Source organism: Streptomyces sp. NPDC002206 (genome assembly GCF_053593595.1).
In genome coordinates this window covers 1-57,351 of record NZ_JBSFCW010000035.1, presented here as the reverse complement: position 1 = coordinate 57,351, position 57,351 = coordinate 1, and the positions used below count along the sequence as shown (strand labels likewise).

Genomic DNA, 57,351 nt, shown 5'->3' with positions numbered 1-57,351 from the left:
GCCGGCGGGACCCTCCACGGCCTGGACAACAGCTTCCGGAGTTCTGTTGCGTCCCGCACGGGCAGCGCCACCTTCACGGTGCCGGCCGGCGGCCACTACTCGCTCGAGGGCACCCTCTACACCGCGTTCCCCGGCGGCAACCCGCTGGACCCGTACTCGGCGGACCTTTTCGCCCTGCCGAATATCAACGTCACCGACCGCGACCAGACCTTCGCCGTCGACGGCACCACCGCCACCGACCTCACCATGAAGATCACCGGCGAGCAGCGTCCGCTGGAGGACGCCTCGTACTCCCTGGACGTCCGTCGTGACGACGGGGCCGGGGGCCACCTCGGCATGTTCGCCCTCACCGGCCTGCGCAACGGAACCGAGGAGAAGTTCGGCGCCATCCCCAGTGAGGCGGCCACCACCGGAACCCTGGCCGTGGACACGTTCCTCACCCGGCGCGAGCCGCTGGTCCAGATGTCGGTGACCAGCCCCGAGTCCATCGACATCCCCCTCAAGTCCCCGCTGCTCACCCAGCGGTTCGAGGGGGCCAAGAACGTGGAGCTGGTCGACGCCGGCGCCGGCACCGCGCAGGACTTCGCCTCCCTCGACGCCGCAGGCAAGGCGGTCCTCATCACCGCGTACGACACCAGGACCGTCAACGCCCAGGTCCGCCTTGCCGCAGCCGCGGGGGCCGTCGCGGTGATCGTGGCGCCGTCCACCCCGGGCCCGCGCGGCAGCGGAATCGCCGGCGACCTGACCATCCCGGTCGCCCAGACCGGCTACGACAGCGGCCAGAAGCTGCTCTCGCTGCTCACCAAGGGCAGCGTCGACATCACGCTGAACGGCGTCCTGGAATCCGGCTACACCTACTCGGCGCAGTTCACCTCCAACGGCAGCATCCCCGCCAGTCTGGCCAAGACCGCGGATGTCGGCGACTTCGCCAAGATCACGGACACCTACCACTCCGACCAGACCCGGCACATGGGCTACGAGGTCCTGCCGGTGTGGTCGCCCGGCCAGCCGCAATCGGTCCGTCAGATCCAGCGCCTCAACATGGGCGGCAGCAGGGACGACTACGTGCTGGCGAGCCCCGATCTGGTCTACCAGCCGAGCGTGTACCCCAGCGTCGCCCAGCCCTCCACGTTCATGCAGACACCCCGCCTCACCTACCCCACCCCCGGCCAGAGGTACAAGGAGCCCTGGTTCGCCGCGCCGGTGAACCTGTCGTCGTACGAGTCCGGGTACTGCAGCTTCTGCCGCAGCGACGTCTGGATGCACACCTCGCCCGTCTACCTCGGTGACAGCGACCCCACGCACATCCTGGTCGGGGCGAGCAACAGGTGGAGCTTCTACCGCAACGGCCAGCCGATCACTGATATCAGCAACCTGATGATGCCGGAGCAGGCTGACTACCAGTTCGTCCTGGACACCAAGCGGGACCAGAACTACCCAGGCGTCACTCTGGGCGGCAAGGTCCATACCGAGTGGAACTTCACCTCGGTCGCGCCCACCACGATGGCCGTCAAGGACTGCGACAAGTACTCTCCCAAGCCGACCGTCTGCGCATCCATGCCGGCGATCTCGATCGGCTACGACGTGCCGCTGAACGTGCTCAACCAGGCACCGGCCGGCCAGGCGTTCGTCTTCACCGTCAACGGCGGGCGCTACAAGGGCTGGACGGGCTCCACCGCGATGGCCGGCGCCAACGTCTCGGTCTCCTACGACGACGGCGCCACCTGGCAGCCCACCCACGTCGAGCGCAAGAGCGACAGCTCCTTCCAGGTGGTGGTCAAGCACCCCAAGCTCGCTGACACCAACGGCTTCGTGACCCTGAAGACCGAGGTCAGGGACACCGCCGGCAACCGCACCGCCCAGACCATCACCCGCGCCTACGCCCTCAAGTAAGGGACTGGCCGACCGCGCCACAGGAGACCGGGGCCGCTGTCCTCCGCATCACACGGAGGCGGCGGCCCCATTCCATGTCCGGCCCACCCTCTGCCGCCTGCCGGACCACCTGCCCGGCGGCGCCCACCGGGCGCCGCCGCGAATGCCGTGCCGACGTTCTTGGAAGCCCTCAACGCCCTGGCCGAGAGCGGGATGCACGTCACCCTGGCGTGACCCGCGATCCCCCTTGGATGTCGTGGGCTGCTCTAGGTGAGCAGAGAAGAGAGCTCTGACCTGGTGTTACTCAACTTGACTGAGCGGTTGCGGTGAGTAAAGAGGCGGCTGAGTGGTCTCGGTTGTGGGTGGCGTCGAGTCTTCTATGGGTGCCTGACCAGAGGGTATGCATGCGTTTTGAGTATGGTCGGTTAGGTTGCTCAGTTTGAGCGGACGCTGCGCACTTTCATGGGTTCGCTATGCAGACGGTCATAGATGTTGCGCTACTTGGTCTCCCATTCGCAGGCTTCCCCGACGCATGCTCGGGGGAGAGCCCGGCTGGCGAGGCGGGGCCACGGTGGAGAGTGTGGCGACCTACGGCTGGCGCTGCTGCGCCGACGTCTGTTCTTCCGTCGGCGATCGTGGGTTGCGGCGCGGTTGAGGGGGGAGGCTGCGTATCGGCTGCCTCCTTGAGGAGGATCTCTCCGCGCGGGATGTAGGTGTTGAGCGCGCAGAGGGTTTGCTGCCTCCAGGGCAACACTGAAGCTTGAACGCCCTTGCTGGTCAGTTCGTCTACGGTTTGGAAGCGTTCGGGTAGACGGTTGCGATCCCATGCCGAATCCAGCGGCGAGCTGGGCATAGGTGTCGCCGCACCCCAGGTGAGCCAGCGCAAGGAGCGCCTGACGGCCAGCGGTCAGGCGCCGCCAGCGTGTGCCGATCTCCAGCCGCCGGGTGATGAGTTGACCGGTCAGGTACCTCAGGGTGCGGATGGACAGATCTATTGATGATGGGTAGGCAAGCACGCGAAGCTCCTGGCGACACGGGTGATCTTGGTCGAAATGGCGTCTACCAGGAGCTTCGTCGCGTCTATGCACTACTGCCGGCCCTCAACTCCCGTCGCCTGCAGTCAGGTCGGAAGTTGATCTCAGTGGGTTGGGCGCTGCGGGGCGCTGGCCACCCCTGCCCCCCGGCCGCTGAGCGCGGCGTCCAGGGTCTCCTGGGCCGTACGCATCGCCTCGGCGTACTTCGGCTCGGACATTCGCTGCCAGGCAAGGTCCGGTGCGATGTGCTCGACCCGGCTCATCACCCACCAAATGTTGCCGAAGGGGTCCCGCACCCTGCCGCCGCGATCCCCCCACGCACTGTCGGCAGCCTCGGTGATCACCTGAGCCCCGTGCGCAACAGCAGCAGCCATGGCGGCGTCCGCGTCCGGGACATAGACCCGCAACAGGGAGGGCATCACCGGCCAGTCGGGCCTTCGGTCGAAGGCCAGCACGACCGTGTCGCCGACTCGGATCTCGCCGTGACCGATGGTGCCGTCCTCGACCGGCACCCGTGCAATCTCTTCGCCGTCGAACGCGATGGTGATGAAGTCAAGCAGTGCGCCGGTGTCGTCGGTGACCACCCACGGTGCAACGCTGGTGTAGCCCTCGGGTGCAGTCTGACTCATCGGTGTCGTCCCCTCCTGTGGTTCTTCGTGACATGACGACACTAGGGATCAACTAGGACAGTTCTGTTCCTAGATGATCCCGGAGTCAGCACGACCCTCGTCAGCGCCCTGGTCATAGCCGTCCTCCCTCTAGAACCTCGCGCTGAGGATGAGAAAGGCTCATTCTCGTTCGCTCTGGCGGATTCTCGTCGGGGTGTGCTCTGAGCGGCAATATTGCTTCGTTCGTGGGGTTTGATCTAACCCGGGAGGTCAAGGCCGATCGGCGATGCGGTGTGCCAACCAGGCAAGGGCGGGCGGCATCCGGTACTCGACGGCGTGGTGGCCACCCTCGAACAGCTCGAAATGCACGATGTCGTCGGCCACTCCGACTTCCGTAAGCGCATCGCGGAAGGCCAATGCGCCCAGGTCGAGGAACCACTCGTCGCGGGTGCCGGCGTCGATCCAGATGCCGCGCTGGGAGCGGAGGGCGTCGGCGTGCGTGGTGGCCATCCGTACCGGATCCCAGGCCAGCCAGCGCTGCCACTCGTTCTCGCGCAGGGCCCCGGTGCGGGGGTCGAAGGGAAGGATGGGGGAGCCGTCGTGGCCTGGGGAAAAGCAGGCGGAGACGCCGAGGATCTCCAGGAGGTTCAGGTCCTCCTCCTTGGTGAAGGCGGCCCGCGAGCGGAAATCATCCCACCAGCGGAAGATGTCGCCGCCGTAGGGCCGCAGTTGGCGGGCCGCGGTGAGGAAGTGCGGGTGGTACTGGGCCTCGGACAGCGAGTCGCCGGAGTGGGTGGCGAAGGCGCCAAACAGATCCGGGCGGAGCATCGAGGTGACCGCGGCGCCGAGTCCGCCGCTGGACTTGCCCGCGATGGCTCGGTGGTCGCGCGCGGGAAGCGTGCGGTAGCGGGCGTCGACGTACGGCACGATCTCTTCGCACAGGTAGGAGTGGTAGCAGCCGGTACCGGGTGAGTCGATGAACTGGCTGCCGCCGTAGGTGGTCCAGGCGTCCACGAATACCAGCAGCATCCCGGGCGCCTCCCCGCGGGCGAAGATCTCGTCGGCGAGCTCGGGGACTGGCTTCCGAAAGGCCGTGCGGTTGCGCCAGACCGGGAGCGTTCCCGCGTAGCCGAGTAGCAGATACGTGACGGGGTAGCGGCGTTCGGGCGCATCGTCGTAGCCGGGCGGGGTGTAGACCCACAGCGGTCGTTGCGCCGGGTCGTTGAGGGGGTTGCCGCGGAGCAACGCGCTGTCGATGACGTGTTCGTCGATGCGGCCGGCGAGCGTGAAGGTCGACATGCCTCGGGACAGTACTACGATTTCAAAATATCTGAATGCATAATTTCTGGAGGGTAGGGTGACGCCGTGACATCACGACATTCGGCAGCGGAATCGGCGCAGCTACGGGACTCGATCGACCGGCACATCGCCCGCTGGGGGCGTGAAGTCCCTGGCCTGGTACCGGAGTTGGAGGGCACCGTCACCCGCATGCAGAAGCTTGTGCGGCACCTGCAGCAAAAGAAGGAGGCCGCCCTGGCGCGGCACGGCCTGAAGCTGTGGGAGTACGAGATCCTGTGGCGCCTGCGCTCGGCGGGAGAGCCCTACCGCATGGCACCTACACGTCTCGCTCAGGGACTCGGCGTCCACCCCGCCACCCTCACCAACCGCCTCGACCGACTGCAGTTGGCGGGCCTGATCACTCGCGAGCATGCACCTGAGGATCGCCGCAGCCTTCTCGTCGGCCTGACTCCCCAGGGGGCCGCAACGTGGGCGGCGGTGATCGACGACCAGCGGGAGGCCGAGGCCACACTGCTCGCGCCCCTGGCCAAGAAGGAGTTGGGGCACCTGGCCGCCCTCCTGCGGGCCGTGGCCCTCGCTGTCGAGGAGGACGGCCCGCCCCTCATGCCGCACGTCGACTGAACCTTCCAGCACCACCACTCAGTCGGACCCTTCGACGAGTTCCTCCACCCCGGAGGAGATCAGCGGGACGCCACGACGGCCCTCAGCCAGTGCACCGATGAGCCTCTCAGTCCCACGGCCGTTGCCCACAGCGTGAAGCCCAGGAGGAGCGCCGCCGCCAGGAGCGCGAGGAGGAGTTGCGCCGCCGGGAAGCGGGGGAGTGGGCGTGCCCGTCCTGTGGCGGCCCGGTCTACCCCGGCGATGCCTGGGGCGCACCGGTGGCCTTGGGCGGTCTGTACACGGTCTGCCGCACGTTCACGGACAGCCAGCAGCCGCAGACGGCAGAACGGACGGTCTCGGTTGCGGAGGCCACCGAGACCAACGGGATCCTGACCCGCCTGCGCGGCAGTAGCCGGTCGTGAGGACAAGAAGGGGCTCATCCTCGGTGCGCTGGCAGCAGATCCGGCACTGGCGAGCTGGCTTTGCAACAGGGGTGCTACGAGGCAGCAACGGACTTCCCACTTCGACCCAGGCGCCCCTGCGATGCACATGAGCCACGGCTGAGCTGAGCTTGACGTTTAACGTCCGGCCTGAACTTGCTCAGTACAATTCGTCGAGTTGATCAACGACGGACCGCAGCTCGCGAGCTCGAAGTCGGGACATGCCGAGTATCACGGCTTCCAGCAACTTCCGGGCCTTGAAGGGGCTGCCGCAGCATTGCCACACGCCGCAGCCGCCGTCCTCGTATTCGATCCAGAGTCTGCGGTACGGATTGTGTACGAGGTCGCGCCACATCCTGACGGCGTCGGCCGTGTCACCGACGTGCAGGTAGTTCCGGCTGGTCTCGACCCTGGAGACTTCGGCATGAGCTGCCGAGGACAGGCCACGGATGCGTGGTCGGTAGGTGAGCTGGTCCCGCAGGTGCTGCCCCGCGCGGACTTGCCCTGGCCGCTTACGCGGCATGGGCCTTTCTGTGGAAGGTCATGGGGTGATATTGCCAGAGGAGACCGTGCCATGGCACATCACTTGCGGCTCAGCTGGTGCGTCGCGGCTTCGTCCCCTTCTTGTGGTAGGCGGGTGGGCTATATGCCTCGCCGGTGGCGAGTACCCGGCCCACGTCATGACGAGTAGCTGGGCGGCGGTTCTTCGAGCCAAGCGGGCGGCCGGGGCCGGGCCGGGTGGGTTTCGGTGCACCGGCTGGAGTGCCCGTCTTCGCCCGCAGGTTCCTGAACCCGCGACGGACTCGGGCCGGGGTGAGTTTGTTCGGTTCCGTCGGCCTCTCCCACGGCCGGCGGAATCTCGCGCGAGTGTGCGGGCGAGGCGGAGTTGAGCGTGTGCGGCCAGGACGAGCCAGGTCCAGCGGTCGGCTGCTGCCGAGTCCCGCAGCTTCGGTCGGGTCCAGCCGAGGTTCTGCTTGAGGAGCCGGAAAGTGTGCTCCACGTCGAAGTGGCGGAGGAAGGCCTGCCAGCACCGGTCGACGTCCTTGGGGCGGGCGCCGGTGCCCGACCACCACAGCCAGACGGGCTTGTTCACCCCGCCGCTGGGCAGCTTCTCGACCGACAGGCGGATCACGGTGCCCTCGATGATCGGCAGCGGCCCTTCGTGATCGCCCCATGCCGCCCGGCGGGTCAGCCGGGGATGCAGCCGGTCCCACGCCTGCGCGGTCGCGGTCCCGTATCGGTCGGTGTTCGTGAGGGTGACCGCGTCCGGCTCCGCCCAGGTCTCGGGGCGGCCGATGATGAATTCGCCGCCGTGCTTGGGTGGGCGGCCGCCCTGCGGCGGACAGATCCACGGCACCGGAACGGGCCTGCGCATCACCCGGTCCGAGCGGAGCCGGCCCAGCACCTCGACGGGCAGGTCGGCGAGGAGATGAGCGATACGGGATGCGTCGTATCCGGCGTCGAGCACGACCAGGACATCCGGGTTACTCTCCCGCCACTGGCCGGCTTCCACGAGACGTTCGACGACGTCGCGGACCTGGTCTGCGGTGACCGCGGCCAGGTCCGCGCCGGGCTCCAGCTGGATCGCGTCCAGCAGAGCCGTCCACGAGGTGCGGCCGGTCTCAAGTGCCGCAACGATCGAGTAGGGCCAGCCGGGGACCATCTGGTGCTTGCCCAGGCCCCGGCCGAAGGTGTGACGGAAGGAGCGGTCCGAGCAGATGTCGGCATCCGGTCGAAGCCACGGAGCGACGTCCACGGCCAATACCAGGCGACCATCGTTCGCGCGGGGCAACGGCACGCCCGCCAGCGCGCGACGAAGCCGGGCGACGTCGATCCGGCCCCGGTTGATCCCTGAGTACAGGGCGCCGTGCCCGCGTCGGTGCTCCGGCGCGAGCGCCAGGTCCACGAGGGTACGGACCGGCCCGTCGGTGCACAGTAGAGCATCACACAAGTCGAACAGGGCATCCGCCCGCGACGTCAGGCACGCGTACAGCTCCGACCGGAACTCCGACAACTTCGACAACGCGTCTCGTTGTACGCTGTGCTCGACCAGTCCCACGATCCCGGCCTCCGTGCTGAATCAACCCTGAGTGCAGGATCGGGGCCCGGCCTCTCGCACGTCCCGTGAACTGGGGAAACTCCGAACAAGTTCGAGCCCCGTTCGAAGCCCGACGATAAACGTCAAGCTGAGCTTGTTCTTTAACCCTTTCGGCGTTCAGGGACTGAACTGGATTCAGAGTTTCAGTGGTCCGAAGGTGCCGTCTCGGAACGTGAAGACGGTCGGCTCGGTGTCGAACTCCTCCCGGAAGTACCCGCTGTAGCCAGGTTCTTCGACGTGGGGTGCGAGCAGGTCCAGGACGGTGTAGAGGTCACCCATCATGTCGTCGAGCCAGAGGTTGCGGCTGAACAGTCCCCATGCGTGGAGCTCACCACCGGGCGTGAAGCCTCGGGACTGGCGTCGTAGGGACACGAAATCGCCTCCTGGCAGGCGACTGTCCGGATCTGGGGAGAGCAGTGGATACGAGTGCTCCTCCGCGTCGAGCTCTGCTGGACGCTCGGGGGCCAGGCCGAGGTGCCATCGCAGGGCTGCCAGGACCGTGTCGGGCGTGTCGTCCCGGAGGAAGCACGTGAAGACGACTTCGTAGTGGAGGCTCACGGGAGTGCATTCTGCCCGGCGCCACTGACAGACCCAGATCATGGCCTCACAGCCGGGCTTGATCACGTTCGATCAGGGTGCCCGGGCGTCTGACGGTCTTGCCCACGTCGTAGCGGGTGGCGGGCTGCTTGTTCTTCGAGCCGAGCGGGCGACCGGGGCCTGGCCGCGATGGTTTCGGCGCACGGGCCGGGCAGTGCAGAGGCTGTCGCACAACTGCCGGACTCCAACTGTCAAGGGGGAGTTGATGTTCGAGTTTCCGGTGCGTGGGTGTGCGAAGCCTTTGCTACGTGGGTTTCAACTTCATCTCGTGTCATCGTGATCGGGGCTTGGCGGTCCCGCAGGATCTCCGGGAGTGGCTTCCGCCCGAGCACCTGTGCTGGAAGGTCGTGGAGCTCGTCGGGAGGCTGGACCTGTCCAGGTTCATGGCCGGCTACCGGGCTGATGGGCAGGGCCGCGCAGCCTACCCGCCCGCGGTCCTGGTGGCTCTGCTGCTGTACTGCTATAGCAAGGGGATCCGCTCCACACGCCGGATCGAGCAGGCGTGCCTCGACGATGTGGGCTGTCGGGTCATTACCGCGAACCGGCAGGATCTGGCAGTTGGCCGACGCGCTGCCAACGGCCGCCCTCCGGTGCCGCTGGAGGCCAAGACAGTCATCGTGCGCCAGCACGCGCGGTTGATACGGGCACTCACGCGACTGGAGCACGCCCGCAACCCAACCCCGGTCCCGGTCGCCACGGCTCGGGCTTCCCTCAGTGATCCCGACTCCCGGCTCATGCTGAGCAAACGCGGCGGCTTCCTGCAGGGTTACAACCTGCAGATCGTCTGCGCGCGGAGCCAACTCCTCTTGGCGATCGAACTGCAGGACAACCCCGCAGACATGACGGCCCTGGTCTCGATGGTGAGAACAACCCAGCAGAACTGCCGGGCCGCCGGAATCACGCGCGAGGTCCAGGCATGGCTCGCGGACAACGGATACGCCTCGACCGCGAGCTTCGAGGCCCTGGCCGAGCTGCCCCTCCTGGTCGCGGTGACCAGTGCCCCACCCCCCGACAGCACCGAATCACCGGCCGCCGAATCGATACCCGCCGGCCACCGCCAGATGGCCGCCCGACTGTCCACCCCCACGAGCCGCAATCTCTACAAACGACGCGGCGCCCTGGTGGAGCCCGGATTCGCCTAGCTCTTCCAACGATTCGGACGTCAGCTCCACTGCCGGGAAACGACGCGGTGGACACCGGGATCAAACTTCTCGGCACTGTGCACAACATGAACAAGATCTTCCGCCTGAAGGCCAAGACCCGCCCTTGACGACCGGAGTCCGGCAGTTGTGCGACAGCCTCGGCATGTGCTGGCGGAGGTTCCGAAACGTCCGCCGGACCCGTGCGGGTGTGAGCCGGTGCTGCGCGGCTGGCTTTTCCCAGGGATGTCGCAGGTCGCGGACGACCGGACGCGCGAGCCGGAGCTGGGTGTAAGCGGCGATGATCAGCCACGTCCACCGGTCCGCCGCCTCCGGTTCGCGCAGCCGAGGCCGGGTCCAGCCCAGCGTCTGCTTGAACAGCCGAAACGTGTGCTCCAGATCGAAGCGGCGCAGAAACGCCTGCCAGGCCCGGTCGACGTCCGCGTCGGCGGCGCCGGTCTTCGAGGACCACAACCACACCGCCGGGGCCGCTCGGTCCTTCGACAGGTGCTCGACCTCCAGCCGGATCAACGTGCCCTCGATCAGCGGCAGTTCGCCCTCGTGGTCCAGCCATGCGGCCCGGTGGCTCAGCCGCGGATGGACCCGGTCCCACGCCTGTGTGACGGCCTTGCCGTAGTTCGAGGTGGCGGTGCGGGTGGTGACGGCCGGTTCGGGCCAGGTCTCCGGCTTGGCGAAGCGAAACTCCGGGCCGTGCTTCGGCGGCCGGCCGCCCTTCGGGTCGTGGACGCGCGGCGGCTTCGGCAGCCGCATCACGCGGTCGCCACGCACGCGTCCGACCAACTCGACGGGCAGGTCCCGCAGGACCCAGGCCAGCCGGGTGACGTCGTAGCCGGCGTCGGTCACGATGACGATGTCCGGCTCGCCCGGCGTCCACTGGCCCGCCGCGATGAGCCGTACGACGACACCGCGGAGCTGGGCGGCGGTGACCGCGGTGGCGTCGTCGACCGGGCCGAGGCGGACGGCGTCCAGGATCTGCGTCCAGGACGTGGCGCCCATCTCCAGCACGGCGACGAACGAGTAAGGCCAGCCGGGGATGAACTGCGAGGCTGTCTTCGCCCGCCCGTAGACGTGGCAGAACAGCCGGTCCGGCGAGCACGGCGCGTCCGACCGTAGCCACGGCGAGACGTCCACCGCCAGCACCACTCGACGGTCCGGAAATCGGGGCAACGGCAGGCCGGCCAGCACCTGCCCCAGCCGACCGGTGCCGATCCGGCCCTGGTTGAGGCCGTCGTACATTGCCCCGTGCCCACGACGATGCTCGGGCAGCAACGTCAGCTCCACCGCCGAGTGCACAGCACCCGGAGCACACAACACCGCATCCGCCAGCTCGAACAGCTCATCGCCCCGCGCGGTCAGACACGCGTACAACTCGTTCCGGAAGCGTGACGCTTCCGCGAACGCCTCCCCCCGAAACAGCTTCAGGCAGCAGACTCATCCTCACGGCCTTCGTCGTGGTCACGTGCACCTTGGTCGGAGCACATGATCAGACGATGGCCACCTCAGCGTCTGTCGAATGCCCAGGTGAGAGGCGTAGTTCGAAGAGCATTTCGACACTGGATGTCGGAGACACGGTCGCTGGACAGACTGCCGCCGGAGTTGGACTGAGCAAAGGCCGGTAAGGTGGCGCTCTTCGGGCAGCTCAGCTCCCGGAGTCCTAGAGGCGACCGCTATGAATCTCCGCCCCATGACTGCTCGTTCCGATGCCGCGATAGACAAGGTGTGGCAGCTTCCCGCTGCCGATGCCGTGCGCGGGTATCGAGCCCTTTGGTGGAGCGTCGGGCCTGCCGGGGAGCTCGCGGTCCTGTTGGTCCACCGGCGACTCCTTCATCGCGCCCGCTACCCCAAGGGGTGGATCGGGTGGGGGCCGGAAGTCCCGTTCACCGGTGAGTTGGTCACCGTAACGGGGCAGGAGGAGCGGCGCATCCTGGTGAAGGACATTCGGATTCGGCCCAGCCACCTGGCCCTGCTCCCGGATTCCCGATTCCTGCTGGTGAGCGGCCGCACCTTCCGGAACGAGACCGAAGGCCCTTGGACGTCCAACGCTGTGGTGTTCTCCCCATCGGGCACACCTGAAGCCGAGTTCTGCGTCGGCGACGACATCCCCAGCCTCGTCACTGACGTCCACGGAGCCATCTGGGCGGCGTACGGAGACGAGGGCATCTACGGCGGCCACCCCGAATCGGGTGCGGGCCTCGCGGGCTGGAACACTGAGGGCCAAGCGATCTGGGCTCCCGAAGGACGGCTCCCCGACCACCCGCTGGAGGGCTGCACCGCCGCGACGGAGGGCGAACAGGTATGGCTCGTCTGGTACCCCGGCAGCAGCAGAGGCGGCACCTACCTGACACGGATCACTCCGTCCACCGGCGTCGTGACCAGCTACCTCAGCCCCGTCCGGCATCCGGACGGATTCGCGGTCCGCGGCAACCGGGCAGTACTCACCCGCCGAGACCACAACAAGCGGTTCGTGGAGCTCACACGTGCCGAGCTCGACGGCACTACCTGGGCAATAACCAGCCGCTGTCGGCTTCGGGTGCCCGGTCGAGTCGTCATGCGTTGCGGCCAAGGCCGCGACGGCTCCCTCTGGCTCCGCACAGGCAACACCTGGCTGCGCATAGAAGCATGAACACCCGACAACATCTCAGCCGGTCCAACTTCGATGGCAGACGGACCCGGCTCGACGTCACAGAACGCCGGAGGTTAAAGAACAAGCTGAGGCCCTGTTCGAGAACACCGTCGCCGCGTCAGCGCTCTACAACGAAACCGTGGCTGCTCAGGTCTGCGAGGCGCTGGGACTGGCGACCGAGTCGCGCACCGTCACCGCGGGCCGCCGACCGGTGATGGAGATCGCGGGGGTGCCACACGAGCTGATCGGCTGGACCGCCCGGCGCGGTGAGCAGATCGACGCCCTGCCTCACCGACCTGGAGACCGAGTACGTCACCGCCGTCTGCTCCAGCAGCGTGTCGATCACCGACTATCAGTATGTCGGTGCCGGCCGTTAGCCTGTGGGTATGTCAGAGCGTGTCATCCCGGGCCGTAGGGGCGGCCTGATCACTCTGGGCGCCGCGGACGCTCTGTGGGCCGGCTTGACGGCCGGCAGCGCTGTGCCGGCGGCTTCTGCGGCGTTCACCTGCTCCCCTGCCAATGCCCGGGCGGGGTACGTCCTGCTCGGCGGCCGTGTGGTGGCGACGGTGAAGGCAAGCGGCGGCCAGTGGAGTGTTCCGGAGACTGAGGTGCGCCGGGCGGCAGCGGAACTGAACGCGGTTGAGATGGACCGCCAGGACCTGGTCCGCATCGGCCCGTTCCGTAGCGCGCAGAAGCAGAACGAGAAAACGCCGCTGCGATGGCGCCAGCGCATCACCCGGGAACTGCAGGAACTGGACAAGCCCGAGCGGGCAGCACAACGTGAAGGCGGCCGGCCGCACCATCTGGCGGGAATCGACTGGCGGCGGATACTCGTGGAACAAACCCGCGGCCACACGGCGCGGACATGGTGGCTGCCACGCGCCGTGGTCAGACTGCTGGACGCGGCCGAGCACACCGAAACGCAGTGGCTGCACGCCGCACGGACCCGCCAGGAAAACGCAGCCGCCACCGAGCCGCCCTCTCACCACCGGCAGGCCCAAGCCGCCGACGGTCGGCAGACGACGAGTCCTGACTGCCCAACCGCCCCACTGCGCCCGTACAACGAGGAACTGAAAGGCCACCTGTACTCGGTTCTCAGCAGGAAACCCGGCATTTCCCGCAAGGTGGCTGGGTGGACTTGTGCCATCTGTCGCACCGCACCCGCCGCCGTGCTCGACCACTGCCACGAACACGGCTACGTCCGCGCTCCCGTCTGCCACTCCTGCAACACACAAGAACGACCCGACCACCTGTACAGCAACGACATCCGCGTGGCCAACCACTACACACGCCTCTTCCACACCCACACCGCCGACTGGCTCCACCACTGGCACCGCTGCCCCGGCTGCCGCACCCGCACCACCCTGCCCCTGCCACACCTCGCCGCATGGACCGCCCACATAGCCTGCCGGTCACTGCGCCCGACCCACCGCGACCCCCGCGGCTCCCGCGCACGCAATCCCTGCGGTGTGCTGCGCGTGTCCTGGACGGGCAGTCACAGCGCGCCCAATTCCTGTCTGCTCACTGTCGCCGTTGACTTCTGCCCCTCCGGCGAGCACCGTGTCCTGGCGCGAGTCCCCTACCGCGAAGCCGCCAAGCGGTTTGGTACCTGGCTGGCCGAGACCGCCCCTGCTGTTGCCGCCGCGGCCGGACCCGACCGCCTGGACGGCCTCCCCACCCGGTTCCGGCCAGTCATCGCGGACACCAGCAGTGAGGGCCTGGCGCTGTTCTGAGCAAATAGTGGGTGCCTTCTATAGCGTCTGGCCGCAGGTTCGAGTCCTGCCGGGAGCATTGCCTGACGCCGTCCGCGCGTTCACCGTGTTGTTCTGGTGGCGGCCGACGGGCGGGATGACGCCCCAGAGCCGCCCGGGTTCCCATCCGGTCGATCGTCACGATCGCGGCGACAACGGGGCCGAGAAGGTGGCAACGGTCGATGGGGGATTCCCGGCTGCGCTTGTGGGCGGTCACGGTTGTCCCTATCGCTTGACGGTCTGTTAACTCCGGCCGGTCTCACAGTCGATGAGCACGGTTCCGTAGTGCTGTCCACGACGGGTGGCGAAGTCATCGACGCCCAGCACCCTCGGAACGGTCCAGGCAGGATCGGGCAGGGCCATAACCGCCCGTAACAGTGTCGACCGGCTCACCCGTGTATGCAGGGCAGCGGCAAGACGGCTCCCAGCGCGGCCCGCGAGCGCGACGGCGACAGCCTCCAGAACCCGCCGAGCGGCAGGCGTGCGGCGGCTATAGCGAACGGTCAGGCCGTCGACCTGTTCGGCGAAAGTACGCCGCGGACAACGAACGTTCTCGCAGTACAGCCGCCGCACCGTCAGCTCGATCAGTACCGGCCGATCCCCAACCGGCGTGTCGGCAAGGCTTCTTCCGTATGTGCTGTGCACCCGGTTGGACACCACCGCACACTCAGGGCACGGCACCTCGGCCTCCTGGGTTCTCGCCACCATGCGAATCACTCCGCACTCGAAGAACACGCGCTCCACCAGCAACTCGCTGAGGTGCGGAAACAGGTCACCGACCAGCTCATTACACCGCACCACGGTCCCAGATGACGCTATGCCACCGAGACGGAACCCGTTGATCGCTCTCACGGAATTTGTGCCTGATCCCACGACCCGTGAACAAAGCCACCCCGAGGACGGCGAACAGCTCAAGGCCCGGATCACCACCCTCGAACAGCAGGTCGTCGACCTGGAGCTCAAGCTCCAGGAACGTGGCGACGACCTCGACGCCGCTCGCGCGGCCAACCGGGAGCTCGTGGCCCAGCTCAATCGTGACCCGGTCCGCCGAGACTGAGATGACACAGGTAACGACCTGCCTTGAGCCCTGCGGTCATTCATCCCCGCGGCAGCGCCTCGACGAGCCAACCGTGATGTCAGTGGCCGATGAGATCCTCCCGCTGAGTACTGATGCGCTGATGGAAGGTCAGATGGCGATGGGACGCCCGCGAAAGGACCTGCGTGATCCGGTCGTGATCATGAGCGGGGCAGGATTCGAGCCGCTGGAGCCCTACCCCGGCTCGGGTGCCCCGTGGCGTTGTCGGCACGAGGTGTGCGGGCGGGAGGTGACGCCGCGGCTGGGCAACATCTCCTCCGCCCGACAGAGCGGCTGCCGGTACTGCGCGGGCACGGCACCGATTCCCCCGCAGGAGGCGGAGGCATTGATGCGGGCCGCTGGGCTGGAACCGTTGGAGCCATACCCGGGATCGACGAGTCACTGGCGTTGTCGGCACGAGGCATGCGGGCGGGAGGTGAAGGCCCGGTACTCCAACGTCAAGCGCAGGGTCGGTATTTGCCGGTGGTGCGCGCCGAACGCACCAGTGGGCCCCGAGGAGGCCGCCGACTTGATGCGGGGAGCTGGGCTGGAGCCGCTGGAGCCCTATCCCGGCACCGACTTCCCCTGGCGCTGCCGCTGCACGACCTGCGGCTCCGTTGGTACTCCGACCCACGGTTCGATCAAGCGGGGCCAGGGTGGATGCGGGCCGTGCGGGCGTAAGAAGGCTGGGCAGGGGATCAGTCGGGCGAAGGCCCGCCGCCGCGAGCTGCCCCGCGCCGACGGCGACCAGGCCGCAGTCGAGCTCCGGGACTTCGGCCTGGCGCCGCTGGAGCCCTACCCGGGCCCGGCGGGGCTGTGGCGCTGTCGCCATACTCAATGCGGCCGCGACGTCGAGATCCGGGTGCACAATCTGCGCCGCGGACTGAGGGCGTGCCCGTACTGCCCGCCCGCACCGGGCGGCCGCCGTCGCTGGCCAGCGGACGAGGCCGAGGCCCTCATGCGCACCGCCGGCCTGGAGCCGCTGGAGCCTTATTCCGGCCGCCGCCAACAGGCATGGCGCTGCCGCTGTACCGGCTGCGGCCGCGAGACCTCGCCGACCCTTGGCGGCATTCTGGCTGGCCAGGGCGGATGCCGACACTGTGCCGACGTGAAAGCGGCCGAGGCCAGGAAGACGGACCCCGAGGTCGCGGCCGCCGACATGCGAGCGGCCGGGCTGGAGCCCTTGGAGCTGTACGTCACCTCGATGACTCCGTGGCGGTGCCGCTGCACGACCTGCGGCAGCGAGGTCTCACCGACACTCATGAAGATCCGCACTGGCGGCGGCTGCCGGTTCTGCGCCAGCCACGGCTTCGACCTCACCGCCCCGGTCCGGGTCTATGTCATGCAGCACAACCAGCACAACGCGGTCAAGATCGGAATCGGCGGCACCGCCGGCCGTAACGAGCGGGTCACCCAGCACCGCCGATCCGGCTGGGTACTCGCCCACGACTGGCACTTCGCCACCGGAGTCGAGGCCCACGCCGTCGAGCAAGCTGCCCTCCAGCACCTGCACGAAGCTGGCCACGGCCCCTACCTCAGCCGGGACATCATGCCGAACGGCTGGACCGAGACCTTTGACGCGGACGTCATCACACCCACCACGCTCGCCGCGATCATCGAGACCAACATCATCCGCCTCGCCGGGACGGTGAAGACCGTTCCGGGACAAAACATCCTGCGGCCCGAACGCTGGAGAGTACGCTCAGGCACCTCCCTTGCTGCCAGGCGACGGCCACCGGCCAGCAAGGCCGGCCGTGACCAACTTCCGCTCTTCTGAGACTGAGCAGTTGTCACAATGGTGGGCGGTGTGCGACCGACACCGCCCTGGCGGGACCCGCCCGTTGACTTCTACTGCTCCGGATCGGCAGCGGGGCGGTATAGGGCTTGATCGGTGTCGGCGCGCTGGAGGATGCCGTCAGCGGCGAGGTCGCGAAGGATCTGCCGGGCGCGTTTCTCGTCGACACGAACAACCCTCCCCACCATGATCAACCCGGAGGTCATCCCACGCCATCAGCCAACGTGACAGCGCCCGCTCAGTCACACCTCGCTGGGCCGGGGAACCCTGGATTTCTTGCGGGTGTGCCGGTCCGTCCTGTCCAATCCATTGTCCGAGGAAAGCGGACGGCGAACGTTTCGCGGTGCTCCCGCGTCACAGGAGGGACTAGTGAGAGGAGGCGCGGTGTCGCCATGGAAGAAGGCCCGCGGGCGGGGAGAGGAGGACCCTCTGGACGCGGCGCTGGTGGGGCGTGTGCGCGCGATTCTGGCGCTGGGTGGCGTGCCTCACGCCGAGCTCCAGGACGGGGTGCAGCAGGTCCGGCTGAAGCTGCTGGAGCAGCGCGCCGGCAGACGGGCGGCCCTGCGTGACCTGGCCGCGTGGTGCGCGGTGGTCGCCTCGAACATCGCGGCGGACTGGCACCGGGCGCGGCACCGTCAGGAGCGCCTGGCCGAACGGCTGACCGCGATACGGCCCTGGGGCACGGCGGAGCAGGGCGGTGAGGAGGCGAAGGTGCTGGCCCTGGCGGTGGCGGAGGGGCTGGAGGACCTGCCGGTCGCGCAGCGCCAGGTCCTGGTGCTGCGCTTCTACGCGGACCTGTCGGTACCGCAGATCGCCGAGGCCCTCGGCATCCCGGAAGGAACGGTCAAGAGCCGGCTCCACGCGGCGACGAGAGCGATTCGGGAACGGCTTCGTACGGATGAGGTGGTGTGAGGTGGCACACGACAAGACCGGCGACCTCGAGGATCTGGCGGTGCTGCGCGAGCAGCTGAAGTTCATCGGGGACACGCTGGCCGGGGTCCCGGACCCGGACCCGGTACGGCGCGGGCGCGGGCGGCGGCTGGTCCTGGCCTTGGCGGCGTCGGTATCGATCGGGGCGCTGGGCATCGGCGGCGGGGCGTACCTGGTGGCGAACAACGGCCGGGTGGGTGGCGAAGGGGAGATGCGTCTCACCCCGGAGGGCTCCGTGGCGTGTGCGAAAGTCATCGCCGAGGGCACGGTGGCTCGGGTGGAACCGCTGGAGCAGGAGGGCAAGCTCCGTGTCGTGCTGAATGCGGATCGTTACTACAAGCCGGACGAAGGCCGCCCGCAGGTGGTGTTCACGGCGGAGAACGAGGACTACTTCCGGCCCGGCGCGCGGATGTTGGTCCTCGTCTCGCAGTTCACCGACGAGGGTCCGAACACGTACCGCGAAGGCGATCCCGCGCCCCCTCGCGAGGCGATGGAGGGTCTGGCCGGTGCCGCCGATGTGAGCGACGCCCTGGAATGGGGCCGCAAGTGGGTCACTGAGGCCCTGCCCGGCTCCCGGGGCGTGGAGTGCACCACTCCTGGCTGACACACCAGGGGCGGGCGCCCGCCCCCTCGGCCTCACGCAGGAGCGTTACGGCGTGAGGCCGAGGGGGCGACCTCCGCGTGGGCCGCCTTGGCGGTGTCGCCGAGTTCCTTCATCTCTCCCAGTACGGCGACCGTCCGCCGGTCCCCGGCAAGGGAGGTGAGGGCTTCGACTCCGGCGCGCATGGACTCGGTGTTGGCGTTGAACGCGTCGTTGATGATCGTCACCCCGTCCCCGTCCCCGTCCCCGTGTTCCAGGACCTGGAGCCGCCCGGCCGACACCGGTTCGGCGGCGGAGAGAGCTTCGGCGATGTGGTCGGTGTCCATGCCCAGGGCGTGGACGGCCGTGGCGACCACGAGCGCGTTGCCGGCGAGGAGATCACTTTCGACTATGCGATGCGGAACTACTCGGTCGACTACTTCGCCGCTCCCTGCCGGTGCGGTGCGCGCTACTGTCGTGGCCGCATCACCGGCTGGCGGGATCTACCGACCAGGCGCAAAGCGGACTACCACGGCTTTGTTGCCTCCTACCTCATCGAGATCGACCACCGGGCCCGCACGGTGCTGGCCGCCCGCTGGGACGGGGGTTCCCGTAGTCGCTGCACAACAACGGATATGACTGGCAGGGCATCTGAGCTGCCGTAATGTGGCCGTTTGCCTGACCGGCCGTGCGGTCCGGGAGGTGGCCCCCGGCTCCGCCCGACCCGGCGCAGCGTTCAGTACTCTTCGGTCTCGACGAAGCTCGCGTCCGCGTCGCCGAAGGCGGCGGCGGTCGGGTCGAATCCGGGCGGGCTGTCCTTGAGGCCCATGCCCATGCTGGCCAGCTTCACCTTGACCTCGTCGATCGACTTCGCACCGAAGTTGCGGATGTCGAGCAGGTCCGCCTCGGAGCGGGCCACAAGCTCACCGACCGTGTGGACGCCCTCGCGCTTGAGGCAGTTGTACGAACGGACCGTGAGCTCGAGCTCCTCGATCGGCAGCGCCAGATCGGCGGCGAGCGCGGTGTCCGTCGAGGAGGGGCCCATGTCGATGCCCTCGGCATCGATGTTGAGCTCGCGCGCCAGACCGAAGAGCTCGACCAGCGTCTTGCCGGCCGACGCCATGGCGTCACGGGGACGCATGGCCTGCTTGGTCTCGACGTCGACGATCAGCTTGTCGAAGTCGGTGCGCTGCTCGACACGGGTCGCCTCGACCTTGTACGTGACCTTGAGCACCGGCGAGTAGATGGAGTCGACCGGGATACGGCCGATCTCCTGGCCGACCTGCTTGTTCTGGACGGCGGAGACGTAGCCGCGGCCGCGCTCGACGGTCAGCTCCATCTCCAGCTTGCCCTTGCTGTTCAGCGTGGCCAGGACCAGGCTCGGGTTGTGGACCTCGACACCGGCTGGCGGCGCGATGTCAGCGGCGGTGACCAGGCCGGGACCCTGTTTGCGCAGGTACATCACGACTGGCTCGTCGTGCTCCGAGGAGAGGTCCAGCTGCTTGATGTTGAGGATGAGGTCGGTGACGTCCTCCTTGACGCCCGGCACGGTGGTGAACTCGTGCAGGACACCGTCGATCCGGACGCTGGTAACCGCAGCACCCGGGATCGAGGACAGGAGCGTACGACGCAGGGAGTTGCCGAGGGTGTAGCCGAAGCCGGGCTCCAGCGGCTCAATGACGAACCGGGAGCGGAACTCGTCGACGACCTCTTCGGTCAACGCGGGACGCTGAGCAATCAGCATGGGTGCTGCCTCCAGATTTCGGCGCCCGCTATTTGACGCCGTAGACACCGCACGGTACCGGCAATACGACCTCACAAGAGGCCGCACCGCCCGACGCCGTCGGGTGTCGGCTCAGCCGGCGGGACAGGAGAGTTGCCCGAAGCGCGCGGCGCCTTTGCCGTCAGGCCGCTGACCGGCGCGGTGGTGAGACGAAGAGGCCGAGTGCCTGCTGCCACGGGCCGGTGCACATCCGTGCCGCCGGCGCCTCAGCCGCCTTGCGGGCCGAGCCTGCGTCCGCGTGTTCTACGGTGTGCGGAAGGACTGTGAACCGGGTGCCGTCGCCGGCTGGCGCGAACCACGTGAGATAGGGGGCCATCCGGGCCGGGGCGCTATGCGATGGGCGATCAAGAGCACGCCGCGCCCGCAGAACAGGGTGCGGGGGTACGACTCGTCGACCAGGCCCTGCTCGAAGAACGGGTTGCCCGCCTGCCACGCGGCGAGGCGTACGTGCTAGAGGTCGTCCATCGAAAACGGCTGCTGCACGGGGACCACCTCAGGGACGGGGGCGGGGTGGCGGTGCCGCCGTGATCTTCTCCTGCTCATGATCTGGTCAACGGCCGCGGACCGTTCCAGGTGCCGGTGGACTCAGAACGGGTGCGGCTCGCCACCGGCGGGAGCTTGCGCCTGCGCGGCGGGGCGGGACTCCGCAGCAGGGGCCTGTCCCTGGCGGGGCGGGGCGTCGTCGGCACTGCGGGTGACCTTGGTGACGGCCGCCTTCGCGTAGGTGAGGGAGGCCGCGACCTCCTCGGCGTCGACCTCGACGACGGTGCGGCGCTGGCCCTCCTTGTCGTCGAAGGTGCGCTGCTTGAGCCTGCCGTTGACGATGACGCGCATCCCACGCTGCAGCGACTGGGCTGCATTCTCGGCGGCCTGGCGCCAGAGCGAACAACGCAGGAACAGAGGCTCCCCGTCGACGAACTCGCTGCGCTCGCGGTCGAAGGTGCGGGGGGTGGACGCGATCGTGAACCCAACAACGGGGATGCCCGAGTTGGTGTACCGCAGTTCGGGGTCGGAGGTCAGATTGCCCACCACCGTCACCAGCGTCTCGCCCGTCATGACTACCGTCCCTTCGACCTGCCGCACCGTGGATGAGCCCACCGTACCGGCGGGCAGTGACAGTTTGGCCGAATCGGTGGCCGCAGCCGTCCACTGCACGCGATCATGGCGGTATCTGCTGCCTTGTGGGAGGGAATCCGCTGATGTCCAGGAAGACACCGGCCCGCAAACTGATGGCGGGCCCGGCCCGCGACCAGGTCGCCACGGAATTGCGGAAGAGGTACGAAAACGGTGACTCCGTTCGTTCTATTGCCGAAGCCACGAACCGCTCCTACGGCGGCGTACACCGCCTCCTCGCCGACGCCGGGGTGACCTTCCGCTCCCGCGGCGGCGAGACGCGCAAAAAGACCGGGGCCTGACCGTTCCCCGACGCTGCCCGATCTTGGTGGCTAATTCCAATTCGCCTACCATGAGCTGGAGTTGATCGCTTAGGAGCGACGACTCCAGCGGATGGGGTCATGCTGATCGTTGATCTCGTCGTGATTCCTTGGGGGATCGGAGTATGTCGTGTCGATGCAGCCGCAGTCCTGGCCTGAGCCGGATCCGCAGGTCGCGGCGGCAATCCGGGCGATGTACCGGGGCAGGCGGGAGGCACCGCTGGCGGTGCAGGTTCGTGACCGGCTCGGGGAGCTGTTCCCGGACGCGGCCTTTGCTGACGCGTTCGGCCAGGTGGGCAAGCCGGGCTGGTCACCGGGGCGTCTGGCACTGGTCACGGTGCTGCAGAAGGCCGCGAGCCTTACCGATCGACAGGCTGCTGACGAGGTTCGCGAGAACCTCGCCTGGAGGTACGCACTCGGCCTGGACCTGGAGGATCCGGGCTTCGAGCACAGCGTGCTGTCAGAGTTCCGCTCCCGTGTCGTCGCCCACGGCCTGGAGGAACGTGTACTGGACCTGTTGCTGGAGCGCCTGCAGACCCTGGATCTGGTGCAGGCGGGCGGCAGCCAACGCACCGACTCCACGCACATCGTTGCCGCGGTGCGAGATCTGAATCGACTCGAGTTGGTCGGCGAGAGCGTCCGCGCGGCCCTGAACGCGCTGGCCGCCGCATGCCCCGAATGGGTCGATCAGGTGCTGGTGGTGGAGGACTGGAGCCACCGCTACGCAGACCGGATCGACAACTGGCGACTGCCTGCCTCCAAGACCAAGCAGCACGAACTCGCGCTCGCCTACGCCGCCGACGGTTACACGCTGCTGCAGGCCCTCTACGCGCCCTCCTCGCCGGGGTGGCTGCGCGAGCTGCCCGCGGTGCGCACCCTGCGGTGCGTGCTGGTGCAGAACTACACCCGCACCACCGACCGGGCCGGCAGGCTGCGGATCCGGCAGCGCGAGCGGACCGAGAGCGGCGGCGACGGCCTGCCGCCCGCCCCGGCCCGCTTGGCCTCTCCCTACGACACCGACACTCGCTGGTCCGCCAAGCGTGACCTGTTCTGGAACGGCTACAAGCTGCACGTCTCGGAGACCTGCCACCCGCAGGCCGACAGCGACCGGCCGACCCGCCCGAACCTGATCACCAACGTCACGACCACCTGTTCCACCCTGCCGGACAGCAAAGCCCTGGACACGATCCACCAGGCCTTTCGCCACCGCCACCTGCTGCCCGCCCGGCACTACCTCGACTCCGGCTACCCCAGCGCCGACCTGATCGTCTCGTCCGCCAAGGACTACGGCATCGCCTTGGTCACCCCGGTCCTGCTCGACACCTCCCGCCAGGCCAAGGCCCAACAAGGCTTCGCCGCAGACGACTTCACCATCGACTGGGATCGCAAGCGAGCCGTCTGTCCGGCCGGAAAGATCAGCGCCACCTGGAACGACGTCGTCCAGGAGGGCGTGGCCAAGACCGTCGTTGCCTTCGCCGCCCTGGACTGCATCCCCTGCCCGGCCAAGGAGCAGTGCACCAGCTCACGAAAGGGCCGCCGGCTCAGCCTCTACCCCCGTGAGCTCACCGAGACCATCCGCACCGCCCGCGCCCAGCAACAGGACGGAACCTGGCAGCGCGACTATGCGCTCCGCGCTGGGGTCGAGGGCGCCATCCGCCAGGCCACCCACACCACCGGCCTGCGCCGAGCCCGCTACCGCGGCCTTGCCAAGACCCACCTCGACCACACCACCAGCGCCACCGCCCTCAACCTCATCCGACTCAACGCCTGGTGGAACGGCCACCCCCTCGACCGCACTAACCACAGCCACCTCGCCAGACTCCAAGTCCGCCTCGCGACATGACAGTTGGGATTAGCCACCAAGATCACCTGGGCAGGGGCTGAAGGTGAGGGCACGCTTTCGCGGCTCACCTATGAACGTGCTTCTTCCTGGGAGGAAGTACGTTACTGCGTCAGTCGGGGGCTCCAGAATCCTCCCGCCGGCGCCGCGCTCAACCAGGTGCACGTACGCCGGGCCTACGAGGATGACTGGGGCGATACGTTCTGGACTCGGGGGTCGCGCTAGCAGCAGTGGCTTCGCCCCGACGAAGCCCAGGTCAAAAGGTTCTCAACGGAGGGCCTACCACTCCACCTCCCACTTGCGACTGCAAGATCGACACCACGACGATGCTCGTTCGGCAAGGCATACGGCCTCCTCGGTGTGCGTGCTCCTCGGGCAGGTGCTCGGAACAATGGGCCAAAGGACCGGTCGTTCGGGGCACATGGGTCGCGTACGTCGAGAGTGACTGCCTGCCAGGGGTTCGCGACAGATGGCGGCACCGCGCCCGGCCTGGAGGCCACCGCTCGGCACCGGTCTCATCCCGCCAGGCGTCGGAAATGCGCCAAAGGATCCGGAGGGTGGCGGTCCGGGTGACACCCGGAGGGCACTGGTTCATCATCTGTCCCTGACGCTCCAACTGCCCTTCCTGTAAAGGAGATTCACGTGCGACCCCATCGCCCTGCCTGTCTTGATCGGCGAAGATCTCGTTCGCGAATCGCCTTAGGCGCGGCCTTCGCCGCCGCCGCCCTCACCCTGAGCGGCCTCCAGGCGATACCCGCCGCGGGCGCTCCGGCGGGGACCGCGGCAGGCGCTGCGGAGGCCGCTGCGCAGGCCCGTACAGCCGCCTGCGCCGACGGCGGCGATCAGGGACCGCGCTGCGTCGTGCTGAAGACCGCACTCGACACGGCGCCTGCCAAGGGCAAGAAGACCACCCTGACCGTGACGCTCGACGCCCGCATCGACATCCCCGGGGCCAAGTTCGAGATCGACCTTCCGGCGGCCCTGCGCTTCACCAAGGCGCCGGAAGGCTTCGACGTCGCACGCCGCGCCTCCGCCCTGCCCGACAACGGCGGATCGGTCAGTCGGGCCACCCGTACCCTTGACCTCAAGGCCGACCGGACCCTCACCTTCACCGCCCCCGTCACCGCCGCCGCCACCGGCGACCTGGTGGTCCGGGCCCGCGTGCTGCCGCCCAAGGGGTACGGCGCCGGTGTCGAGGACCCGGCGCTGGTCACCGTCGGCGCGGACGAGGCCTCGTCCCGCCTCGGTCTCAAGTCCGGGACGTACACCGCCGCCCCGGTGCCGGACGGCACCACAGCCGAACCGCTGACCGGCCGCCCCACCTCCAAGATCCCCGCCAAGGGTCTGGCCAAGCCGCATAGCGACGACGCAGCCACGAGCACAGCGAAGTCGCTCGCCGGCGCCCTCTCCTGCGTGCGCGGCTCCTTCGTCTACCACGACGAGGACGGCATCTCGCGCCCGTCCGCCAACCTCCAGGTGCAGGTCTGGGACGAGGACCCCGCGAACAGCGACGACCTGCTCACCGTCGGCCTGACCGACGGCAACGGCGCGTACCGGCTCTGCTTCGACAACGGCACGGACGCGCGGGGCGGACAGGACCTCTACCTCAAGTTCGTGACGCAGAACGGGCAGTGGGGCGTGGAGCGGAACGACGACGATGTCTACGAGTTCCGTACGGCGAACTTCGAGGACCGGGGCGACGGCACCACCACCAACGTCGGCGTCCAGACGGCCACCGACGAGCGGCTGCACGGCGCCCTGCGCGCCTACGACTTCGTCAACACCGCCTCCGAGTGGACGCCCGGCGACTGCTGGGACGAGCGTGACTGGGACTGCCGCCGCACCGACATCAACTGGCACCCGGACGACGACCCGGGCGGCGCCTTCTACCGGCCGGGCGAGGACGAGATCTACCTCCCGCCGCAGGACGCCGACGACCGCAACGTCGTGGTCCACGAGATGGGGCACGCGGTGATGGACGACACGTACGAGGAGGACGACTTCGACTCGCACTGTCCCTCCCCGCACATCATCACGGGCACCAGTCACGTGAACTGCGCCTGGTCGGAAGGGTTCGCCGACTGGTACGGCGTCGCGGTGTTCGGCGACCCGGTGTACCGGGACCGCACGGACACGAACAACGACGCCAGCGGTTTCACTGTCGACTTCGAGAAGCACACCTGGGACACCGGCGGCTGGGATGACGGGGACGCCGTCGAGGGCCGCGTGGCCGGTGCCCTGTGGGACCTGGTCGACACCGGTACAGAAGGCTGGGACGCGTACGGCGAAGGTCTCTCCCCGGTGTGGAACACCTTCCTCGACCACCGGGTGACGACCTTCCGCGAGTACTGGGACGCGCGCGTGGCGGACGGCCGTGAGACGGGCGCCCCCGCGCTTGGCAGTCTCTTCCAGAACACCATCGACTACGGCTACCGCAACCCGCTGACCAGCCATCAGTCGCAGACCCGGCCCACTCCTGACCCGGCCCACAACTACCGGTTCGACACCACCAAGGTGTTCTGGTCCGTGGTGGCGCTCCGCCCGCCCACGACCGCCGACTACGACCTGCGGCTCTACGACGACGAGGCGCAGAACAACCTGCTGACCACCAGCGTGGCTGGAGCGGGAGCCACGGACTTCGTGGCGATCAACTCCAACCAGCGCCCGACGGACGACTACTACCCGCGGGTGTCCCTCATCTCCGGCAGCGGCGACTACCAGATCGAGGCCGACGAGACGGAAGGCATCTTCAGCGGCTCGCCCACGGTCACCATGGGTACCGACCGGCTGGCCGCCGTCTGGGACATCTGCCTGCTGAACGGCGAGAAGGCGACCTACACCGTCACTCCCTCGGGCACGGACCAGGACGCAGAAATCTTCGTCCTGGACGCCGACCGCAGCAGCGGCGACAACGTCGTGACCCGGCTCGGCGCCACCGCGACCGGCGACGCGGGCGGCCCCGGCGCACCGGAGTCCGTCACCGTCGACCTGCCGTCCGGCTGCCACGGCCTGGTGGTCGTGAACAAGGCCGGCAACGGCACGTACACCCTCACCAAGTCATGACCCCCGCCCTGCCGGGTCCCCGGCCCCGTACTCCCGTACGCGGCCGGGGACCCGGCAGGCGGAACCGATCCACGCCGTCGCGTCGTCCCAGGAGTATGCGTGATCACTTGGCCCCGGTCGCCGGCGCGACGGCTCTCCTCCTGACCGCCGCCGCCCTGACGGCCTGCGGGTCGACGGGCGAGGACGACGCGGCACCTGCACGGCCGACGGGTCGAAGCGATCTCGCGGCCTCAGTCCGGACCATCCCCGGTACCCCCTCCCCACCCGTGCGCGCGGCCCTGCCGGACCTCGCGCTGTACGGGGACCGCAGCGTCATCGTTCCCGGACGCCCGGCGGGTTCACTGCTCACGGCGACCGTACGACGGGTCACCGACGCGAAGGCGGACGCCCTCTACGCCGACGTACACGCGACGGCACACACCGCACCGACCGAGCCGGACGCCGTCGACGGCCCCTCGCTCGCCCTGACGGTCGCGGACCGTGTCTATCAACTGCCCATGCCGAACGACGAGTTGAGCGACTTCCGGGAACGAGTCGACCCGTCCCGCTGGCCCGCGAACGTCTTCCTCGGCCCCGCCCGCCCCTACCGGGCCTCCCGCCTCGCCGTGTTCGCCCGCCCCTGGCCGGACGCCTCCACCGCGACCCGCCCCTGGCCCCTCGGCAACCCGTCGACGGGCACCGAGACCCCGGAGGGCACCTGCACGATTCTCACCGGCGTCCGCCTCACCCGCGCCGAGCGCCTGGCCACCGAGGCCGGGCCCGGGGTGGTGTGGACGTACGCCGGTACGCGCCTCCAGCTCACGCTGCGGCCCCTGTTGCCGCATGAGCGGGAGTGTGGGGATCTGGAGGCCGCGGACTGAGCCTCCGGGGCTCGTAAAGTCATTGCCGCAGGTCGGGACGGTAGAGCGTGCTCGGCTGGGACCATGTCGGCGTGATTATCTCGATGTTGTACGAGGTGGCCTGCAGGCTGCTGTCCGTCCCCGGGGTGCTGCTGCGCCGCGACACCGATAAGGAAGCCGAGTTGCTCGTTCCTGCGGCATGAGAATGCGGTGCTGCGCCGTCAGCTCGCCCGCCGGGTCCGTTACGAGCCGGCGGACCGGTTCTGGTTGGCTGTGCTCTCCAGCCTGATACCCCGTCGCCGCTGGCATGAGGTCTTCGCGGGTGCTCCCGGGACCCTGTTGGCCTGGCATCGCAGGTTCATTGCGGCGAAGTGGGACTACAGCGTCCGGCGCGCCCGCACCGGACGGCCGCCGATCAGGGCAGCGCTCAAGAAGCTGATCCTGCAGCTCGCTCGAGAGAACGCACAGTGGAGGCACCGGCGGATCCAAGGCGAGCCGGCCCGACTCGGACACCCCCGTCGCCGCATCCACGGTATGGAAGATCCTCCGCGCGGCGGGCATCGACCCGGCCCCACGCCGGCCCGACCTGGCGGGAGTTCCTCACGAATAGGCCCAGGGCATCATCACCGTCGGCTTCTTGCATATCGACACTGTCCTTGGCAGACGCCTGTACGTGCTGGCGTTCCTCGAACACGGCACCCGGCGCCTACGCATCGCCGGTATCACCGCGCACCCCACCCGCGAGTGGGCAGTGCAACAGGCGTGGAACCTGACGAACGCCCACTGTGAGCGGGTGATCGGCAGCATCCGGCGTGAGGCCCTGGACCATGTCCTCATCATGAACGAGGCCCACGCCCGGCGCGTCCTGGCCGCCTACGAGTGGCACTACAACGAGCACCGCCCCCACCGAGCACGCAACCAACTGCCTCCGGGCGCCGACCAGCAGCCCATCACCGTGCACGACCTCGAAGTCCGCAGACTCCTGCGCACCGGCATCCTCGGCGGCGCCATTAACGAGTACCGCTATGCGGTTTGACCTGCAGCAACGACTTTCCGAGCCCGACAGGTAGGTGGGCGGAACGGAATGACATTCGCGGCGGCCGGTCTAGGCCGCGGTGGGCCACCACCGCCGACGGCCGCAAGGCGTGCCTGACGACGGCGCTTCCAGGCCTGCGAAAGAAGCTGCGCGCGTGCAAGGGGGGAGAGAGGGGGCAATTGTGGCGAAAGAGTCTCGTCGGGTGGCTGCGGCGGCTCGATCCCAATCAGTCCGGGACCGGGCTGGCCGGTCGGTGCACCCGGCCTGACCGGACCGACGGGCTGAGCCCCTTGTCGGGGATGAAAAAAAGATTGATCCGTATTCTTCTGCCGTGTCGATCCGCGGCCGCCTCGTTCGACCTTGGAGTGAGAGGGTCCAGAGGCGACCCGATATCAAGGAGTTCGAAGATGGCGAAGTACATGCTGATCATGCGAGGCACGGACGAATCCGTTGCGAAGATGATGGAGACGCCCTTCGAGCAGATGCTCGAGACGGTGGGTCGCTTCAATGAGGAGATGATCCGGGCCGGCGTGCTCGTCGCTGCCGAGGGCCTGGATGATCCGGCCCAGGGCGTGGTGCTCGACTTCAGCGGCGAGACGCCAGTGGTCACCGACGGCCCGTACGGCGAGACGAAGGAGCTGTTCGGCGGCTTCTACGTGATCGACGTGGCTTCGAAGGAGGAGGCGGTCGAGTGGGCCAAGCGACTCCCGGCGGTTGCCGGCTCGAAGTGCGAGATCCGCCGCGTGCCGGGCATCGACGAGTTCCCGCAGGACAACGAGTGGATCATTAAGGAGCGGGCGTGGCGCGAGCGGACCGGCCAGCTCTGACACCCGCGGCCACCGGCGGCCCGCTGAGCACCGAATCGGTGCGGCGGGCCGTCGAGGCCGTCTGGCGGATCGAGTCCGCACGGATCATCGGTGCGCTCGCCCGCTTCACCGGGGACTTCGACCTCGCCGAGGACGTCGCGCAGGAGGCGGTGGCGGAGGCGCTCGTCACCTGGGCGCGCGACGGTGAGCCGGCGAACCCGGTGAACTGGCTGCTCGTGATCGCGCGGCGGCGCGCCATCGACAGCTTCCGCCGACGGTCGGCACTCGACGAGCGGTACGCCATGCTCGCCGGCCAGCTAGCCGAGGGCGAGGCGAACTCGGGCGCGGCAGCCCCGAGGGGCCGGTCGGACGACCTGCCGTGGGATCCCGACCGGGTCGACGACGACGTTCTCGCGCTGATGCTTGTGGCCTGCCATCCGGTGCTCTCGCCGGAGGCCCGCGTGGCCCTGACGCTGCGCGTGGTCGGCGGCCTGGCGAGCGAGGAAATCGCCCGGGCATTCCTCGTGCCCGTGTCGACGGTTCAGGCACGGATCACGCGGGCGAAGAAGACGATCGCCGCGGCGGGAGTGCCGTTCGAGCTGCCGCCGGCCGAGGAACGGCGCGAGCGGCTCGGCGGTCTCCTGAGCGTGCTCTACGTAATCTTCACGGAAGGCTCGACGGCGACGACCGGTGACCACCTGCTTCGTCCCGATCTCGCGTACGAGGCGATCCGGCTGGCCCGGATGCTGGCCGCCTTGCTGCCCGATGAGCCGGAGGTGCACGGGCTGCTTGCCCTGTTCGAGCTCACGGCCGCGCGCTTTCCCGCACGAACCGGGCCCGATGGCGAGGCGGTGCTCCTGGAGGATCAGGACCGACGCCTGTGGGACCGGTCGGCGATCCGTCGCGGTCTGGCCGCGATCGGCAGAGCCTCGGCTGTCGGGCGCGGCCTTGGCCCGTACGGACTGCAGGCAGCAATAGCCGCCTGCCACGCGTCGGCATCCTCGGTTCCGGAGACCGACTGGGAGCGTGTCGTGCTCCTTTATGAGGCGCTCGGTCGTGTGGCTCCGTCACCCGTGGTCGAGCTCAACCGGGCTGTCGCTGTCGCGATGGCGAATGGACCACAGCGGGCGCTGTCTATTGTGGATGAACTGGTCGCCTCCGGCCGCCTGTCGGGGTCGTACCTGCTCCCGAGCGTGCGCGGCGAGCTACTTGTCCGGCTCGGCCGGACCGCTGAGGCACGGGTCGAGCTGGAGCTCGCCGCCCGACTGTGCCGCAACGTCCGTGAGCGGTCGGTGCTGCTGCGCAAGGCGGCTGCGCTGGCGTGATATCGGGCCGCCTTCGTCCGGGCAGGTGCACCGTGGTGCCAGCGGCTGGCGCATCCGGCCGGCGATGTACTCGCGCAACGCCAGCTCGAGGTCACGGTCCTTCAGCAGCGCCCGTATCTCCCGGGCATGCTCGCGCTGGGTCGGCAACCGCTCCGGGTACAGCTTCAGACACGAGGGGTCCCCGATCTCCAGCTGCTCGGCGACGAAGTCCGCCACCCGAGTTGCTGGTACGAACCGTGGCACCAGCCGTAAAAAACGGCGTCTCGCCTACTCGTCGACTGCGTAGGGGAAGTTCGGGCGCAGTCGTCGCCTCGGCGAGCGCGAGCCTACTGTCCTACAGCTCAGGCATGTATGTGTGCTGCCGAAGCTGAAGTCGCACGTGCGGGCTTCAGGGAGATGCCGTGGAGCGGTGTCATGCAGAACGCGGCTCAACTCCCCTTCCCTCCTTGTAGGGCCTGGAAAGTCCCCGATACGCGGGGATGGCAGGACTGTGGCAGAGGGGATTCAGTGATGGAGTTCGTCGTTTTGGTAGTTCTGGCTGTTGTTGCGCCCTGCTTCAAGAAGCTGATCAAGAGTGTTGCCTTCCGCAATCGTGCTCAGGGCGAAGCCACCTTCCTCCTCGTCATCCTGCACCGCGCCCCGATCCGGGACGGGCTGATCGTCGCGGTCTTCCGGCACTACGAGTCCAGGGCAGTGGAGTCGAAGCCGCTGCTTCACGGTCACGCGGTGGTGTCGATCCGCACCCGGCGGTCTGACGGGACGTGGGGCAACCTGTCGGCGGACTCGATGCTGGAGCACATCGTCGCCGCCGGCACCCTCTACACCCTGACCTTCATGGAGGAGGTCTCCGCCCGGCTCGGGTGGGCGTGGAGCCGCGAGAGGTGACGCCCGGCAGGAGGCCGGTCATGGAGATCGCGGGCATCGACCAGCGGCTGATCGGCCGGCAGTCCACCCGCCGTCAGTAGATCGCCGACGAGCTGTCCGTCCTCGTGGCCGACTACGAGGAGAGGCAGGGGCACCCTCCGAGGGAGCGGGCCGCCTACGCGCTGGACCAGCAGGCCGCAGACCGGACGCGCCCGACGAAGCGCAAGGCGCCGCGATCGCTGACCGAACTGCGCGACGGCTGACGGAAGTCGGCGATCCGGGCGTTCGGCGCCCGCACCGTCTACCAACTGGCACAGCGGGCGCGGGCGGCAGCCGCAGCGGTGTGGGCGCGGGCGCGGCCGGTTGTCGACGTCGCCCTGGCCGCCGTCGACGCTGTCGCCGTGGTGTACGTGATGCGCGGCGCGTTCAAGCGCCGGCACCTGCTCGCCGAAGCCCGCCGCCACCTCTCCTACGTCCTGCGCGGCCGACCGCACCAGCCCGGCCTGGACGAACAGATCGTGCAGGCGGCCATCGACGACCACACCCGCCCGGCCGGCCGCCGGATGATGACCGCCGACCTCCACGCGCTGTACCCGCGCGACACCGAGGACCAAGCCGTGCTGCGCCCGCTGACCCGCAACCGGTCCGCGCCCCCGTACGAGCGGGCCCGCCTCGCCGCCGGCGCCCTGACCGCCCGAGTCCAAGCGCCGACCGGACCGCCTGGGCTACCTGGTCCCTGCCGCACACCGTCGCCGTGCCCGCCGCCCCGACGTCGCGCCTGCGGCCGGACCGTGCGGACCGGAAGGCCGGTCGGGACCAGGAGCAGGCAACCGACGACGCCACGGTGGAGCACACCCGGCGGGTGTTCGAGGCCGCCGCCAAGATGGCCGCCAAGCTCCAGGACGGCGCACGGGAACGCGCTGTCGCCCACGGCCCCCGGCCGCAGCCGGCCCCGGCAGCGTCGACGCCGACCCACACCCAGCAGCCCGCACTCCCGCCCGCACCGGGCAGGAACACACCTACTGGAGGAGTCGCATGACCATGCCGTCGGAGGACCCGAGAATCGAGGCCGCTGCAGCCCGGTTGAGGGAGGCCGCCCAGGAGCGGGCCGACGCGCACGGGCCGTCGCCCTGGGAGCCGATCTGGAAGAGGCCCCGGACATCGAAGTCGCAGGCGCAGATGAAGCAGGAGCTGCGTAAGCAACGGCGGCGGCTCCAGGGGGCCGGGCGACGCCGCTTCTTTGCCGGGCAGTCGCGCCGGCCCCGGTCCCGGCAGAACCGCATCGGCAGCGCGGCCGTGCGCCGCGATGCGCGCGCCCTGTCCCGGGTGCGGCACTCCACCGCGTGGCTGTGGTGACGATGGAGCGTACCGAGCCGGAGCCGGAAGAGGACCGATACCAAGAGCCGGGCAAGTCCCGCCGCGGCCTGTTCCGCCGCTCTCGCGTTGCAGGTTTTTCGGGCCCGTCCGCGTCCGAGAGGCCGGAGCACGGCAACAGCACCGGACCACCTAGGCACGGCTCTCATAGCCCCTGCCCATCGTCCTCGTCTATCCGTCCGCACCGGGCCTGGCCGTTGCTTTGTACCGCTCGAAGCGCTGCTGGCGTTCAGCGTCGGGAAAGAGCAGAGGAACGCCGACGTCCACGAGGAAGGCGGGACAGGGACCAGACAGGGGGAGAGGGTCGAAGACTGCCAGCAGGGTCCCGACTTCGTTGACGAGCGGGACGCCCCATGCGTAACGGCTGTCGCCGGCACTCCAACCGACGCTGACGGAGGTGTGGAACATCGCGGCTGTCTGTTCGATAGCGCGATCGATGCCGGGCAGCCGTGCGGTGAACCGTTCCGGGTTCGATAGAGATCTCTCCATGGCCGACCACGGGATGAGGAGAAACCCCGGCATCTTGAACCGGGCTTGTGGAGCGCCCGTTGCGGTGAAAGTCGCACGGCGGGTGCGGGAAGCGGTCCGGGGAAACGGGCCGGTCGAAAGACCGGAACCACGCCCTGGGCCGACTTCACTCCTTCCTGTTCGAATCGCGAGGTCTGGAGTGCTGGCTGGTCAACGCCCGCGACGTCAAGAACGTCCCCGGTCGGCCCCGTGCGGAGGTCTTCTTCGCCGGGAACCATTACTGCCCCGCGCTCCGTCATCAGGCTCGTTACGATGCGCTGCGCGCCGCCCGGAGGCGGCGGCGGTCGTTCGGAGGGGGAGAACTGTGTTCGTACTGGCCATCCTGCTGCTCATTGCGGCAGTCGTGCTGTTCGTGGTCGGCCGCGGCCGCACCGGGGGTTGGAAGCTGGGCGCCGCGCTCAGCACTGTCGCCGGCATCCTGGCGGGCGCCTTCGCGTGCTTCTACGTCGTGAGCGCGTACGAGGTAGGGGTCCCGGTGACCCTCGGGAGTGTCGGCACCCCGCTGACCTCCGGGGTCCACTTCAAGTCGCCGTTCACCGACGTCACGTCCTTTTCCACCCGCCCGGTGGACCTCGACCTCCACGACAAGGACACGGTCGAGGTCCGCTCCGCGCAGGGAGGTGTGCTGTACGCGGACGTCACGATCAAGTGGGCCGTGGTGCCCTCGAAGGCCGTCGCGCTCTACCGGCTGGCAGGCTCCGAAGAGGCCATCCAGGAGCGGCTGGTGGTGCCGGACAGCCGCGAGATCATCCGCAACGTCTTCGCGAAGCACACCAGCGAGGAGGGCTACGCCTCGGCCCGGGAGCAGATCGGCTCGGAGATCGACACGCTCATCAAGGATCGCCTGGCCCCGCGCGGCATCGACGTCACGGCCGTCAACCTGCGCAATGTGAAGCCGTCGGACAAACTGCAGGAGCAGATCGACAAGAAGATCCAGCAGGAGCAGGCCACCGAGCGCGCGACCGAGGGGGCGCGTACGGCCAAGGCGGAGGCGGAGCGCAAGCGGATCGAGGCGGAGGGGATCGCCGGCGCCAACAAGATCATCGAGCGGTCGCTGAGCGACAAGGTGCTCTACAACCGGTGTTTGGACGCCTACAAGGAGGCCGCGAAGTCCCACCCGGTGTACGCGGTGCCCTGCGGCACGGACTCGGGGGGTACGCCGGTCATCGTTGACGGCAGCAAGAGTTAGGGCGTGTATCGAAAGTGGATCTTGAGCATGCGATGATCTTGATTCGTGGGGCGAGGAGATCTGACGGATGCGCAGTGGGCGGTGCTGGAGCCTCTGTTGCCGAAGGGCAAGAAGCCGGGCCGGCCGGCGATATGGACCCGGCGGCGACTGATCGACGGCATACGGTGGCGGACCCGAACCGGGACGCCGTGGCGGGATGTTCCGGAGCGGTACGGGCCCTGGGGCCGGGCGTACGACCTGTTTCGCCGCTGGCAGCGAGACGGTATCTGGCAGCGGATCTTTACCGAGCTGCAGGCCCGGGCCGACGCCCCAGACCTGATCACCTGGGACCTCAACGTCGACTCCACCATCGTCCGGGCCCACCAGCACGCTGCCGGGTCAAGGAAAAGGGGGACCTGCAAAAGGAACCGCCCGGCGGCATCGTCATCGAGCCGGACGACCATGGGCTCGGGCGCTCCCGCGGCGGCCTGACCACCAAGCTACACCTGGCCGTCGAGCAGGGGCAGAAGCCCATGTCCATCGTGGTCACAGCCGGACAGCGGGGCGACTCCCCGCAGTTCGAGCCCGTCCTGGACAAGGTCCGCGTGCCCCGCATGGGGCCGGGCAGGCCGCGAACTCGGCCCGATCGCGTGCGTGCCGACAAAGCATACGCTTCCCGGAAAAACCGCGCTTACCTGCGCAGACGTGGAATCCGCTGCACCATCCCTGACAAGGTCGACCAGGCCCGCAGCCGAAAGAAGCTCGGCTCCCGCGGCGGCCGTACACCGAAGTTCGACCCGGAGGACTACAAGGCCCGGCACGCCGTCGAGTGCGGCATCAACCGGCTGAAGCGGCACCGGGCCGTCGCTACGCGATACGACAAACTTGCTGTCCGCTACGAAGCGACATTGCTGGTCGCCGCCATCAACGAATGGCTGTGACCGGCACGCGACCACCTCTCAAGCCCACACCGCCCTGACCACGGCGTGGCCTGCTGCAGCCGCCCGCCCATAGAACCCTTGGAGGCCCCTGTGATAGTCGAGGAACTCCTGCCTGACCTGCGCCTCGTCCCAGCCGGCCCAGACGAGCTTGGCACCGGCGACGTTCCACAGCTCGTCGAACGAGACACATGCAAGGAAGCCTGCGGCCTGTGACACCCCAGGCGGCTCCAGAATCCCCAGGGGCGGGTTGGAGGGGTCGGCATCGGCGCTGTGTGCCACTGGCCGCCCGCCGTAAATCGGCAGCTCCCAAGAGTCGTCGGCATCCGCATCGAGGATATCGGCAGCGGCATAGAGGTCATTGACGGAGCCCCAGACCTTGTCGATCGACTCGGCGATGCCCGCTGCGTACTCGTCGGGGTGGTTCTCCCAAGCCTCCCACATGAACGCTGCAAGCCAGGTGTGGTCGTCCCGGATCTCGGATTCCGCGACGGCGCGCATGTGCATGTGGATGCTCACGGCGACGAGTCCTCCCAGTTCGGCGGCCCGCCTGCCGGGCCGAACGGAGAGAACCTACTCGACGGCACTGACGGCGCGATGCCCGTCTCTTAACGCCGGGATGCCCGGCTCTGCCAGGACGCCCTCCGACACCCGAGCGCCGCGTGTCGTCGAGATCGACCACTGCGGACAGGTGCACGGACGCGGAGGCGCCGATGTCGGCGAGCCGGTCGGTATACCGAATGGATACGTATTGCGACCCGCGGTCGCTGTGATGGATGAGGCCGGAGTCCTTCTTGATCCTCCGTCTCCACAGGGCCATCTCCAGTGCTTCCAGGGGAAGTTCGGTGCGCATGTGGTTTGCGACCTGCCAGCCGACGATCATCCGGGAGTACACGTCCAGGACGAACGCCACGTATGCCCAGCCGGACCAGGTGCGGACATGCGTCATGTCCGCTACCCAGAGTTGATCCGGCCGGGAGGCGGTGAAGTCGCGGTCGACCAGGTCAGGCGGGCGGGGTGCCGACGGCTCCGGGACCGTGGTGCGACGCCGCCGGCCACGGATGACGCCCTCCAGGCCCAGCTCCGCCATCAGCCGCTCGACGGTACAGCGGGCCACGTCGACGCCCTTGCGGCACAGGGCCCGGGTGATCCTGCGGGCGCCATAGGTGCCGCCCGACTCCGCGTGGACCTGCTCGATCAGCGGCATGAGCTGCTCGTCACGGAGCCGACGGGCCGACTTCGGCCGCTTCTTGCGCGCGAAGTACGTCGACGGCGACAGCTCCAGCACCCGGCAGACGGGATCGACCCCGAGACCTTTGTCACGCAGGTGGTCGATCACCTGCTCGGCCTCGTCCGGGGACGGTCGATCTCCTGAGCAAAAAACACGGACGCGGCTTTGAGAATCTCGTTCGCCCGCCTCAACTCCGCTACTTCTTTGCGGAGTTGCTTTAGCTCGTCCTGCTCGGCGGTGGTCAGGCGGTCGTCGCGCTCGCCACGGTCGGCCTCGGCCTGGCGGACCCAGCCGCGCAGGGCCTCCTTATGGATGCCCAGATCCTTCGCAACGTGGGCGATGGGCCGGCCCGTGGCGCGGACCTCACGGATCGCGCGCTCACGGAGCTCATCAGGGTATTGTCAAGCCCCGGGTTTCGTGGAGACTGAGTTAGCTGGTTTTCTGGAGTGACGCAGGAGGTTCGGCCGCGAGGTAGTGGGCGGCCTCGTGCTCGGCGGGGGTGACGTGGCCGAGTTCGCCGTGGAGGCGGCGCTGGTTGAACCAGTCGACGTACTTGGCGACGGCGACCTCGACGTCGTTGATGCCGGTCCACGGTCCCTTGTTGCGGATCAGCTCGGCCTTGAACAGGCTGTTGAACGCCTCGGCCAGGGCGTTGTCGTACGAGTCGCCCCTGGAACCGACCGAGGCCACGGCGTCCTGCTGTTCCAGGCGTTCGGTGTAGCGAATGGCACGGTATTGAACGCCGCGGTCGGAGTGGTGTATCAGCCCGGTCAGGTCGCCGCCGGCGTGCCGGCGGCGCCAAATGGCCATCTCCAGAGCGTCCAGGGCGAGGTCGGTGTAGAGGGAGGTGGCGACCTGCCAGCCGACGACCATGCGGGAGAAGACGTCGATGACGAAGGCGGCATACACCCAGCCGGAGAAGGTTCTGATGTAGGTGATGTCGGCCACCCACAGCTGGTTCGGCGCACTCGCGGTGAACGCCCGCTCGACCAGATCAGCCGGTCGTGCCGTCTCGGGCGCGGGGCGGGTGGTGCGCGGGCTCTTGGCCCGGATCACGCCACGCAGTCCGGCCCGGCGCATCAGGCGCTCGACCGTGCAGCGGGCCACCTCGTGCCCCTCGCGCAGGAGGGCGGCGTTGACCTTGCGGGCCCCGTAGACGCTGTAGTTGGCCTCGTGGATCCGGCGGATCTCCTCGGTGAAGTGCTCGTCGCGCAGGCTGCGGGCCGAGGACGGGCGGGTGCGGGCGGCGTAGTAGGTGCTCGGCGCGATCGGCGCGTCCGTCTCGGCGAGGACGTCGCAGATCGGCTGGACGCCGAACGTCTCCTTGTACTGGTCGATGTAGGCGACCTTCATCGCAGTGGACGGTCCAGCTCCGCGGCGAAGAAAGCCGAGGCGGACTTCAATATCGCGTTCGCCCGCCGCAGTTCCTTCACCTCCCGCTCCAGCTCAGCGATCCGTGCAACGTCGGTGCTGGTAGTGCCGGGAACGATGCCTTCGTCGGTCTCGGCCCGCTTGACCCACCCCCGCAGGGCCTCGGGATGCACGTCGAGCTGGTCGGCGATGCGCTTGATCGCACCGGCCCGGCCAACCGGGTCCTTACGGGCCCCCATCGCCAACCGCGTCGCACGCTCACGCAGTTCGTCGGGGTACTTACGGGGAGCAGCCATGATCGGCATCCTTCCGGGTCTTCGATGTCTCCATCAAACCCGGGGCGGTTCATATTTACGGGGTGCTGCCATGGTGCTGGTGGTTCTCCTTCGCCAGGACGGTAACCCTGGCATCAGGGACTCCACAAATCTCAGTACAGCTCACATCGTTGGCAGATTCCTCTCTGGCTGCTCAAGCGGATCCTCAGCCCACGTTTCCCCAACGAACGACCAGTGCCGCGGCCGACCATGCCGGAAGACACGCACCAACGGCTCAAGGACCACTACGCGCGGAGCCTCACCGCGACGCAGTCGTGGCGATCGTTCCTCGACGACCACGACACCTGGCTCACGCTGTCGGCCGTCACGCAGCTCTACCTCAGCTTTCAAGACTCCACATCAATCAAGCCGCGCCGCACTAATTAAGCCGGAGCCTCGCTGCACCAACAGCTGCACGTTCGAAACGATCGTATAAAGTCCGGTGATCGACATCGGGCGTCTGGTGTCCGGTCACGCCGGGTGGTCGGGGCGGGGCGCGGGGGGCGATTCACATGGGTGGGACACGCAGACGAAAGAGTGCTCCGGCGGCCGGGCGCTCGCGTAGACGAGCGGGCGGGAAGTCGGACGGGCTGACGCGGCGGGGCCGGATCGTTGCCTGGACCGCCGGTATCGGCGCCGTGTGCGTCCTCGGCGCCGGCGGTGCCGGTGCGTGGATCTACAACGACCTCGACGGCAACATCCACGGCGCCCACCTCGACGGCAAGCTCGGCGACGACCGCCCGGAGAACCTCAGTCCCGGGTCGCGGAACATCCTGGTCGTGGGCTCCGACAGCAGGTCCGGGGCCAACGCCCGGTACGGCGGCATGGAGGGGGGCACCATGCACTCCGACACGCTGATGGTCCTGCACATCCCCGCGAACCGGAAGTGGGCCGCGGTCGTGTCCATACCCCGCGACTCCTGGGTGCGAATACCGGCCTGCGACAAGGGCGACGGTACGACCTCCGATGTCCATCACTTCAAGATCAACGAGGCGTTCTCGCTCGGCGGCACAGGCGGCGAGGTGGCCGACGCCGCCGCTTGTACGATCAAGACGATCGAAGCCAATACTGGTCTGCGCATCGACAACTTCATGTCGGTCGAATTCCAGGGGTTCAAGGGCATGGTCAACGCCCTGGGCGGCGTAGAGGTCTGCCCTGAGCAGGCCATCCACGACAAGAAGGCCCACCTCGATCTGGAGGCCGGCTGCCAGACGATCAGGGACGAGAAGGCGCTCGGCTACGTGCGTGCCCGCTACAGCGTGGGCGACGGCTCCGACACCGGACGCATCGGCCGCCAGCAGGAGTTCATGTCGGCGTTGGCCGAGAAGGCCAAGTCGAAGATCACCGACCCCGTCGCTCTCTACAAGTTGCTGCAGTCCCTCACCAAGTCCCTTACCACGGACGACGAACTGGCCGGTGCGAAAGCCCTCACCGGCCTCGCGTCCGAGCTGAAGGGCGTTCCCGAGGACCGGTTGACGTTCCTCACCGTTCCCAGCTATCCGCGCGAAGCCGACGTCCCGACGGACAAGGCCAATGTGGTGTGGCAGTACCCGCAGGCCGCCACCGTGTTCACCGCCCTGGCCAAGGACAGGGAGATCGACAAGAAGAGCCTGGAGGCGGACGCGAAAGATCCGCTGTACGCGTCCTCCGTGCACGTGCGTGTCCTCAACGGATCGGACGCCGAGGGGAAGGCCGCCGCGGTCGCCGAGAGACTGCGCGAGGCCGGGTTCACCGTCACGGGCACCGGCAACGCGCCGCACCCCGGCCGCACCACGGTCACCTATCCCCCGGGCCTCGCCGACCGGGCCGCGGTCCTCGCGTCCCAGGTACCCGGCGCGCACGCTGTCGAGGACGCCGCCGCCCCGGCGGGCGAGGTCACCCTGGTGGCTGGCGCCGAATTGGACGTCGACGACCTGCGATAGGGCACCACATCGAGAGACCGAGCGAGCTGTGCTTCCGCGTCTGCGACAGGACGCGGGAGTACGGACTCCGCGTCCGTACCGGATGCCGTCGTGCTGCGGCGGAACCAACGGTGCTGCCGGCCGCGGATTCGCCCGCTGACGTCGACGCCGACAATCGAGCGCACGATCTCGTGGCTGTCCGGCTACCGCAGACTCAGCCCCCGCTACGAACGCAACCCCCGCAACTACCTGGCTTTTCTCGGCCTTGCCGCTGCCCTGTGCTGCTACACCTCTGTCGGAGGAATGCACTCTGACCCGAGTGGATACGGAGCACCGCTTCGCGGCCCCGTACCTCTGCATCTGCGGGCACCTCACAGGCCACTCCTGGGCGACAAAGATCATTCTCACTTCAGGTGCGAAGTACCAGTTGGACACTACGAAGCCAGGGATCAGCAGGTCGAGAACTCACAAGGAGGCCCGGAACCCAGCCGGTGGCCCCGTGGCCGCGTCGGGTCCTCTTGCGTCACTCCACGCCGTACGCCCGGACGATCGTCTGTTCGACCCCGTTGCCGTGTTCGTCGGTGAGGTCGATCTTCAGCGAGACATACGCGCCGGAGCCGTGGGCATTGTCCACGTCTGCCATCCATCCGTCGGGCGTCTCGATCACGGACACCTCGGCCCAGTCGGTGATCTCCTTGGCCTGGATCGGGCTGCCGTAGGACACCCACGCCCGCGCCGCGACGAGCCGGCCGGCTTCGTACCCGGGCTGGCCGGCGGCCGACAGCCGGATCGGATGGTGGGAGGAGGCCGGCGCGAGGTTGCGCAGGTTCAGGTCCATGTCGTACCGCGGCATCAGCAGCGGCAGCCGCGCTGTGACGTCCTGGGCGGGCCGTGCGGACCGGAACCGCCACGTGGTGTCCGTGGCCAAGGACATCCGCCAGTTCTCGTGCAGGCCGGGCGAACGTTGCACCGGTATCCGCAGCCGGTAGTCCGAGTCCTCGGACGGCACCGACAGCGAGGCGAACCCGGGTTCGTCACCCTTGCCCCGGCCCAGGAGCGCGCCGTTGCGATACAGCTCGACCCGGGCGGCGTCGATGCCACCGGCTGTTCCGTAGTGGTCCGCCTCGGCGTCTCCCCACAGCGGGATCGACGCGGTCAGCTGGTTTCCCTGCCGGATCGCGACCGGGACCCGCGTTCCGCCCGTATTCCAGCCCGGCGCGGGCGCGGCAGGCTGCTTGTACCAGGTTTCTGTGCCGCTACCGATGCTGTGCACCCGCGGGCGGTCCAGGCTGAGCTCGCCGATGAGCCCGCTGTAGGCGCCCTGCCACCAGCTGGTGGGTCCCGGTGTGTAGAACTCTGTGCGTGTCACGGGCGCATCGAGCGGCGTCGCCTCGCCGACCGGATTCGCCCCCAGCCCGGCCTTCGCTACGGACGGCAGACGGGTGTACATCACGTCGTAGTAGCGCGCCGCCTGCCCGTGCGTGTACCAGTCGGTCCGCACCCGGGCCAGCTCGTCATCGTGGACCTTCAGGTGGCGGTCGCCGTTGATCCGGTTCTCCGCGATGTAGGACAGGTTGTAGACGTAGGGGCTGCGCGCCGCCGGCGTCCCCTCCCAGGCGAGGCGAACGGCACCCGCGGCAAGCCGTTCGCGCAGCCGCTCCTCGACCTCCGGCGTCACCGAGAGAACCGGCAGGGCCGGGACGGACAGTCGCGGGACCCACCGCCCCGGTGCGTCGTGCGCGAGGACCACACCCGTGGCACCGGCGTTCTTGGCAGCGGTGATCGCGCTGCGGGCAGCGGTGGTCGTCGTGCTGTTCACCAGCACCAACTGTCCTGCGGCGCCTGCAGTGGCGAGCTCGGCCGGCGTCCCGGAACCGGCGTCGACCAGGTCTGCCGCGGGTTTTTTGCCGGCGTCGTCCAGCGCGGGGGAGAGCGGCAGGTACTCAGCCGGGACCGGTGATCCGTCGGCCTCGACCGAGACCGCGAGCTCGGGTGCGTACATCCGCCAGGCGGTGGAGAACTCGAAGCCGCCGGTCCGGGCCTTGCCGGTCGGCGCGGCGTACACGTCGTCGACGTACTTGCCGAGCGTGAACCCGCCGGTGACCAGCCACCTGTCCCACCATCGGGCATAGTCGACGCGGATGCCCTGGTGCTCGGTGGGCCGGTCCGCCTCGACGCGGATCCGTGTCGCGGTGCGGGCGTCGTACGTCAGGACGGTGTCCTCGTCGACGACGATCTCGGGGTCGCCGAGGAACGCGACCGACTTCGCGACACCCTGGGTACTGGTGGTGCCCGGCTCGCCGCTGAGGACGAGCGCGGCGATCGCGTACCGGCCTGCACGCACGCGTATGGTCCGCTCGGCCTTCCCGGCCGGGAAGTACTGCTGGAACGTCGCCTCGTCCAGGCCGGTCACCTCGATGCTGCTGCCCAGCGTGGCGGCTTCGCCGCGCCGGTCGACAGCACGGATGGTCAGGTCGACGGTCTTCGGCTCGACCCAGAATGCGATCGAGGTGACCACCCGCTGCGTGCCGTCGGACGTGCGGGCGACGAGTCGGCCGCCGAAGGAGCCGTACGCCGCGAGCGGCAGCCGGACGCTGGGGTCGACGGTCACGGGGAGCGACGCGGTGCCGCCCGCCGGCACCTTGATGCTCTGCGCACCGAGCGTGACCATGCCCCTGGGCGCCGGCTTGTTGTCCTCACCGGTGACGTCGAGCGACAGGTCGAGCGTGACCGGTCGGGCGCCGGTGTTGGTGTAAGTGACGTCCCTCGTCCGGCTTTCGCCGCCCTCGTGCGGCCACGTGGACGCGGGCAGATCGAGCGGACCGGGGCCCAAAACGTCCTGGACTACGGCGCGGGCGACGTCGAGCATCCCCGCACCCTGCTCCTGAACACGCGACTCGGTGTCGGGGTTCGCTGCCGAGACCAGCGCCGCCTTCACCCGCTGCGGCGTCCAGCCCGGGTGTGCCTCGTCCAGAATCGCCGCAGCGCCTGCCACGTGCGGCGTGGCCATCGATGTACCCGACAGGCTCGTGTACGCGTCGTCACCGCGGCCGCCCGCCCTGGCGGCCGTGATGGCGACGCCCGGCGCGGCCAGGTCGGGCTTGCTGCGCATCTCGCCGGCGACCGGGCCACGGCTCGAGAACGACGCCGTCGCGCCTGCGTTGTCGACGGCACCGACCGTCAGCACACTCGGTGCGCAGCCGGGCGAGTCCACGCTGGCGCGCCGGCCGCTGTTGCCTGCCGCCACCACGAACAACGTGTCGGAGGTGGAGGCGAGTTGCTCGGCGGCGACGGCGAGCGGGTCCGTGCAGTCGGTCGTCGGGGAGCCCAAACTCATGTTCACGACGTCGGCGCCCTGCGCGACCGCCCACTGCATCCCGGAGATGATCCACGACAGCTGGCCCGAACCGGTGTCGCCGAGAACCTTGCCGACCATGAGTTCGGTGGCGGGCGCAACGCCCTTGAAGCGGCCGCCGGATGAGGCGCCCGAGCCCGCGACCGTCGACGCCACGTGGGTGCCGTGGCCGTTGCGGTCGTCGATCGTGGACGAGGTGGTGAAGTTCTTGGAGGCCACCACCTTGCCCGTGAGGTCCAAGTGACCGGCGTCGTAGCCGGTGTCGAGGACCGCGACCGTGGTGCCCTCGCCGTCGTACCCTTGTGCCCAAGCGGCGGGGGCACCGATGGCCGGCACCGACTTGTCCAGGGAAGCGGTGACCTTGCGGTCCAGCCAGATCTTCGCCGCCGCGGGACCGGGTGCGTCGGCTTGCACGGTCAGGTCACGCCACACGTCCGCGGCCTTCGCCTTCGGAGCGCTCAGTGCCACCGCCGACGCCGAGGGGAGTGCGCGGCCACGATCCGCGGCGGCCGGGACCGTCGCCGGGGGCCGCCCGGCTGCGTTGCGCCCGGCCGACACGGCCAACAGCGGGATCGTGTCGGTGGTGGCGTCGTCATAGCCCTGGTCCACCAGGCTCGTGACGTTGAACAGCTCCTCGTCGATGGCTCCTTCGGCGAGCAGCTGAGCAGCCTCGGTCGGGATGACATACAGCTCGTCTTTGACCTGCCGGGTTAGGTATCCGGACGTGGGCCGTCCGTCACGCTCAAGGGTGGCGGTTCGGGAACCGTCCGGGCCGGTACGGAGAATCGCCTGGTTGCCGGTGATCAGCGTGACCGTGTCCGTTCTCGGCCTGAGAATGACGCCGGCCTCGTTGACGGGCTTGTCCGGACTCGGTTCCGCGGCCGCGGTCGGGGGCAGAAGCACAAGCGGGAGAGCGACGGCGAACCCTATCGCGGCCCTGCCGAAAGTCCGGAGCATGCAGATTCCTCACTGGGCGAAAGGAGGAGCGGAGCATCAGCATCCTGGGCCCCAACCCGTGCGGTCGACCCCTCGAAGTGGCAACTAGTCGCCAGGGCGAGGATCCGCCACGGATCTCACGCTCAGCGAGCCACCAGAGGCTCGACCGACACATACTCGACGCCGCCTCAGGCCGAGTTGCCGCGGCAGGTTCTCTCGGGCGAAGAGCCCCCGCGGACCCGGCGATCACCATCAGCGTCGCGAGCATGGCCTCAGCTTGACTCTGTCGGTGATCTTGAGTGGTCGAGGTTAGGTGCCGAGGGTGCGCCAGGACTTCGATCGGGGAATTCCCTGCTGGTCCAGGAAGGTCTGGAGGGCGGTCGGCGGTCTCGGTGAAGGGGTTTCCTGGGTCAGTGACCGAGTGCTGAGTCGTTCGATGTTCACGGCAATGGCTGTGAGTACGTGTTGCAGGTGGGCTTTCGGCTGTCCTCGGTAGCGGCAGCGGCGCATGCCGTGTCCGTGGGCAAACTCGTTGATGGTGCCCTCCACGCCGGAGCGGACTGCGTAGCGGGTCTTCCATTCGGGCCTCTGCTGCTCGGTGCGGACGCGGACTTGCAGGTCGCGGAGTTCTCGCGGGGGAAAGCCCACGTTGCGGGCGCTCTCGCGGGAGCTGGTGCACCGGGGGCGGTCCGGACAGGGCTGGCACTGGCTCTTGGTGAACCGTGCCACGATCAGGGGCGCCGCAGTGGGCGAGGAGGTCGGGTAGGGGCCGTGCCAGCCCGCGCTGACCTGGCCCTGGGGGCAGGTGACTTGTCGGCGGTCGAAGTCGATGTGGAAGTCGTCCCGGTCGAAGCCTTCGTTCTGGCGGTGCTGGCGGGTGGGGTTGCCCGGTAGCGGCCCGGTGACGGTGACCTGGTGTTCGCGGTCGGCTCGTTCCAGGTGGACCAGGGAGGTGTAGCCGCCGTCGACCAGGTGCTCGGCGGGCAGCAGCCCGCGACGCGCCAGGCGGGTGTGGATGCCGGGCAGGGCCTGGCCGTCGTTGGTGGCGGCCGACGTGGTGGCCACGTCCGTGATCACGTTGACGCTGTCAGAGGCACACGTCTCGGTGAGATGGGCGGCGAAGCCCTTCCAGCGGATGATGTGTCCGTGCCGCACGTAGCGCGCAGTGATGTCGTAGGGAGAGACGATCGCCGAGGAGGAGGGCGGTAGCCCGTCGTCGTCGGTGGTGCGCCAGCTCAGAGGGCCTGCCGTGTCGCGGTAGTAGTGCTGCACCACGATCTGCCGTAGGGCCTCGGCTTGTGGGCCGGGCCGGTAGGCGGACCCGTCCCGGTGGAGTCGCTCCAGCAGTCGGCAGGCGTCGTTGCCGGCGGCGAGGATCCTGGTCTTGGGCCGGGTGGGGTTCTTGCCCAGGCGGACCGGGCGGTCATAGCGGCGCCCCCAGTCCTCGTCGACCAGGCCGATCAGCAGATGCCCAGCCGTGCGGGCCACTTCTTCAAGCGCGGCACGGACCGCCTTGGTGACCAGTTCCAGCCGGGTCAGGTCGCGCACCGCGGCCAGGACGTGGGTGGAGTCGGTGCGCTGCGTGGTGCGCTCGCCCACGAGGCCGGCCTCCTTCAGACGGGCGAGCACCAGATCCAAGAGCCGGTCGGCGCGGTCGTCGTGCGCGACGCGCTCGCGGAAGTCGGCCAGCACGCTGTGGTGGAAGCCGGGATCGTCCAGCTCCATGGCCATGGCGTACTTGAAATCGATGCGGCAGCGGACCGCTTCCGCTGCCTGCCGGTCCGACAGACCAAGCAGGAACTGCAGCACACAAACGGTGGCCAGTTGGGCAGGCGAGAGCCCGGGACGCCCGTCGCGCGGATACCAGCCGGCGAAGTCCTCGTCGCACCACAACCCGTCCAGCCGGTCTCTGACCCACATCGCCGTCGTACCGGTCGGATTGCTTGCCCGTGCGATCTGCGCGGTCAGAGGCGGGACTTGCTCACCGGAGCGGGGATGGAGCGACAACGGACACCTCGGCAGCTGTATCGGCCTTCGAAACAGCACTGCGCATGCCCGCCGATCACGCTCGCGCACTGGGAAACACCAAGATCACCGACAGAGCCAAGGCCGGGTAGTTATCGGATTCGCGCTGGTGGCAAGGGGTTTATGTGGTGCCTTGGCTGGTGTAGGCGGCGGGTCCGGCTTTGTGGATGAGTCCGTTGCTGGCCCATCGGTCGAGTTGTCGGCGCATGGTGCCCAGGGTGACGTCGCCGAGGTGGCGGGCGAGGTCACACGGGTGCCAGTGGCGGTCCGGGTCGGTGTCGAGGACCTCCAGGACACGCTGTCGGCGGCGGTCGTCCGGCGGGGTGTGACGTGCGGGGCTCGTAGAGTCATCGCCGCAGGTCGGGACGGTAGAGCGTTCTCGGCTGGGACCATGTCGGCGTGATCATCTCGATGCTGTACAAGGTGGCCCGCAGGCTGCTGTCCGTCCCCGGGCTGCTGCTGCGCCGCGACACCGATTAAGGACTCCTAACAAAAGTGGTGGACTTGACCTGGTCAGAAATCGGTGTCGCGCACGAGGCCGCCGGGTATCGGGAGGCAGTCAGCCGCGTAATCGCACGCGATAAACCCGGCGACGTCGGCGATCATCTCCGGGATACTGGTCGCCCATGGATGAGGTCAAAGTCGTTGTCGCCCATTCCGAGCGCGCGACCCTGCGCGTCGGCGACGTGTTCCTGAAGGTGGACGCCGATCAGGCGCGCATCGACGTCGAGGTCGATGCGATGTCCCTCGCGCCGGTCCCGACCCCGGAGGTCCTGTGGCGCAAGCCGCCCGTGCTCGCGATCGCCGCACTCCCGGGGACGACGCTTGGGCGCCTCGGCGGGCCGTCGACCGGGTCGTCGGCGGCGTGGGCCGCGGCGGGCGCCGCCATCCGGAAGCTGCACGACGCGCCGCTGCCGCCCCGGCCCGGCCGGGCCGGCCGGAGCATCGTCGCGCTGGCGGCGGAACTCGACGACGAGTGCGAGTTGCTCGTGACGAACGGCCTCCTGCCCGCTGACCTGGTCACCCACAACCGCCAGGTCGCCGAGGCCGCGCTCCGGCCGTGGACTCCGGCGTTCACGCACGGCGACCTGCAGATCGCGCACGTCTTCGTCGACGGCGACGAGGTCACGGGCATCATCGACTGGTCCGAGGCGGGCCAGGGTGATGCCCTGTACGACCTCGCCACCTTCACGCTCGGACACGAGGAGCACCTCGACGACGTCGTCGCCGGCTATGGCACCGACATCGACCTCGACCTGATCCACGCGTGGTGGTCGTTGCGAAGCCTGCTGGTGGTTCGCTGGCTGATCGAGCACGGCTTCGACCCGTTTGCGCCGGGCTGTGAGGTCGACGTGCTGAGATCCCGGATGTGAGGCTGCGCGGGCCCGGCTGCTACGAATGCGTTCTGACGCATCGAGCAGGCCATCCCCTTACTCTCGACAAAGTGCGGTGCGCAGTCGTCGCCAGCAGATGACGGCGCAGCCGAGGGTGACGAACGCGTGGTGGATGTCGTCGCGGATCTCCCAGCGGATGCGCAGGCGGCGGAACCAGTGCAGCAGCGCGATCGCTCCTTCCACGACCCAGCGGTACACGCCGAGGCCGGAGCCGTGCCCGGTGCCGCGCCGGGTGAGGTGCGGGGTGATCTGGAACCGGCGGACCTTGTCCCGGTAGACCTCGTGGTCATAGCCGCGGTCGGCGTACAGATACCCGGGGCGGCGCAGTGGCTGGCCGCGCTTGCCGCGGATCGGCGGGACGGCCTGGATCAGCGGGATCAGTTGGGTGACGTCGTTGCGGTTGCCGCCGGTGGTGATTGCCGCGAGCGGGATGCCGTGCGCCTCGACGATCAGGTGGTGCTTGCTGTCGGCCTTGCCCGGTCCACCGGGGACGGACCGGTGGCCGGCCCGCCCTTCATCGCGCGGATGTGGCTGGAGTCGACCGCTGCGCGGGAGAAGTCCAGCAGGTCTGCGGCCCGCAGCTCGGACAGCAGCAGCTCGTGCAGGCGCTGCCATACCCCGGCCTCGTTCCAGTCCCGCAGCCGTCGCCAGCAGGTCATCCCCGAGCCGAAGCCCAGCTCCTGGGGCAGAAACTTCCAGCGGATCCCGGTGTACAGCACGAACAGGATCCCGCACAGCACCTTGCGACTATCCAGACGCTTACGACTGGACGCCGCGCATTACGCGGGACGACCGGCAGCAGCGGCTCGATCCGCGCCCACAACTCGTCGTCGATCTCCCACGGTCTGGCAGCGGTCTTCCTCGTCTCGACTGGCTCGCACCCCCTTCGGCCAGCATCAACGAGAACTGACATGCCGTCATTTCCGGAGGTCCAGAATCCTCCTTTTGTTAGGAGTCGTAAGGAAGCCGAGTTGCTCGTCCTGCGGCATGAGAGTGCGGTGCTGTGCCGTCAGCTCGCCGGTCCGGTCCGTTACGAGCCGGCGGACCGGTTTTGGTTGGCTGTGCTCTCCAGCCTGATGCCCCGTTGCCGCTGGCACGAGGTCTTCGCGGTTGCTCCCGGGGCCCTGTTGGCCTGGCATCGCAGGTTCATCGCGGCGAGGTGGGACTACGGCGCTCGGCGCGCCCGCACCGGACGGCCGCTGATCAGGGCAGCGCTCAAGAAGCTGATCCTGCAGTTCGCTCGAGAGAACGCACAGTGGGGGCACCGGTGGATCCAAGGCGAGCCGGCTCGACTCGGACACCCCATCGCCGCATCCATGGTAGGGAAGATCCTCCACGCGGCGGGCATCGACCCTCGGCGGCGCCATTAACGAGTACCGCTATGCGGCTTGGCCTGCAGCGACGACTTTCCGAGCCCCACAGGGGCCAACGGCAGCTGCACCCCGGCATACCTGTGCACCGCGGTCGCCGGGTATGACGGGCCCACCGGGCTCGGCACGCCGAACGGTGGCCAGCCAGGCATCGCCGACCGTCTCAGGCTACCGGTTCGGCGTGAGCCCGTTACCCGAATGAGGTTGGCGGATTCGCCTCATCCAGGTGACGAGCGTCCGGCTCGGGCGGATTTGAGCTGCCTGCGAGCTGCGCCATCTGTATCCCGAACTGGAGGCGGGTTCTGGCTCCTGTGAGGTCCATCAGGCCGCGCATACGCCGCTGTACTGTGCGCAACGACAGGTCGAGTCGGCTTGCGACCGCCTGGTCGTTGAGGCCGGCGGCGAGCAGGCCCAGGATCCGGCCGTCCACATCGTCTACGTTGCCGCGGGCCGACTCCTTGGTCAGCCCTTCGGCGGTGACGGTGACGGGTGAGGCCCGCTCCCAGAACAGGTCGAACAGGGCGAGCAGCGCGTCCAGCAGCGCGCTGGGCCGCACCAGCAGGGCGCCCTCGGCAGCTGATCCGCTCGTGCTGCCAGCGATGGGGACGAGAGCCAGTTCGCGGTCGGCTATCAGCAGCTTCAGCGGGACGGCGTCGACGATACGCAGCTGCTCGCCGGCGGCGGTGGCGCGGTCCAGCGCATCCAGCATCTCCGGACCTTCGTCCAGCATCCGCCGCTCCCACACTATCCGGTAGGACACGCCACGGGCAGCGACGACCGGTTCGACGTCGTTCTCGGTGATGCCGACCGTCAGCAACGGGCCCTGAACCATGCAGCGCACGTCGCTGCGGGCGCCGAGCTGCAGCTGGGTGAAGCGCTGCCGGACGGCCGCCGTGCCCCGCACGACTTCGATCACCTCGGCCGGGGCGCGATGGGTGACGCCTGTGCGGTAGAGCTCTCCCAGGGAGTTCAGCTCGACCTCTGCCAGCTTGAGCGCGTTCTGGTGTTCCACCAGCAGGGCGCCCAGAGCCAGTTCGGGCGGGGAGGCCGTCAGCCGCTCCGAGCACTCGCCGCTGTGCGCGGCCAGGCCGAGGTGTTCCAGGCGGCCGAGCAGCCCTGCTGCCTGCCCGGGCGCGACATCCAGCGATGCCGCCAGCTCCGTCGAAGTACAGGAGGGGCGACGCAGCAGCTCGCGGTAGGCAGTCAATTCGTCATCTGTCAGTCCCAGCACATCGAGATCATGACGGACCCCCGCCAGGGCGCAACAGTCCGTATTTGACGACTTTACGTCATGTCGTATAGCCGCCGCATTGACGGCGAGGCTGATGCGCAGGCCCTCGATTTCTCCCAGCCGGCCCTCCGGCTCAGCTCCGGCGATGCGGACGGTGAGGTCGTCCCGGATCCTCTCCAGCCTTGGTCGCTGGGCAGGGTCCGGGCGCAGCTGGAGCACCGCACGCGGCACCCCGAACGCCGAGCTCCAGCACGGTTGGGCGTCGTCCGTCAGTCCCAGCACATCGGGAATCGTGGTGGATCCCCGGCATCGTGAGCCCGCCCGAGCGGGGCGGGTTTGCGCTATGTCGTAAGACCGCCACCCCGTGAGCGTTGCTGGTCACACATACTCACTGGGAACGTCGTAGCTCGCTGCCCGGTCGGGTACGCAATTACGTTTGTTGCTACAGGAGTCGACGTCTCGATGCAAAGAATCCGCGCCCTGGATCGAAGAAGAACAACTCTGGTCCTATCCCTCCTCGTTGCACTCCTGGCAGGCCTCGTTCTCGGCCCGCTGGGAAGTGATCCTGCGAGAGCGGACCAGAAGATCGATGTCGGCCTGGTGGCCGACTTGAAGAAGGATCACGGCACACCGTTCTGGGTGCGGTTCGGCGTGAAGGCCGACCTAGGCAAGGCTTCGGCCATCAAGCGCAGGGACCGACGCGGCAAGGCCGTGCTGAAGACTCTGCGCGAGACCGCCCATGCCCAGCAGGCGGACGTGATCGCCAAGGTGAAGGCCGCGGGCGCCGACTACCGCGCCTTCTGGGCCTCCAACACCGTCTATGTGACCGGGGGTTCGCTGAAGCTGGCCGAGGACCTCGCCAAGGGGGCCGAGGTCAGCCGCCTCCAGGGCGACCGGGTCTACAAGCTGCCGGAGCCGATCAAGGCCGCCAAGGTCGCGGCCGTGAATTCCGCTGCCGTCGACACCCCGGTCGAGTGGGGCCTGAAGGCCATCGGCGCCGACCGCGTGTGGAAGGACTTCGGGGCGCGCGGTGAGGGCGTGGTCATCGGCTCCATCGACTCCGGCGCCCAGTTCGACCACCCGGCCCTCAAGGCCTCCTACCGGGGCACCCGTGCGGACGGGACGTACGACCACAACTACAACTGGTACGACCCGACCAACACGTGCGGCACCCCCTCGCTCGAGCCTTGCGACAACTCCGGGCACGGCACGCACACCATCGGCACGATGACCGGTGGCAAGGGCACGACGAGCGATATCGGAGTCGCCCCCGGCGCCAAGTGGATCTCCGCCAAGGGCTGCGCAACAAGCCAAAGCTGTACCGGTTTCGCGCTGCTCGCCTCAGGTCAGTGGATGCTCGCGCCGACCGACCTGAACGGCAACAACCCCCGGCCGGAGCTGCGTCCCGACATCATCAACAACTCCTGGGGGCTCGACAACGGCATCGCCGTCGAGCCGTTCTACCAGGACATGGTCAACGCCTGGACCGCTGCCGGGATCTTCCCGGTCTTCGCCAACGGCAACAACGGGCCCGGCTGCAACACCGCGGGCAGCCCCGGCGACTACACCTCCACCTACGCCGCCGGCGCCTTCGACCGCAACGGGAACATCGCCTCGTTCTCCTCGCGAGGCCAGGGCGAGAACGGTGAGATCAAGCCGAACATTGCCGCCCCGGGCGTGAGCATCCTGTCCGCGGTGCCCGGCAGCACGTACGCCAGCATGAGCGGTACGTCGATGGCCGCGCCGCACACCGCGGGCGCCGTCGCCCTGCTCTGGTCGGCCTCGCCGCGCCTGGCCCATGACATTCCTGCGACCCGGGCCCTGCTGGACCGCACGGCTGTCGACGTCGACGACACCAGCTGCGGTGGCACCGCGGCGGACAACAACGTGTGGGGTGAGGGCAAGCTGGACGCCCTCGGGCTGGTGGACGCCGCGCCCCGCGAGGGCACCGGAACGGTCACCGGCAAGATCACCGACGAGAGCGGCAAGCCCGTCGCCGGCGCGAGCATCCACGTCACCGGCGCCCTCGACCGCCAGCTGGTGAGCGGCAGCGACGGTTCGTACGAGCTGCGGCTGACGGCAGGCGAGTACAAGTTCGCCGTGGCCGCCTTCGGCTACACCGACACCGAGAGCACCGCCACCGTCACCGCCGACAACACGGTCACCGCGAACATCACCCTGAAGGCGGCGCCCAAGGCGACCGTCCACGGCAAAGTCACCGACGGATCGGGTCACGGCTGGCCGCTCTACGCCAAGATCACGGCGGAAGGTGTGACGCAGGCCGGCCCGTGGTTCACCGACCCCAAGACCGGCGAGTACCAGGTGACGCTGCCGCAGACCGCGGAGCACACCCTGCACGTCGAGGCCGTCTCGACCGGCTACCAGGACAAGTCCGTCCAGGTGCCGTTCACCGGCGACGGAGCCCAGGACGTGTCCCTCGCCATCACGCCCGATCGCTGCGAGGCACCCGGCTATGGGGTGAAGGGCCTGCACGAAACCTTCGACTCCGGGAACAAGCCCGCCGGGTGGAGTGTCGTCACCCACTCCGAGCTGAGCGGCTGGGCGTTCGACGACCCCACGCCGCTGGGCAACCGCACCCTCAAGGGCCGAGGCGGCTTCGCCTCCGTCAGCAGCCGGATGAACAACTTCAAACCGCGTGACTCCGAGCTGATCAGCCCCACCGTGGACCTGACCGGCGTCAGCGACCCGAAGTTGTCGCTGGAGAGCCTCTATCGAGCGAATGCGGGCCTCAACCCCCCGAACCAGTCCACCATCAGCATCGACGTGTCCACCGACAACGGCGCGACCTGGGCCGGCGTCTGGACACGCGGCCTCGCACTCGCACAGGAATCGCTCAAACTGCCGCTCCCGCAGGCCGCAGACAAGTCCCAGGTCAAGGTCCGCTTCCACTACAACGCGCCAAGCAACGAAGGGTGGTGGGAGATAGACGACGTCCTGATCGGCGACGCGACCTGCCGGGCCCTCGACGGCGGCCTCGTCGTCGGCCAGGTGAGCGACCGCAACACCGACACGGGCCTGGCGGCGGCCACCGTCTCCACCCCGTCCAAGGAGTCGGCCCGCTCGGCGACGACGCCGGACGACCCGGCGACCGGCGACGGCCTGTACGTCCTGTTCTCCCCTGCCGGAGAGCACGAACTGGCCGCCACCCATGAGAATTTCACCACCGAGAAGAAGTCCGTCACAGTCCGCGAGAACGCCGTGACCGGAGCCGACTTCACCCTCGACGCCGGCCGCCTGAAGGTCGAACAGGACGCCCTGTCCGGCACGGTTCCCTTCGGTGAGCGCGCCATGAAGAAGCTCACCTTGACCAACACCGGCAAGGCCCCGCTCACCGTCGAGACCGGCGCGGGCGGCGACGCTGCGGCCACCAGGTCGGCGGAGCGGAGCAAGCCCAACCCAGAGGTGTCGGTCAAGGTCAAGACCAGCACGGGCTTCCTCACTCCCGACAGCAGCCCGCTGTCCAGTATCGACACCGGCACCGCAACCGGCACCCAGGCAGGAACCGCCGGCGACGATGAAGGCGGCGACTGGCGGACCCACACTTCGTACCCGGCCGGAATCTCGGACTCGGCTGTCGCCGTGGACGACGGCAAGATCTACAGCATCGGCGGCTACGAAACCACCTTCCCGAACGGTATCTTCGGCTACAGCGACAGGAAGACCGTCAGCGCTTCCTACGTCTACGACCCCATTGCCCAGAGCTGGTCGCCCATCGCCCGACCGCGCATCGCACGGGTCGCTGCGATGGCGGCGTTCATCGACGGCAAGCTGTACGTGACCGGCGGCTGGAGCGCTTCCCAGTCGCTGGCGACCCTCACCGAGGTGTACGACCCGAAGACCGACACCTGGACCACCGCCGCCAGCCACCCCCGTGGACTCACCGGCTCGGGAAGCGCAGTCCTCAACGGCAAGCTGCACTTGGTCGGCGGCTGCGCCCAGCCCGACAACACCCTCGTCGGCACCTGCAACCAGACCGATGTCCACGTCTACGACCCGGTCAAGGACCGCTGGACAAGGGCGGCCGACTACCCCGTGGGGGCGGCTTTTTCAGCCTGCGGCGGCATCGACGGCAAGCTCTACTGCGCGGGCGGCATGAACAAGGTCGGCGTCGTGTCCGACGCCTACGTCTACGATCCGGTCTACGACCACTGGTCGCCGATCGCGAAGATGCCCAACGGCTCCTGGTCCTCCGCCTACAGCACCAGTGGGGGCAAGCTGCTGGTCGCCGGCGGCGTCCGCGGCGCAGTTGGTACCGGGACCATCACCAATGCGGGCTCGGCCTACGACCCCAAGAAGAACACCTGGTCGGCGCTGCCGAACATGAAGTACCCGACTTATCGCGCCGGCTCGGCCTGCGGGACCCTCGTGGGCGGCCTGTCCGGCGTCATGAACGGCAACGCACGAGTGCAGAGCCTGCAGGGACAGGACTGCGACACCGGAAGTGTCTCGTGGGCCTCGCCCGACCGGACGCGGATCACCCTCGCTCCCGGCGAGCGCACCACGCTCACCGTCGCTCTGGACAGCAAGGCCATGGAGCAGCCCGGCACCTACGACGGAGCCCTCAACCTGCACACCGACTCCCCGTACGCCACCCCGGCCGTCCCCATGACGCTGCGGGTCACCCCGCCGCCCACCTGGGCCAAGGTGGCCGTGACCGTCAAGGTCGAACAGTGCGACGGGACATCGGAGCAGATCCAGGGTGCCTTCGTGAAGGTCGACGGACAGACCACCCTGGCCCGCAGGTCGGACGCCGACGGACAGGCCTCGGTCTGGCTGCCGGTCAACGGCGGCGGCCACGAGGTGACCGTCATCGCCGCCAAGGACGGCTGGAGCTCGGCGAGCGAACGCATCACGCTCAAGCAGGGCGACACGCAGAGCCCCACGCTCACCCTGAAGTCGGCGGGCGGGTGCGCGGCCCGATGACGCAACGACTGAGACCACGACCCACCACCGCACCCACGACACCTTCGGAAGGGATCCGGGTGACCCTCATGGGCCGCAGACCCCTACTCGGCACCGCCATAGCCGTTGTCGCCCTCACCGCCGGACTGCTCACCGGCTCAGCGGCCGGCGCAGACGGACCCGACATCACCGTCAGTACCAACGCCCTGACCGCCGGCGCAGAACTCGGCGGCAGCACCCAGGAGACCTTCACGGTCACCAATCACGGCACGGATGCCCGCACGATGACGCTCGCAGAGTCCGGCGGCGGTTTCACCATCCAGGGTCTGAAGGACACCGGCGCGCCACGCCGGGAGATCGCAGGCACACCCGACCCGCACCGGCTCGCCACCGGTGGAGACGGGCAGGCCAAGGCCGCCCCCCAGGAGGCAAGCCCTGCCGAGGCACCATGGCAGGACATCACCGATCACCCCGCGCCGGTCATGGACAACCTGGCCGCCACCGGGCCCGGCGGAAAGGTGTACTCGGTCGCCGGCATTTCCGACCGCAAAGTGATCGCCACGGCCCGGGTCTACGACCCGGTCGCGGGCACCTGGAGCACCGTCGCACCCCTGTCCCAGCCGCGCGAGAAGCCGGCCGGGGCGTTCATCGACGGCAAGCTGTACGTTACCGGCGGCTGGGGCGCCCCTGGCGACGTCCTCAACGTCGCCGCGACCGAGGTCTACGACCCGGCCACCGACAGCTGGGCCACCAAGGCCGCGAGCCCGACACCGCTCGGCGGGCAGGGCGCTGCCGTCCTCGACGGACAGCTGTACACCGTGGGCGGGTGCACCCTGGCCTGCGGTTCGCCCGCCGTCCTTGCCTACAACCCGGTCACCGACGAATGGTCGAAGAAGGCGGAGTACCCGGAGCTTGTGGCCTGGCCGTCGTGCGGCACGCTCGGCGGGCGGCTGTACTGCGCGGGCGGAGAGGTCGACCAGAACGGCGTCGCCGTACCCATCAAGAACACGTACGCCTACGACCCGGCCACCGACAGCTGGACCAAGCTGGCCCCGATGCCGGAGGGCCTGTTCGGGGCTGCCTCCAGCGCCGCCAACGGCCAGTTGCTGGTCTCCGGCGGCTCCAACGGCCAGGATTCGTACACCAACGCCGGCTACCAGTACGACCCCCAGGCCGACAGCTGGAGCGCGCTGCCCAACGCCAACCACATCGCCTTCCGAGGTGGCAGCGCCTGCGGCTTGTACCGCATCGGAGGCACGACCGGTGGTCTCGCAGGCATCGTGGCGAATGCTGAGAAGCTCCCGGGCTACGAGGCCTGCGGCGACGGGGTGGACTGGCTGACCACCGACGACGAGGCGTTCACGGTACAGCCCGGCGCGACCCACACCGTCACGGTCAAGATGGACACCTCGGGCTTCTCCCAGCCCGGCACCTACACCGCCGCCCTCCGCCTCGGCACCGATCACGGCGACCACGTCGACCCGGTGAAGGTGACCCTCACCGTCAAGGCACCGCCGCAGTGGGGCAAGATCGCTGGCACCATCACCACCGCCGCCTGCGCACCTGGCGGCGCCAACCCGCTGGAGAAGGCCTCGGTCACGCTCACCGCCAAGGGCGTGCACCGGGTCATCAGGACGGCGAAGGACGGCACGTACGCGCTCTGGATCGGCGAGCACGAGGGCCCGCTGACCGTCATCGTCTCCAAGGACGACTGGCAACCGAGCAGAGCGGACGTCACCCTGCAGGCGGGCGCCACCCGGACGGTGCCACTGGCACTGGATCCATACCCGTCCTGCCCGGCGGCGTAGCGAGTGGTGGGGTGGGGGCGGGGCAGGGCGGGC

47 protein-coding genes, 1 tRNA gene, 7 pseudogenes and 1 other annotated feature (1 of these 56 only partly in view) are annotated in these 57,351 nt (G+C 68.6%); of the genes and pseudogenes, 31 read left to right on the top strand and 24 right to left on the bottom strand.

What is annotated here, in order from left to right; translation table 11 throughout:
• Window positions 1–1,893, top strand: the 3' portion of a protein-coding gene (locus tag ACWCP8_RS35040; RefSeq protein WP_451120335.1) for a S8 family peptidase. 1,980 nt of this gene lie to the left of the window's left edge; the window shows 1,893 of its 3,873 coding nt (coding positions 1,981–3,873); its start codon lies off the left edge, out of view; the stop codon is at window positions 1,891–1,893.
• 782 nt (window positions 1,894–2,675) lie between these two features.
• Here ACWCP8_RS35040 and ACWCP8_RS35035 read toward each other — a convergent pair.
• The 3 genes and pseudogenes from ACWCP8_RS35035 to ACWCP8_RS35025 form a co-directional block, all read right to left on the bottom strand.
• A pseudogene (locus tag ACWCP8_RS35035) lies at window positions 2,676–2,888 on the bottom strand (transposase family protein); the annotation flags it as partial.
• Between the two features lie 122 nt (window positions 2,889–3,010).
• A complete protein-coding gene (locus tag ACWCP8_RS35030) occupies window positions 3,011–3,535 on the bottom strand; it encodes a VOC family protein (RefSeq protein WP_451120333.1) in 525 nt (174 codons plus the stop codon).
• A 249-nt stretch (window positions 3,536–3,784) separates the two neighbouring features.
• Window positions 3,785–4,813, bottom strand: a complete 1,029-nt coding sequence (locus ACWCP8_RS35025; protein ID WP_451120331.1) for an alpha/beta hydrolase — start codon at window positions 4,811–4,813, stop codon at window positions 3,785–3,787.
• Between the two features lie 66 nt (window positions 4,814–4,879).
• Here ACWCP8_RS35025 and ACWCP8_RS35020 point away from each other — a divergent pair, with 66 nt between their 5' ends.
• A complete protein-coding gene (locus ACWCP8_RS35020) occupies window positions 4,880–5,434 on the top strand; it encodes a MarR family winged helix-turn-helix transcriptional regulator (RefSeq protein ID WP_451120329.1) in 555 nt (184 codons plus the stop codon).
• Between the two features lie 176 nt (window positions 5,435–5,610).
• Window positions 5,611–5,835, top strand: coding sequence for a hypothetical protein (locus ACWCP8_RS35015; protein WP_451120327.1), 225 nt, complete (start codon window positions 5,611–5,613; stop codon window positions 5,833–5,835).
• A 178-nt stretch (window positions 5,836–6,013) separates the two neighbouring features.
• On the opposite strand, the gene ACWCP8_RS35010 is transcribed toward ACWCP8_RS35015, so the two are convergent.
• From ACWCP8_RS35010 to ACWCP8_RS34995, 4 genes and pseudogenes are all read right to left on the bottom strand, one after another.
• On the bottom strand, window positions 6,014–6,376 hold the full coding sequence (locus tag ACWCP8_RS35010; RefSeq protein ID WP_352272023.1) for a hypothetical protein: 363 nt from the start codon (window positions 6,374–6,376) through the stop codon (window positions 6,014–6,016).
• 70 nt (window positions 6,377–6,446) lie between these two features.
• Window positions 6,447–7,912, bottom strand: a pseudogene (locus ACWCP8_RS35005) (NF041680 family putative transposase).
• 174 nt (window positions 7,913–8,086) lie between these two features.
• Window positions 8,087–8,509 (bottom strand): hypothetical protein, encoded by a 423-nt coding sequence (locus ACWCP8_RS35000; RefSeq protein ID WP_328891764.1) that lies wholly within the window; start codon window positions 8,507–8,509, stop codon window positions 8,087–8,089.
• 46 nt (window positions 8,510–8,555) lie between these two features.
• A pseudogene (locus tag ACWCP8_RS34995) lies at window positions 8,556–8,720 on the bottom strand (NF041680 family putative transposase); the annotation flags it as partial.
• 115 nt (window positions 8,721–8,835) lie between these two features.
• On the opposite strand from ACWCP8_RS34995, the gene ACWCP8_RS34990 reads away from it, so the two are divergent.
• Window positions 8,836–9,690 carry a transposase gene (locus ACWCP8_RS34990; RefSeq protein WP_451120324.1) on the top strand — a complete coding sequence of 285 codons (855 nt, stop codon included), beginning with the start codon at window positions 8,836–8,838 and terminating at the stop codon, window positions 9,688–9,690.
• Window positions 9,691–9,750: 60 nt separating this feature from the next.
• Here the strand turns inward: ACWCP8_RS34990 and ACWCP8_RS34985 are convergent, their stop codons facing one another.
• Window positions 9,751–11,130 (bottom strand): NF041680 family putative transposase, encoded by a 1,380-nt coding sequence (locus tag ACWCP8_RS34985; protein ID WP_451120347.1) that lies wholly within the window; start codon window positions 11,128–11,130, stop codon window positions 9,751–9,753.
• 262 nt (window positions 11,131–11,392) lie between these two features.
• On the opposite strand from ACWCP8_RS34985, the gene ACWCP8_RS34980 reads away from it, so the two are divergent.
• The 4 genes and pseudogenes from ACWCP8_RS34980 (at window position 11,393) to ACWCP8_RS34965 (ending at window position 14,122) form a co-directional block, all read left to right on the top strand.
• Window positions 11,393–12,331: a hypothetical protein gene (locus ACWCP8_RS34980; protein ID WP_451120322.1), complete on the top strand. Its 939-nt coding sequence runs from the start codon at window positions 11,393–11,395 to the stop codon at window positions 12,329–12,331.
• 139 nt (window positions 12,332–12,470) lie between these two features.
• Window positions 12,471–12,578: pseudogene (locus ACWCP8_RS34975) on the top strand (hypothetical protein); the annotation flags it as partial.
• A 139-nt stretch (window positions 12,579–12,717) separates the two neighbouring features.
• Window positions 12,718–14,064, top strand: coding sequence for an endonuclease domain-containing protein (locus ACWCP8_RS34970; protein WP_352272033.1), 1,347 nt, complete (start codon window positions 12,718–12,720; stop codon window positions 14,062–14,064).
• Window positions 14,055–14,122, top strand: a tRNA-Arg gene (locus tag ACWCP8_RS34965). Before ACWCP8_RS34970 ends, ACWCP8_RS34965 begins: the two co-directional genes overlap by 10 nt.
• A gap of 203 nt (window positions 14,123–14,325) precedes the next feature.
• Here ACWCP8_RS34965 and ACWCP8_RS34960 read toward each other — a convergent pair.
• Window positions 14,326–14,934, bottom strand: a complete 609-nt coding sequence (locus ACWCP8_RS34960) for a transposase family protein (RefSeq protein WP_451120320.1) — start codon at window positions 14,932–14,934, stop codon at window positions 14,326–14,328.
• 7 nt (window positions 14,935–14,941) lie between these two features.
• On the opposite strand from ACWCP8_RS34960, the gene ACWCP8_RS34955 reads away from it, so the two are divergent.
• On the top strand, window positions 14,942–15,139 hold the full coding sequence (locus ACWCP8_RS34955; protein ID WP_352272036.1) for a hypothetical protein: 198 nt from the start codon (window positions 14,942–14,944) through the stop codon (window positions 15,137–15,139).
• Between the two features lie 139 nt (window positions 15,140–15,278).
• Window positions 15,279–16,934 carry a hypothetical protein gene (locus tag ACWCP8_RS34950; protein ID WP_451120318.1) on the top strand — a complete coding sequence of 552 codons (1,656 nt, stop codon included), beginning with the start codon at window positions 15,279–15,281 and terminating at the stop codon, window positions 16,932–16,934.
• 71 nt (window positions 16,935–17,005) lie between these two features.
• On the opposite strand, the gene ACWCP8_RS34945 is transcribed toward ACWCP8_RS34950, so the two are convergent.
• Complete coding sequence (locus ACWCP8_RS34945) at window positions 17,006–17,158, bottom strand: hypothetical protein (protein WP_451120316.1); 153 nt, start codon at window positions 17,156–17,158, stop codon at window positions 17,006–17,008.
• Window positions 17,159–17,336: 178 nt separating this feature from the next.
• Here ACWCP8_RS34945 and ACWCP8_RS34940 point away from each other — a divergent pair, with 178 nt between their 5' ends.
• Window positions 17,337–17,864, top strand: a complete 528-nt coding sequence (locus ACWCP8_RS34940; RefSeq protein WP_352272039.1) for an RNA polymerase sigma factor — start codon at window positions 17,337–17,339, stop codon at window positions 17,862–17,864.
• A 1-nt stretch (window position 17,865) separates the two neighbouring features.
• The gene (locus ACWCP8_RS34935; protein WP_451120314.1) at window positions 17,866–18,486 is read left to right on the top strand and encodes a hypothetical protein; all 621 of its coding nucleotides are present in this window, start codon (window positions 17,866–17,868) and stop codon (window positions 18,484–18,486) included.
• Window positions 18,487–18,518: 32 nt separating this feature from the next.
• Here the strand turns inward: ACWCP8_RS34935 and ACWCP8_RS34930 are convergent, their stop codons facing one another.
• Complete coding sequence (locus tag ACWCP8_RS34930; protein ID WP_451120312.1) at window positions 18,519–18,809, bottom strand: glutamate ligase domain-containing protein; 291 nt, start codon at window positions 18,807–18,809, stop codon at window positions 18,519–18,521.
• Here ACWCP8_RS34930 and ACWCP8_RS34925 point away from each other — a divergent pair.
• Window positions 18,795–19,127, top strand: a complete 333-nt coding sequence (locus tag ACWCP8_RS34925; RefSeq protein ID WP_451120310.1) for a hypothetical protein — start codon at window positions 18,795–18,797, stop codon at window positions 19,125–19,127. The two genes, ACWCP8_RS34930 and ACWCP8_RS34925, sit on opposite strands and share 15 nt — an antisense overlap.
• Window positions 19,128–19,198: 71 nt before the next feature.
• Here ACWCP8_RS34925 and ACWCP8_RS34920 read toward each other — a convergent pair whose 3' ends face one another.
• Complete coding sequence (locus ACWCP8_RS34920) at window positions 19,199–20,206, bottom strand: DNA-directed RNA polymerase subunit alpha (RefSeq protein ID WP_451120308.1); 1,008 nt, start codon at window positions 20,204–20,206, stop codon at window positions 19,199–19,201.
• A gap of 375 nt (window positions 20,207–20,581) precedes the next feature.
• Here ACWCP8_RS34920 and ACWCP8_RS34915 point away from each other — a divergent pair, with 375 nt between their 5' ends.
• Window positions 20,582–20,773, top strand: coding sequence for a hypothetical protein (locus ACWCP8_RS34915; protein ID WP_352271449.1), 192 nt, complete (start codon window positions 20,582–20,584; stop codon window positions 20,771–20,773).
• Between the two features lie 57 nt (window positions 20,774–20,830).
• On the opposite strand, the gene ACWCP8_RS34910 is transcribed toward ACWCP8_RS34915, so the two are convergent.
• A complete protein-coding gene (locus ACWCP8_RS34910; RefSeq protein ID WP_451120306.1) occupies window positions 20,831–21,301 on the bottom strand; it encodes a single-stranded DNA-binding protein in 471 nt (156 codons plus the stop codon).
• Window positions 21,302–21,444: 143 nt separating this feature from the next.
• On the opposite strand from ACWCP8_RS34910, the gene ACWCP8_RS34905 reads away from it, so the two are divergent.
• From ACWCP8_RS34905 to ACWCP8_RS34875, 7 genes are all read left to right on the top strand, one after another.
• Window positions 21,445–21,660 (top strand): helix-turn-helix domain-containing protein, encoded by a 216-nt coding sequence (locus tag ACWCP8_RS34905; protein ID WP_327259792.1) that lies wholly within the window; start codon window positions 21,445–21,447, stop codon window positions 21,658–21,660.
• Between the two features lie 154 nt (window positions 21,661–21,814).
• Window positions 21,815–23,521 (top strand): IS1182 family transposase, encoded by a 1,707-nt coding sequence (locus tag ACWCP8_RS34900; protein ID WP_451120345.1) that lies wholly within the window; start codon window positions 21,815–21,817, stop codon window positions 23,519–23,521.
• Window positions 23,522–24,379: 858 nt separating this feature from the next.
• Window positions 24,380–26,581, top strand: a complete 2,202-nt coding sequence (locus ACWCP8_RS34895; RefSeq protein WP_451120304.1) for a hypothetical protein — start codon at window positions 24,380–24,382, stop codon at window positions 26,579–26,581.
• 95 nt (window positions 26,582–26,676) lie between these two features.
• Complete coding sequence (locus ACWCP8_RS34890) at window positions 26,677–27,441, top strand: hypothetical protein (RefSeq protein ID WP_451120302.1); 765 nt, start codon at window positions 26,677–26,679, stop codon at window positions 27,439–27,441.
• 616 nt (window positions 27,442–28,057) lie between these two features.
• Window positions 28,058–28,456, top strand: a complete 399-nt coding sequence (locus tag ACWCP8_RS34885) for an integrase core domain-containing protein (protein ID WP_451120300.1) — start codon at window positions 28,058–28,060, stop codon at window positions 28,454–28,456.
• 407 nt (window positions 28,457–28,863) lie between these two features.
• Window positions 28,864–29,283 carry a YciI family protein gene (locus ACWCP8_RS34880; RefSeq protein ID WP_267009857.1) on the top strand — a complete coding sequence of 140 codons (420 nt, stop codon included), beginning with the start codon at window positions 28,864–28,866 and terminating at the stop codon, window positions 29,281–29,283.
• The gene (locus ACWCP8_RS34875; protein WP_451120298.1) at window positions 29,256–30,587 is read left to right on the top strand and encodes an RNA polymerase sigma factor; all 1,332 of its coding nucleotides are present in this window, start codon (window positions 29,256–29,258) and stop codon (window positions 30,585–30,587) included. The genes ACWCP8_RS34880 and ACWCP8_RS34875 overlap by 28 nt, the downstream gene beginning before the upstream one ends.
• On the opposite strand, the gene ACWCP8_RS34870 is transcribed toward ACWCP8_RS34875, so the two are convergent.
• A complete protein-coding gene (locus tag ACWCP8_RS34870) occupies window positions 30,468–30,830 on the bottom strand; it encodes a DUF4158 domain-containing protein (RefSeq protein WP_451120296.1) in 363 nt (120 codons plus the stop codon). The genes ACWCP8_RS34875 and ACWCP8_RS34870 overlap by 120 nt on opposite strands.
• 267 nt (window positions 30,831–31,097) lie before the next feature.
• Here ACWCP8_RS34870 and ACWCP8_RS34865 point away from each other — a divergent pair, with 267 nt between their 5' ends.
• Complete coding sequence (locus tag ACWCP8_RS34865; RefSeq protein WP_451120294.1) at window positions 31,098–31,472, top strand: relaxase domain-containing protein; 375 nt, start codon at window positions 31,098–31,100, stop codon at window positions 31,470–31,472.
• Here ACWCP8_RS34865 and ACWCP8_RS34860 read toward each other — a convergent pair.
• Complete coding sequence (locus ACWCP8_RS34860) at window positions 31,406–32,155, bottom strand: hypothetical protein (protein WP_451120292.1); 750 nt, start codon at window positions 32,153–32,155, stop codon at window positions 31,406–31,408. The genes ACWCP8_RS34865 and ACWCP8_RS34860 overlap by 67 nt on opposite strands.
• 50 nt (window positions 32,156–32,205) lie before the next feature.
• Between ACWCP8_RS34860 and ACWCP8_RS34855 the strand changes: the two genes are divergently transcribed.
• Both ACWCP8_RS34855 and ACWCP8_RS34850 read left to right on the top strand, forming a co-directional pair.
• Window positions 32,206–32,490 (top strand): hypothetical protein, encoded by a 285-nt coding sequence (locus ACWCP8_RS34855; RefSeq protein ID WP_451120290.1) that lies wholly within the window; start codon window positions 32,206–32,208, stop codon window positions 32,488–32,490.
• On the top strand, window positions 32,487–32,807 hold the full coding sequence (locus ACWCP8_RS34850) for a hypothetical protein (protein ID WP_451120288.1): 321 nt from the start codon (window positions 32,487–32,489) through the stop codon (window positions 32,805–32,807). The genes ACWCP8_RS34855 and ACWCP8_RS34850 overlap by 4 nt, the downstream gene beginning before the upstream one ends.
• A gap of 189 nt (window positions 32,808–32,996) precedes the next feature.
• On the opposite strand, the gene ACWCP8_RS34845 is transcribed toward ACWCP8_RS34850, so the two are convergent.
• Window positions 32,997–33,314: a hypothetical protein gene (locus ACWCP8_RS34845; RefSeq protein ID WP_451120286.1), complete on the bottom strand. Its 318-nt coding sequence runs from the start codon at window positions 33,312–33,314 to the stop codon at window positions 32,997–32,999.
• Window positions 33,315–33,657: 343 nt separating this feature from the next.
• On the opposite strand from ACWCP8_RS34845, the gene ACWCP8_RS34840 reads away from it, so the two are divergent.
• The gene (locus tag ACWCP8_RS34840; RefSeq protein ID WP_382844657.1) at window positions 33,658–34,542 is read left to right on the top strand and encodes a prohibitin family protein; all 885 of its coding nucleotides are present in this window, start codon (window positions 33,658–33,660) and stop codon (window positions 34,540–34,542) included.
• A gap of 45 nt (window positions 34,543–34,587) precedes the next feature.
• A protein-coding gene (locus ACWCP8_RS34835; protein ID WP_451120284.1) for an IS5 family transposase occupies window positions 34,588–35,462 on the top strand; the annotation gives its coding sequence in 2 pieces (ribosomal slippage) (window positions 34,588–34,981 and window positions 34,981–35,462; 876 coding nt in all).
• Between the two features lie 18 nt (window positions 35,463–35,480).
• Here ACWCP8_RS34835 and ACWCP8_RS34830 read toward each other — a convergent pair.
• From ACWCP8_RS34830 to ACWCP8_RS34815, 4 genes and pseudogenes are all read right to left on the bottom strand, one after another.
• Window positions 35,481–35,978, bottom strand: a complete 498-nt coding sequence (locus ACWCP8_RS34830) for a DUF1877 family protein (protein WP_451120282.1) — start codon at window positions 35,976–35,978, stop codon at window positions 35,481–35,483.
• A 178-nt stretch (window positions 35,979–36,156) separates the two neighbouring features.
• Window positions 36,157–36,798: pseudogene (locus ACWCP8_RS34825) on the bottom strand (IS3 family transposase); the annotation flags it as partial.
• On the bottom strand, window positions 36,795–37,031 hold the full coding sequence (locus ACWCP8_RS34820) for a transposase (RefSeq protein WP_451120343.1): 237 nt from the start codon (window positions 37,029–37,031) through the stop codon (window positions 36,795–36,797). The gene ACWCP8_RS34820 and the pseudogene ACWCP8_RS34825, both read right to left, overlap by 4 nt.
• Window positions 37,032–37,119: 88 nt before the next feature.
• Window positions 37,120–38,357 (bottom strand): IS3 family transposase gene (locus ACWCP8_RS34815; protein WP_451120280.1). Its coding sequence is split into 2 segments (ribosomal slippage): window positions 37,120–38,078 and window positions 38,078–38,357, totalling 1,239 coding nucleotides; the frame shifts between segments, so codons are not numbered across the junction.
• Window positions 37,951–38,079, bottom strand: a sequence feature (AL1L pseudoknot). It overlaps the preceding gene by 129 nt.
• Before the next feature lie 530 nt (window positions 38,358–38,887).
• Between ACWCP8_RS34815 and ACWCP8_RS34810 the strand changes: the two genes are divergently transcribed.
• Window positions 38,888–40,297 (top strand): LCP family protein, encoded by a 1,410-nt coding sequence (locus ACWCP8_RS34810; protein WP_451120278.1) that lies wholly within the window; start codon window positions 38,888–38,890, stop codon window positions 40,295–40,297.
• Window positions 40,298–40,450: 153 nt separating this feature from the next.
• Window positions 40,451–40,564, top strand: a pseudogene (locus ACWCP8_RS34805) (IS5/IS1182 family transposase); the annotation flags it as partial.
• Between the two features lie 235 nt (window positions 40,565–40,799).
• Here the strand turns inward: ACWCP8_RS34805 and ACWCP8_RS34800 are convergent.
• Window positions 40,800–44,588, bottom strand: coding sequence for a S8 family serine peptidase (locus ACWCP8_RS34800; protein ID WP_451120276.1), 3,789 nt, complete (start codon window positions 44,586–44,588; stop codon window positions 40,800–40,802).
• Window positions 44,589–44,876: 288 nt separating this feature from the next.
• Window positions 44,877–46,574, bottom strand: coding sequence for an IS1182 family transposase (locus ACWCP8_RS34795; protein ID WP_451120274.1), 1,698 nt, complete (start codon window positions 46,572–46,574; stop codon window positions 44,877–44,879).
• Between the two features lie 644 nt (window positions 46,575–47,218).
• Here ACWCP8_RS34795 and ACWCP8_RS34790 point away from each other — a divergent pair.
• Complete coding sequence (locus ACWCP8_RS34790) at window positions 47,219–47,965, top strand: phosphotransferase family protein (protein ID WP_352271487.1); 747 nt, start codon at window positions 47,219–47,221, stop codon at window positions 47,963–47,965.
• Window positions 47,966–48,022: 57 nt separating this feature from the next.
• Here the strand turns inward: ACWCP8_RS34790 and ACWCP8_RS34785 are convergent.
• Window positions 48,023–48,821, bottom strand: a pseudogene (locus ACWCP8_RS34785) (IS5 family transposase).
• Between the two features lie 725 nt (window positions 48,822–49,546).
• On the bottom strand, window positions 49,547–50,869 hold the full coding sequence (locus ACWCP8_RS34780; protein ID WP_451120272.1) for a hypothetical protein: 1,323 nt from the start codon (window positions 50,867–50,869) through the stop codon (window positions 49,547–49,549).
• A gap of 180 nt (window positions 50,870–51,049) precedes the next feature.
• On the opposite strand from ACWCP8_RS34780, the gene ACWCP8_RS34775 reads away from it, so the two are divergent.
• On the top strand, window positions 51,050–55,531 hold the full coding sequence (locus tag ACWCP8_RS34775; RefSeq protein ID WP_451120270.1) for a S8 family serine peptidase: 4,482 nt from the start codon (window positions 51,050–51,052) through the stop codon (window positions 55,529–55,531).
• A 68-nt stretch (window positions 55,532–55,599) separates the two neighbouring features.
• Complete coding sequence (locus ACWCP8_RS34770) at window positions 55,600–57,318, top strand: kelch repeat-containing protein (RefSeq protein ID WP_451120268.1); 1,719 nt, start codon at window positions 55,600–55,602, stop codon at window positions 57,316–57,318.
• Window positions 57,319–57,351: the final 33 nt, after the last annotated feature.

What these genes read in the sequence shown, in the direction of transcription:
- ACWCP8_RS35030 (WP_451120333.1), bottom strand. Translation starts at nt 3,535, where the DNA reads ATGAGTCAGACTGCACCCGAGGGCTACACCAGCGTTGCACCGTGGGTG.
- ACWCP8_RS35025 (WP_451120331.1), bottom strand. Translation starts at nt 4,813, where the DNA reads ATGTCGACCTTCACGCTCGCCGGCCGCATCGACGAACACGTCATCGAC.
- ACWCP8_RS35010 (WP_352272023.1), bottom strand. Translation starts at nt 6,376, where the DNA reads ATGCCGCGTAAGCGGCCAGGGCAAGTCCGCGCGGGGCAGCACCTGCGG.
- ACWCP8_RS34980 (WP_451120322.1), top strand. Translation starts at nt 11,393, where the DNA reads ATGACTGCTCGTTCCGATGCCGCGATAGACAAGGTGTGGCAGCTTCCC.
- ACWCP8_RS34970 (WP_352272033.1), top strand. Translation starts at nt 12,718, where the DNA reads ATGTCAGAGCGTGTCATCCCGGGCCGTAGGGGCGGCCTGATCACTCTG.
- ACWCP8_RS34950 (WP_451120318.1), top strand. Translation starts at nt 15,279, where the DNA reads ATGGGACGCCCGCGAAAGGACCTGCGTGATCCGGTCGTGATCATGAGC.
- ACWCP8_RS34945 (WP_451120316.1), bottom strand. Translation starts at nt 17,158, where the DNA reads ATGACCTCCGGGTTGATCATGGTGGGGAGGGTTGTTCGTGTCGACGAG.
- ACWCP8_RS34930 (WP_451120312.1), bottom strand. Translation starts at nt 18,809, where the DNA reads ATGGACACCGACCACATCGCCGAAGCTCTCTCCGCCGCCGAACCGGTG.
- ACWCP8_RS34920 (WP_451120308.1), bottom strand. Translation starts at nt 20,206, where the DNA reads ATGCTGATTGCTCAGCGTCCCGCGTTGACCGAAGAGGTCGTCGACGAG.
- ACWCP8_RS34915 (WP_352271449.1), top strand. Translation starts at nt 20,582, where the DNA reads ATGGGCGATCAAGAGCACGCCGCGCCCGCAGAACAGGGTGCGGGGGTA.
- ACWCP8_RS34910 (WP_451120306.1), bottom strand. Translation starts at nt 21,301, where the DNA reads ATGACGGGCGAGACGCTGGTGACGGTGGTGGGCAATCTGACCTCCGAC.
- ACWCP8_RS34905 (WP_327259792.1), top strand. Translation starts at nt 21,445, where the DNA reads ATGTCCAGGAAGACACCGGCCCGCAAACTGATGGCGGGCCCGGCCCGC.
- ACWCP8_RS34900 (WP_451120345.1), top strand. Translation starts at nt 21,815, where the DNA reads ATGCAGCCGCAGTCCTGGCCTGAGCCGGATCCGCAGGTCGCGGCGGCA.
- ACWCP8_RS34890 (WP_451120302.1), top strand. Translation starts at nt 26,677, where the DNA reads ATGCGTGATCACTTGGCCCCGGTCGCCGGCGCGACGGCTCTCCTCCTG.
- ACWCP8_RS34880 (WP_267009857.1), top strand. Translation starts at nt 28,864, where the DNA reads ATGGCGAAGTACATGCTGATCATGCGAGGCACGGACGAATCCGTTGCG.
- ACWCP8_RS34865 (WP_451120294.1), top strand. Translation starts at nt 31,098, where the DNA reads ATGGAGTTCGTCGTTTTGGTAGTTCTGGCTGTTGTTGCGCCCTGCTTC.
- ACWCP8_RS34850 (WP_451120288.1), top strand. Translation starts at nt 32,487, where the DNA reads ATGACCATGCCGTCGGAGGACCCGAGAATCGAGGCCGCTGCAGCCCGG.
- ACWCP8_RS34845 (WP_451120286.1), bottom strand. Translation starts at nt 33,314, where the DNA reads ATGGAGAGATCTCTATCGAACCCGGAACGGTTCACCGCACGGCTGCCC.
- ACWCP8_RS34810 (WP_451120278.1), top strand. Translation starts at nt 38,888, where the DNA reads ATGGGTGGGACACGCAGACGAAAGAGTGCTCCGGCGGCCGGGCGCTCG.
- ACWCP8_RS34800 (WP_451120276.1), bottom strand. Translation starts at nt 44,588, where the DNA reads ATGCTCCGGACTTTCGGCAGGGCCGCGATAGGGTTCGCCGTCGCTCTC.
- ACWCP8_RS34790 (WP_352271487.1), top strand. Translation starts at nt 47,219, where the DNA reads ATGGATGAGGTCAAAGTCGTTGTCGCCCATTCCGAGCGCGCGACCCTG.
- ACWCP8_RS34775 (WP_451120270.1), top strand. Translation starts at nt 51,050, where the DNA reads ATGCAAAGAATCCGCGCCCTGGATCGAAGAAGAACAACTCTGGTCCTA.
- ACWCP8_RS34770 (WP_451120268.1), top strand. Translation starts at nt 55,600, where the DNA reads ATGGGCCGCAGACCCCTACTCGGCACCGCCATAGCCGTTGTCGCCCTC.